Source organism: Leifsonia sp. YAF41, from assembly GCF_052113185.1.
GTDB lineage: Bacteria > Actinomycetota > Actinomycetes > Actinomycetales > Microbacteriaceae > Cryobacterium.
The window spans coordinates 1-55747 of the sequence record NZ_JBFRCS010000017.1 but is presented as its reverse complement, the minus strand read 5'-3'; the positions used below and the strand labels follow the sequence as shown (position 1 = coordinate 55747).

60 protein-coding genes (1 of these 60 cut by a window edge) are annotated in these 55747 nt (G+C 65.1%); 22 read left to right on the top strand and 38 right to left on the bottom strand.

All coding sequences use genetic code 11. From position 1 onward, the window contains the following. The 5 genes from AB4Y63_RS18095 to AB4Y63_RS18075 all read right to left on the bottom strand — a co-directional run. A protein-coding gene (locus tag AB4Y63_RS18095; protein ID WP_441792455.1) for an RNA polymerase sigma factor crosses the window boundary here: on the bottom strand, nt 1–185 show its beginning. The gene continues 403 nt to the left of window position 1, outside the view; 185 of the gene's 588 nt are visible here — the first part of the coding sequence; it begins with the start codon at nt 183–185; the stop codon falls past the left edge of the window. Between the two features lie 420 nt (nt 186–605). After that, nucleotides 606–1076, bottom strand: coding sequence for a hypothetical protein (locus AB4Y63_RS18090; RefSeq protein ID WP_441792454.1), 471 nt, complete (start codon nt 1074–1076; stop codon nt 606–608). Continuing rightward, nucleotides 1057–2091: a DUF6545 domain-containing protein gene (locus tag AB4Y63_RS18085; RefSeq protein ID WP_441792453.1), complete on the bottom strand. Its 1035-nt coding sequence runs from the start codon at nt 2089–2091 to the stop codon at nt 1057–1059. Before AB4Y63_RS18085 ends, AB4Y63_RS18090 begins: the two co-directional genes overlap by 20 nt. Next, the gene (locus tag AB4Y63_RS18080) at nt 2091–2585 is read right to left on the bottom strand and encodes a hypothetical protein (RefSeq protein ID WP_441792452.1); all 495 of its coding nucleotides are present in this window, start codon (nt 2583–2585) and stop codon (nt 2091–2093) included. Before AB4Y63_RS18080 ends, AB4Y63_RS18085 begins: the two co-directional genes overlap by 1 nt. A gap of 119 nt (nt 2586–2704) precedes the next feature. Then, complete coding sequence (locus tag AB4Y63_RS18075) at nt 2705–3325, bottom strand: hypothetical protein (RefSeq protein WP_441792451.1); 621 nt, start codon at nt 3323–3325, stop codon at nt 2705–2707. 160 nt (nt 3326–3485) lie between these two features. Between AB4Y63_RS18075 and AB4Y63_RS18070 the strand changes: the two genes are divergently transcribed. Further along, nucleotides 3486–3914: a YybH family protein gene (locus AB4Y63_RS18070; protein ID WP_441792450.1), complete on the top strand. Its 429-nt coding sequence runs from the start codon at nt 3486–3488 to the stop codon at nt 3912–3914. Nucleotides 3915–4722: 808 nt separating this feature from the next. Here AB4Y63_RS18070 and AB4Y63_RS18065 read toward each other — a convergent pair. The 3 genes from AB4Y63_RS18065 to AB4Y63_RS18055 all read right to left on the bottom strand — a co-directional run bounded on the left by AB4Y63_RS18065 (nt 4723) and on the right by AB4Y63_RS18055 (nt 7142). Continuing rightward, nucleotides 4723–4947: a hypothetical protein gene (locus tag AB4Y63_RS18065; RefSeq protein WP_441792449.1), complete on the bottom strand. Its 225-nt coding sequence runs from the start codon at nt 4945–4947 to the stop codon at nt 4723–4725. Nucleotides 4948–5633: 686 nt separating this feature from the next. Then, a complete protein-coding gene (locus AB4Y63_RS18060) occupies nt 5634–6446 on the bottom strand; it encodes an alpha/beta hydrolase (RefSeq protein WP_441792448.1) in 813 nt (270 codons plus the stop codon). A gap of 291 nt (nt 6447–6737) precedes the next feature. After that, on the bottom strand, nt 6738–7142 hold the full coding sequence (locus AB4Y63_RS18055) for a VOC family protein (protein WP_441792447.1): 405 nt from the start codon (nt 7140–7142) through the stop codon (nt 6738–6740). 143 nt (nt 7143–7285) lie between these two features. Between AB4Y63_RS18055 and AB4Y63_RS18050 the strand changes: the two genes are divergently transcribed. Next, nucleotides 7286–7870: a DapH/DapD/GlmU-related protein gene (locus AB4Y63_RS18050; protein ID WP_441792446.1), complete on the top strand. Its 585-nt coding sequence runs from the start codon at nt 7286–7288 to the stop codon at nt 7868–7870. Nucleotides 7871–8062: 192 nt separating this feature from the next. Here AB4Y63_RS18050 and AB4Y63_RS18045 read toward each other — a convergent pair whose 3' ends face one another. From AB4Y63_RS18045 to ychF, 5 genes are all read right to left on the bottom strand, one after another. Next, nucleotides 8063–8554 carry a hypothetical protein gene (locus AB4Y63_RS18045; protein ID WP_441792445.1) on the bottom strand — a complete coding sequence of 164 codons (492 nt, stop codon included), beginning with the start codon at nt 8552–8554 and terminating at the stop codon, nt 8063–8065. Nucleotides 8555–8831: 277 nt separating this feature from the next. Beyond that, nucleotides 8832–9152: a HigA family addiction module antitoxin gene (locus tag AB4Y63_RS18040; RefSeq protein WP_441792444.1), complete on the bottom strand. Its 321-nt coding sequence runs from the start codon at nt 9150–9152 to the stop codon at nt 8832–8834. After that, on the bottom strand, nt 9127–9408 hold the full coding sequence (locus AB4Y63_RS18035; protein ID WP_441792443.1) for a type II toxin-antitoxin system RelE/ParE family toxin: 282 nt from the start codon (nt 9406–9408) through the stop codon (nt 9127–9129). The genes AB4Y63_RS18040 and AB4Y63_RS18035 overlap by 26 nt, the downstream gene beginning before the upstream one ends. A gap of 108 nt (nt 9409–9516) precedes the next feature. Then, nucleotides 9517–10047: a putative immunity protein gene (locus AB4Y63_RS18030; protein ID WP_441792442.1), complete on the bottom strand. Its 531-nt coding sequence runs from the start codon at nt 10045–10047 to the stop codon at nt 9517–9519. A 67-nt stretch (nt 10048–10114) separates the two neighbouring features. Then, nucleotides 10115–11188, bottom strand: a complete 1074-nt coding sequence (gene ychF, locus AB4Y63_RS18025) for a redox-regulated ATPase YchF (protein ID WP_441792441.1) — start codon at nt 11186–11188, stop codon at nt 10115–10117. Nucleotides 11189–11320: 132 nt separating this feature from the next. Here ychF and AB4Y63_RS18020 point away from each other — a divergent pair, with 132 nt between their 5' ends. Further along, nucleotides 11321–11938, top strand: coding sequence for an exonuclease domain-containing protein (locus tag AB4Y63_RS18020; RefSeq protein WP_441792440.1), 618 nt, complete (start codon nt 11321–11323; stop codon nt 11936–11938). Nucleotides 11939–12037: 99 nt separating this feature from the next. Next, nucleotides 12038–13369 carry a DNA recombination protein RmuC gene (rmuC, locus tag AB4Y63_RS18015; protein WP_441792439.1) on the top strand — a complete coding sequence of 444 codons (1332 nt, stop codon included), beginning with the start codon at nt 12038–12040 and terminating at the stop codon, nt 13367–13369. A 137-nt stretch (nt 13370–13506) separates the two neighbouring features. Here rmuC and AB4Y63_RS18010 read toward each other — a convergent pair whose 3' ends face one another. From AB4Y63_RS18010 to AB4Y63_RS17990, 5 genes are all read right to left on the bottom strand, one after another. Then, nucleotides 13507–15270 carry a dipeptide ABC transporter ATP-binding protein gene (locus AB4Y63_RS18010; RefSeq protein WP_441792438.1) on the bottom strand — a complete coding sequence of 588 codons (1764 nt, stop codon included), beginning with the start codon at nt 15268–15270 and terminating at the stop codon, nt 13507–13509. Next, nucleotides 15267–16064, bottom strand: coding sequence for an ABC transporter permease (locus AB4Y63_RS18005; RefSeq protein WP_441792437.1), 798 nt, complete (start codon nt 16062–16064; stop codon nt 15267–15269). Before AB4Y63_RS18005 ends, AB4Y63_RS18010 begins: the two co-directional genes overlap by 4 nt. Beyond that, nucleotides 16061–17143, bottom strand: a complete 1083-nt coding sequence (locus tag AB4Y63_RS18000; protein WP_441792436.1) for an ABC transporter permease — start codon at nt 17141–17143, stop codon at nt 16061–16063. The genes AB4Y63_RS18005 and AB4Y63_RS18000 overlap by 4 nt, the downstream gene beginning before the upstream one ends. A 54-nt stretch (nt 17144–17197) precedes the next feature. Then, nucleotides 17198–18781, bottom strand: a complete 1584-nt coding sequence (locus AB4Y63_RS17995) for an ABC transporter substrate-binding protein (protein ID WP_441792435.1) — start codon at nt 18779–18781, stop codon at nt 17198–17200. A gap of 91 nt (nt 18782–18872) precedes the next feature. Further along, on the bottom strand, nt 18873–20117 hold the full coding sequence (locus AB4Y63_RS17990) for an amidohydrolase family protein (RefSeq protein WP_441792434.1): 1245 nt from the start codon (nt 20115–20117) through the stop codon (nt 18873–18875). A 121-nt stretch (nt 20118–20238) separates the two neighbouring features. Between AB4Y63_RS17990 and AB4Y63_RS17985 the strand changes: the two genes are divergently transcribed. Both AB4Y63_RS17985 and AB4Y63_RS17980 read left to right on the top strand, forming a co-directional pair. Continuing rightward, nucleotides 20239–20634 carry a hypothetical protein gene (locus AB4Y63_RS17985; RefSeq protein ID WP_441792433.1) on the top strand — a complete coding sequence of 132 codons (396 nt, stop codon included), beginning with the start codon at nt 20239–20241 and terminating at the stop codon, nt 20632–20634. Next, a complete protein-coding gene (locus AB4Y63_RS17980) occupies nt 20621–21082 on the top strand; it encodes a PPC domain-containing DNA-binding protein (RefSeq protein WP_441792432.1) in 462 nt (153 codons plus the stop codon). Before AB4Y63_RS17985 ends, AB4Y63_RS17980 begins: the two co-directional genes overlap by 14 nt. Here AB4Y63_RS17980 and AB4Y63_RS17975 read toward each other — a convergent pair. From AB4Y63_RS17975 to AB4Y63_RS17965, 3 genes are all read right to left on the bottom strand, one after another. Further along, a complete protein-coding gene (locus AB4Y63_RS17975) occupies nt 21072–22628 on the bottom strand; it encodes a helix-turn-helix domain-containing protein (protein ID WP_441792431.1) in 1557 nt (518 codons plus the stop codon). The two genes, AB4Y63_RS17980 and AB4Y63_RS17975, sit on opposite strands and share 11 nt — an antisense overlap. Before the next feature lie 41 nt (nt 22629–22669). Continuing rightward, on the bottom strand, nt 22670–23602 hold the full coding sequence (glpX, locus tag AB4Y63_RS17970) for a class II fructose-bisphosphatase (RefSeq protein WP_441792471.1): 933 nt from the start codon (nt 23600–23602) through the stop codon (nt 22670–22672). Nucleotides 23603–23743: 141 nt separating this feature from the next. After that, on the bottom strand, nt 23744–24760 hold the full coding sequence (locus AB4Y63_RS17965) for a fructose-bisphosphatase class II family protein (protein ID WP_441792430.1): 1017 nt from the start codon (nt 24758–24760) through the stop codon (nt 23744–23746). A gap of 123 nt (nt 24761–24883) precedes the next feature. On the opposite strand from AB4Y63_RS17965, the gene fbaA reads away from it, so the two are divergent. Both fbaA and AB4Y63_RS17955 read left to right on the top strand, forming a co-directional pair. Beyond that, nucleotides 24884–25909 carry a class II fructose-bisphosphate aldolase gene (gene fbaA, locus AB4Y63_RS17960; RefSeq protein WP_441792429.1) on the top strand — a complete coding sequence of 342 codons (1026 nt, stop codon included), beginning with the start codon at nt 24884–24886 and terminating at the stop codon, nt 25907–25909. A 14-nt stretch (nt 25910–25923) separates the two neighbouring features. Further along, nucleotides 25924–26574, top strand: a complete 651-nt coding sequence (locus AB4Y63_RS17955; protein WP_441792428.1) for a DUF6264 family protein — start codon at nt 25924–25926, stop codon at nt 26572–26574. A 105-nt stretch (nt 26575–26679) separates the two neighbouring features. Here AB4Y63_RS17955 and AB4Y63_RS17950 read toward each other — a convergent pair whose 3' ends face one another. Then, nucleotides 26680–27741, bottom strand: coding sequence for a 4-hydroxy-3-methylbut-2-enyl diphosphate reductase (locus tag AB4Y63_RS17950; RefSeq protein ID WP_441792470.1), 1062 nt, complete (start codon nt 27739–27741; stop codon nt 26680–26682). A 90-nt stretch (nt 27742–27831) separates the two neighbouring features. Here AB4Y63_RS17950 and xseA point away from each other — a divergent pair, with 90 nt between their 5' ends. The 5 genes from xseA to AB4Y63_RS17925 all read left to right on the top strand — a co-directional run bounded on the left by xseA (nt 27832) and on the right by AB4Y63_RS17925 (nt 32249). Next, nucleotides 27832–29112 carry an exodeoxyribonuclease VII large subunit gene (xseA, locus tag AB4Y63_RS17945; RefSeq protein WP_441792427.1) on the top strand — a complete coding sequence of 427 codons (1281 nt, stop codon included), beginning with the start codon at nt 27832–27834 and terminating at the stop codon, nt 29110–29112. An 18-nt stretch (nt 29113–29130) separates the two neighbouring features. After that, entirely contained in the window at nt 29131–29373 is a 243-nt protein-coding gene (locus tag AB4Y63_RS17940) for an exodeoxyribonuclease VII small subunit (RefSeq protein ID WP_441792426.1), read from the top strand. Continuing rightward, a complete protein-coding gene (locus AB4Y63_RS17935; RefSeq protein WP_441792425.1) occupies nt 29370–30020 on the top strand; it encodes a DUF4245 domain-containing protein in 651 nt (216 codons plus the stop codon). The genes AB4Y63_RS17940 and AB4Y63_RS17935 overlap by 4 nt, the downstream gene beginning before the upstream one ends. After that, nucleotides 30020–30664, top strand: coding sequence for a carbonic anhydrase (locus AB4Y63_RS17930; RefSeq protein ID WP_441792424.1), 645 nt, complete (start codon nt 30020–30022; stop codon nt 30662–30664). Before AB4Y63_RS17935 ends, AB4Y63_RS17930 begins: the two co-directional genes overlap by 1 nt. A 169-nt stretch (nt 30665–30833) precedes the next feature. Continuing rightward, the gene (locus tag AB4Y63_RS17925) at nt 30834–32249 is read left to right on the top strand and encodes a class II fumarate hydratase (RefSeq protein ID WP_441792423.1); all 1416 of its coding nucleotides are present in this window, start codon (nt 30834–30836) and stop codon (nt 32247–32249) included. 128 nt (nt 32250–32377) lie between these two features. Here the strand turns inward: AB4Y63_RS17925 and AB4Y63_RS17920 are convergent, their stop codons facing one another. The 3 genes from AB4Y63_RS17920 to AB4Y63_RS17910 form a co-directional block, all read right to left on the bottom strand. Continuing rightward, entirely contained in the window at nt 32378–33676 is a 1299-nt protein-coding gene (locus tag AB4Y63_RS17920) for a PhoH family protein (RefSeq protein WP_441792469.1), read from the bottom strand. A 299-nt stretch (nt 33677–33975) separates the two neighbouring features. Continuing rightward, nucleotides 33976–35097, bottom strand: coding sequence for an aminotransferase class V-fold PLP-dependent enzyme (locus AB4Y63_RS17915; protein WP_441792422.1), 1122 nt, complete (start codon nt 35095–35097; stop codon nt 33976–33978). 12 nt (nt 35098–35109) lie between these two features. Then, entirely contained in the window at nt 35110–35895 is a 786-nt protein-coding gene (locus AB4Y63_RS17910; RefSeq protein WP_441792468.1) for an isoprenyl transferase, read from the bottom strand. 70 nt (nt 35896–35965) lie between these two features. Between AB4Y63_RS17910 and trhA the strand changes: the two genes are divergently transcribed. Then, entirely contained in the window at nt 35966–36667 is a 702-nt protein-coding gene (gene trhA, locus AB4Y63_RS17905; RefSeq protein ID WP_441792421.1) for a PAQR family membrane homeostasis protein TrhA, read from the top strand. 18 nt (nt 36668–36685) lie between these two features. On the opposite strand, the gene AB4Y63_RS17900 is transcribed toward trhA, so the two are convergent. Both AB4Y63_RS17900 and mca read right to left on the bottom strand, forming a co-directional pair. After that, the gene (locus tag AB4Y63_RS17900) at nt 36686–36946 is read right to left on the bottom strand and encodes a hypothetical protein (protein WP_441792420.1); all 261 of its coding nucleotides are present in this window, start codon (nt 36944–36946) and stop codon (nt 36686–36688) included. Then, nucleotides 36943–37806, bottom strand: coding sequence for a mycothiol conjugate amidase Mca (mca, locus tag AB4Y63_RS17895; protein ID WP_441792419.1), 864 nt, complete (start codon nt 37804–37806; stop codon nt 36943–36945). The genes AB4Y63_RS17900 and mca overlap by 4 nt, the downstream gene beginning before the upstream one ends. Nucleotides 37807–37878: 72 nt before the next feature. Between mca and AB4Y63_RS17890 the strand changes: the two genes are divergently transcribed. Both AB4Y63_RS17890 and greA read left to right on the top strand, forming a co-directional pair. Further along, the gene (locus tag AB4Y63_RS17890) at nt 37879–38280 is read left to right on the top strand and encodes a DUF4307 domain-containing protein (RefSeq protein WP_441792418.1); all 402 of its coding nucleotides are present in this window, start codon (nt 37879–37881) and stop codon (nt 38278–38280) included. A gap of 87 nt (nt 38281–38367) precedes the next feature. Continuing rightward, nucleotides 38368–38859: a transcription elongation factor GreA gene (greA, locus tag AB4Y63_RS17885; RefSeq protein ID WP_441792417.1), complete on the top strand. Its 492-nt coding sequence runs from the start codon at nt 38368–38370 to the stop codon at nt 38857–38859. 94 nt (nt 38860–38953) lie between these two features. On the opposite strand, the gene AB4Y63_RS17880 is transcribed toward greA, so the two are convergent. The 3 genes from AB4Y63_RS17880 to AB4Y63_RS17870 form a co-directional block, all read right to left on the bottom strand. Then, nucleotides 38954–39394 (bottom strand): VOC family protein, encoded by a 441-nt coding sequence (locus AB4Y63_RS17880; RefSeq protein WP_441792416.1) that lies wholly within the window; start codon nt 39392–39394, stop codon nt 38954–38956. 141 nt (nt 39395–39535) lie between these two features. Beyond that, nucleotides 39536–40771 carry a threonine ammonia-lyase gene (gene ilvA, locus AB4Y63_RS17875; protein ID WP_441792415.1) on the bottom strand — a complete coding sequence of 412 codons (1236 nt, stop codon included), beginning with the start codon at nt 40769–40771 and terminating at the stop codon, nt 39536–39538. Beyond that, the gene (locus tag AB4Y63_RS17870) at nt 40768–42033 is read right to left on the bottom strand and encodes an AI-2E family transporter (RefSeq protein WP_441792414.1); all 1266 of its coding nucleotides are present in this window, start codon (nt 42031–42033) and stop codon (nt 40768–40770) included. The genes ilvA and AB4Y63_RS17870 overlap by 4 nt, the downstream gene beginning before the upstream one ends. A 62-nt stretch (nt 42034–42095) precedes the next feature. On the opposite strand from AB4Y63_RS17870, the gene AB4Y63_RS17865 reads away from it, so the two are divergent. Next, nucleotides 42096–43325, top strand: a complete 1230-nt coding sequence (locus tag AB4Y63_RS17865; RefSeq protein WP_441792413.1) for a winged helix-turn-helix domain-containing protein — start codon at nt 42096–42098, stop codon at nt 43323–43325. A gap of 4 nt (nt 43326–43329) precedes the next feature. Here the strand turns inward: AB4Y63_RS17865 and AB4Y63_RS17860 are convergent, their stop codons facing one another. After that, on the bottom strand, nt 43330–44214 hold the full coding sequence (locus tag AB4Y63_RS17860; RefSeq protein WP_441792412.1) for a M48 family metalloprotease: 885 nt from the start codon (nt 44212–44214) through the stop codon (nt 43330–43332). A gap of 12 nt (nt 44215–44226) precedes the next feature. Then, complete coding sequence (locus AB4Y63_RS17855; protein WP_441792411.1) at nt 44227–44793, bottom strand: LemA family protein; 567 nt, start codon at nt 44791–44793, stop codon at nt 44227–44229. 164 nt (nt 44794–44957) lie between these two features. Here AB4Y63_RS17855 and AB4Y63_RS17850 point away from each other — a divergent pair, with 164 nt between their 5' ends. From AB4Y63_RS17850 to AB4Y63_RS17835, 4 genes are all read left to right on the top strand, one after another. After that, complete coding sequence (locus AB4Y63_RS17850) at nt 44958–45668, top strand: TetR/AcrR family transcriptional regulator (protein WP_441792410.1); 711 nt, start codon at nt 44958–44960, stop codon at nt 45666–45668. Then, nucleotides 45658–46452, top strand: a complete 795-nt coding sequence (locus AB4Y63_RS17845) for an ABC transporter ATP-binding protein (RefSeq protein WP_441792409.1) — start codon at nt 45658–45660, stop codon at nt 46450–46452. Before AB4Y63_RS17850 ends, AB4Y63_RS17845 begins: the two co-directional genes overlap by 11 nt. Then, a complete protein-coding gene (locus tag AB4Y63_RS17840; RefSeq protein ID WP_441792408.1) occupies nt 46449–47183 on the top strand; it encodes an ABC transporter permease in 735 nt (244 codons plus the stop codon). Before AB4Y63_RS17845 ends, AB4Y63_RS17840 begins: the two co-directional genes overlap by 4 nt. A gap of 411 nt (nt 47184–47594) precedes the next feature. Continuing rightward, nucleotides 47595–47858, top strand: a complete 264-nt coding sequence (locus AB4Y63_RS17835) for a hypothetical protein (protein WP_441792407.1) — start codon at nt 47595–47597, stop codon at nt 47856–47858. Nucleotides 47859–47971: 113 nt separating this feature from the next. Here AB4Y63_RS17835 and AB4Y63_RS17830 read toward each other — a convergent pair whose 3' ends face one another. The 6 genes from AB4Y63_RS17830 to AB4Y63_RS17805 form a co-directional block, all read right to left on the bottom strand. After that, nucleotides 47972–49507 (bottom strand): glycoside hydrolase family 1 protein, encoded by a 1536-nt coding sequence (locus AB4Y63_RS17830; protein WP_441792406.1) that lies wholly within the window; start codon nt 49505–49507, stop codon nt 47972–47974. Nucleotides 49508–49550: 43 nt separating this feature from the next. Further along, the gene (locus tag AB4Y63_RS17825; RefSeq protein WP_441792405.1) at nt 49551–49982 is read right to left on the bottom strand and encodes a hypothetical protein; all 432 of its coding nucleotides are present in this window, start codon (nt 49980–49982) and stop codon (nt 49551–49553) included. 93 nt (nt 49983–50075) lie between these two features. Further along, nucleotides 50076–51389, bottom strand: a complete 1314-nt coding sequence (locus AB4Y63_RS17820; RefSeq protein WP_441792404.1) for a D-arabinono-1,4-lactone oxidase — start codon at nt 51387–51389, stop codon at nt 50076–50078. Next, complete coding sequence (locus AB4Y63_RS17815) at nt 51386–52627, bottom strand: alanine racemase (RefSeq protein ID WP_441792403.1); 1242 nt, start codon at nt 52625–52627, stop codon at nt 51386–51388. Before AB4Y63_RS17815 ends, AB4Y63_RS17820 begins: the two co-directional genes overlap by 4 nt. Next, nucleotides 52624–53946: an MFS transporter gene (locus AB4Y63_RS17810; RefSeq protein ID WP_441792402.1), complete on the bottom strand. Its 1323-nt coding sequence runs from the start codon at nt 53944–53946 to the stop codon at nt 52624–52626. Before AB4Y63_RS17810 ends, AB4Y63_RS17815 begins: the two co-directional genes overlap by 4 nt. Beyond that, on the bottom strand, nt 53943–54542 hold the full coding sequence (locus AB4Y63_RS17805) for a TetR/AcrR family transcriptional regulator (RefSeq protein WP_441792401.1): 600 nt from the start codon (nt 54540–54542) through the stop codon (nt 53943–53945). Before AB4Y63_RS17805 ends, AB4Y63_RS17810 begins: the two co-directional genes overlap by 4 nt. A gap of 95 nt (nt 54543–54637) precedes the next feature. Here AB4Y63_RS17805 and AB4Y63_RS17800 point away from each other — a divergent pair, with 95 nt between their 5' ends. Then, nucleotides 54638–55561, top strand: a complete 924-nt coding sequence (locus AB4Y63_RS17800) for a Ppx/GppA phosphatase family protein (protein WP_441792400.1) — start codon at nt 54638–54640, stop codon at nt 55559–55561. The last annotated feature ends 186 nt before the right edge of the window (nt 55562–55747 follow it).

Sequence of the window (55747 nt, the reverse complement as noted above, 5' to 3'; positions counted from 1 at the left end):
TCCTGGCGCGGTCCACGGCGGGCGAAGTAGCGCACCAGCGCTGTCGAATGCTCGCGGACTACGGCGGTGAACCATGCCGCATCCGGGCGCATCTCTGGCACGGCGTCATCATCGGTCAACGCCGTCCCCCCGGTCAGATCGGCCTCGGTCGCATCGGCGGCTGGCGCAGCGCTGTCAGTCTTCACGACATGAATGTGTCACACGAGTTGCGAATCTTGCACGCAACTTGCGGAGAAACGCCAAGGTGCACATCTCGAATGCGAGAAACGCCGAACGGCGTGGGGCTCGGTCCCCGGTTCTACCGTCCCCCATAATTGGGTCGTGCCCTGAGGCGTCCCCCCACTCCAGGGGCACGTTGCGTCCCGCCGCGTCCCCCCACGCGGCGGGACGTTTGGGTGGCAGGAGATCCACCTCACACTTGTTGATGGTGAAGTCATTGATGGTGAAGCGCACCGGTTCCGCAATGCATGTCCCCCGGATCCCGGCGCGCTTCGGCCCTTATCCCCCCAGATTGGACATGTCTAAGCCTACCCCAATGGGACGGCGCCCCCGGCCGATCGCTCATTCGGGCGCTGGGCTGCGTCGGAGAGGTGCGATGGATGGTGCTACTCGTTTGCCTGGTCTGAGCTGCCAGACATCCCCTCTTCGAGGAGCCTCGTGATCTCCCGAAGAGCTTCTGGTGAGGTGTCCCCGAGGGTGCGGGCTGCGAAGTTGATAACTCGCTTTACTCGGATCATGCGAACCAGCTCCAGCTGAGAATCGATGCGCTCCGGGAGGTCATCATCGGACCCGAGTAAGTACGCGGGGGCGATTCCGAAGAAATTGGCGATCTCAGTGAGAAGGCGCACATCGCTGACCAGCGGGCCTTCACCCTTGATCATGTACTGCCATCTGGCCCGCGAGATCGACACCGACTTGGCTGTGAGACCGGCAGCGATCTCACGGTAGGTGTACGGGGTGTTTCCCTCGGCCACGACCACGTCGAGCAGCAAGTTCAGCTTGCGTGCGAGCTCCTGCTGTGGCGTGGGCTGCGGAGTCCCGGCCCCACCCGCTTCATTAGGCGTCTTGGTACTCATTGGTCCTCGAGTCGTTGTGGATCCCGGTGGATGTATCTGATACGCGTCGGATGTGAGCTTCGATCCGTTGGATGAGCTGTGCCTCGCGATCCGAGAGTGGCTGGTCGGGGTGGAGAAGCAGGCTGTCGCGAACCTCGACGTAGCGGCGATGGAGGTGCAGGGCGTGGGTACCCCGGAAATAGAGGTCGACTCGTGAGACCGGTGCTTCAATGCTGAGCTCAGGCAGGTCAGCAAGCAGTCGCTCCCAGAGCGGGGTGATCTTCCAGAGCAGCCGCCGGCTTCTCCGTGCGTCGCTCAGGTTCGTGGCAACGCCGACAAGCAAGCGGAGACTGAGTCCAACCGAGAGGAGCACCGGTGCAACGAGCCGGCACGACACCGCCAGAAAATCAACTGTCTCGCTGACGTAGCCGTCACCTGTCGCCGTTCGTACGATGGCCAGCTGCATCTGGACGGCCACATAGATCATGCCTACTGCGCAGCCCAATGCAATGATCACGAGCGCTGTCTTAATCGTCCTGTCTGCCTGACGTTTGAAGTCTGTCGCGCACGCAGCAATCGTCGAGATGGCGAGCACCATGAGTGCGATCCACGTCGTGAAGCCGTAGAGCAGCTGGCCCCAGTCGCCAGAGCCGACAAGCTGGATGTCTTCAATCTCCCAGCCGCCGCCGAAGAAGAGCGCCGCTTGGAGCGCGATCAGTCCGGTGGACCCCCACAAGGCGAACTGCTTCCTGGCCCGAGTGAGACCCGTTTTCGAGACGGCGGTTTGGATGAGACAGTCGAACAACGCCACACAAATAATCAGCGTGGCGTGGAAGATGAAATACGTTGTGTCGGAACCGCCGATGAGTGCGTCGAAATAGGCATAGGGGCCACTCGAGATCAGTGACAAGGTCACCGAAAACGCCAGCATGAACCAGAAAAGCAAACGCCGGTTCCCGCGAATGGCGCTGGGAATGAGTAGAAATGTCGTTCCCCAGAGTGCACCGAGCACGCAGTATTCGATCAGAGTAACCATCAGAGCACCTGTCCAAATCCGGTGTCGGCACTCTTTTTGTAGATCGATGAGTCCCTCCGAAGGATCATCGCGAGTTCGTCCCCGATGGCTTCAGCCATTGCCTCTTCCTCATCGGTGAAGTTACTTCTGGAGAGCGCCGACACGATCGCATTCATCGGGATGAGGGGCGCGAGGAGCGCAACTCGCTCGGCCGGCATGGCCATCTTCGTGTGATTAAGAATCATGTGGCCGAATTCGTGGTTCACGAACTGCTGGCGGTGGACAGCGGAGTCCGTTGGCGCGTAGTGGATCCGCTCAAATCCTTCACCGGCCACTTCGAGCCAGAGGGCGCAGACTCCAGCGTCGATCATTCCCTGAGGCGCCTGCCTGATGACGATCTTCTTCTCGCGGATCTGTTCCATGTGGTGGTGCAAGCGTTCCGAGTTCAAAGGACGTGGGAGACCTATCTCCTGCACCAGTTCTTGAGCGTGTTGCTGACGTGCTGCATAGTTCACGTGTGGATCCGATTTTCGTGTCGATTCGCTGCGTCCCCCAAAACCGGATCCAGCGCACCTGAGAGATGACTGGCGACCGCCAGCCTGAGATTCGTCAGGTTCTCCATGATAGCTGCGGCCTAGTCGATGGGATCGAGACCGTTCTCGATGCGCAGCTCTTCGGTCTCGACGTCGAGCACATCGAGAGGTTTGCCGGCATCGCGGCGCACGCGGTAGCGGCCAGTGAGCAGAGACAGTCGATCGCGTGGGCTCTCCAACCCGACCCGGTCGAGCATGCGAAGCCCAATGGCGAACCAACGCTCGGCGAGCGCAACTTCTCCGGCCATCTCGAAACCTTCGGCAATCATCTCGTAGATTCCGAGTTCGTCGGCTCCGCCTTTCCGCACCTCATCGGCGAGAGCCACAGCCGCATCGAGTTCGTTGTTCTCCAAGTGCAGGCTGATGAGCGTGGGATGCGCCTCGAACGGTTGAGCCGACGGATGCTCGCTGGCCGCGCGGGCCAGACGAAACGCCTCCGCCATGTCATGCGCCAGTTGCAAGTGCTCGGCGGCCACAATCAACAAATGTGCGGGAGTGACGCCGTCACCGAGCTCATAGTTGTCGGCATCCGTCGCCCACTCTTCGAAGATGGCGGCCTTCTCGAGATGCTCGGCCGCGCCGCCGGTCACGCTGCCGGTTGCCTCGTCAAGGTCGCGAAGCTCGAGATCGTCAATGTCGTCTTCGGTGATCAGAGTTGCCATGACTCGAGGCTAGTGCTCGCGTTGGACTCGCGGCCATATACGACATTCGGCCCCCTTGTCAGTTGCGTTGCAACTGACGTTTGCGTTCTCTCGCATGATGGGGCCCACACGTCGGAGCAGATGCGGCGTAGCATCGCCCTCGAAAACGAGGGAGGCAACTGTGGACGAGAAGAGTGACTTCAATCAATTCCTCGGTCAACAAGCTGAAGCTGAAAAGGCGCTGGTCGAAGGTGATGTTGCCCCGAGGCTGAAGCTGTGGACCAGGGATGACCCCGTGTCGCTCCTCGGCGCGTGGGGGCCGAACAACCTCGGGTGGGAGGCGGTGAGCCGCACGTTTCACTGGGTCGCCGACCGGCTGAGTCAGGGCACCTATACCGACTTCAGATACGACGTCGACGTCGCCGAAGCCAGTGGCGACATGGCGTACACCGTCGGATTCGAACGCTTCAATTCTGTCGCGGACGATGGCACGATCGAGCCGATCACGGTGCGGGTGACCCACGTGTACCGGCGCGAGAACGGCGAGTGGAAGATCGTTCACCGCCACGGCGACATGGCGCCCGAGGATCAGAGCCCGCCGTCGGCCTGACCATGCAACGGCGAGGGGTTGCCCTCCGGTCCGACTCAGCCGGGGATATCGAGACTGACCGGCCCGGCGTCACTACGTCCGCCGCATTGCTCGCTGCCGCCCACGCGCCGCCACTCGAGCGCGACGTCCCTCTCGGCGAGAACCTCGCCTGTTGCGGAGACCGCGCGAAGCGTGAGCCTCTCTGGCGTCGCCATGTCCAATGAGATTTGCCACGTGCGCTCATCAATGCGGGAGATGGAGAACAACAACGGGATGTCCGTGGGAGCCGGTGCGGAGGTCGCCGAATCTTTCGGGATCACCGTCGCCAACCGCAGGGGCTCGTCCGGTACCTGCTGAACGGGAGCAGACGCGGCACACACACCGTCTGCGCACAGCTCGAGACCAGCAACGCTGCCCGCGTTCCCATTGAGCTCGATACGGACGGTGTTCATCCACGCGATGGCGGGGCAGACTCCCGGAGTCGCACACCCTGACACAGCAAAGCTGACAAGCAGAACAGCGGCAAATCCGAGTCGTCGCATTCTCCCCATACTGGCCAACCGTAGCAGCGGGCCGGATCAGAGCGCTGGACTGGGCTCGCGGGCTCTCCTTCGGAGCGCCACGTGTCATCCGAAAATAGGAATGGCGCGATGTGCTGAACTTGAATGACGATTCAATAGAAGTCGACCCAACGCCGCCCTCTGAATCCATGAGTGAACGAACCACGCGACGACTCCAACCGGCATGACGATCCACAGTAGAACGCCGCGCAGCGTAAGCAGCACCAGTGCTGTCGCCCAGTAGAGCGGTGACCGGCCTGAGTGCTCGGTCACTTTTCGGTCGCCTTTGCTTGACGTGCACGCAGATATCCGCGCACAAATTGCCACTCCACGATCAGACCGAGACCAGTCAAGGCAAATGCGGCTGGAGACTGCGTCGCCCCCTCCACAATCGACCCCACGACGATGGCGGCGCAGATCAGCATGTTCCACCACGCCGCTGCAATTCGACCGTTTGGTGAGGTGAGCCAGCCAAGACCGCCTCGATCAGTCATCGAATTTGCCCCGTAAGCGCCCCGATGGATACACCGATACCTAGAATCACGAAAAGTGCGCCAGCCAGCGCCATCAGCGCGGGTGATTGAGTTCGGCCCGATACACGGATGCCCTGCTGGCGTCGTTGGAGTCTCGCCATCTCTGATATTCGAGCGCGCTTCACGATGAATATCACCCCGAATGCAATCGCGAACGGCGCCCACAGGAGGGCAAATACCTGACTCGAACTCACGGTGTGAATCCTACGGGCTAAAAAAGTCTGACAGGCTATCTCGCGCTCGCAGTCTCCTGCGCGATTCGGACCCTCCCCCACGTTCCGCGCCCAATCGACATGATGGCAATCGAAAGTCCGTACCCAGCTCAGCTCAGCTCAGCTCAGCTCTTTCGTGCCCGGCGCAGGGCGCGCGATGCCACGACGCCACCCACGACAATGATGGGGAGTCCAACAACAATGCACCCAACAGGGAAGGCTAGATTCCACATTCCGGCCGCGGCCAAAGGATAGTCGCCGCCGTTCAAGACATACGAGAGAAGGAGTGCGATGCCGGCGAGGACGAATCCCACCAATGCGCGACCAAGAATGACCCCGCGATGGGGCTAGACGTTGAAGCGGAACTCCACCACGTTCCGGCACGGAAGAACCTTTGGGCTGCGGGACCGGAGCGTGGCCGCGAATGGAATTGATCTAGACATTCGCTCCGATCTGACCTCGAAGCCATTCGTCAATAGTTTCTAGGGCGGCTTGCGCCATCGGGGTTGCGTGCCCCGTGAACGCGTGCGGCGACGCGGGATAGACGCGCAGGTCAACCTCAACACCGGCCGCGAGGAACCTCGCCGTCATGGCGAGATTGTCTTCAAAGAGAACATCCTCTGCGCCGATCACCATCAGGATCGGCGGGAGGTTCTTCAACTCCGCGAAGATGGGAGAGATGTCCGGGTTCGTACGATCTGGCGCGTCACCTGCATATGCGCCGAGGAAAAACTCGTCGGCGATGAGGCGTCCAGCCGGTGTCTGCGCGGAGAGATCGTACGTGCCACATTGAACCACCGCGCCACCGAATGCATGAATACCGCGATCGCGTAGCCGTATCAGTGTCGCGGTCACCAGCGTGGAGCCTGCGGAGAATCCACTCATGGCCAGTCGTGTCGTGCCAAACCGCGCTTCGGCGTGCTCGGCGAGCCACAATGCGGCCGTCTCGCAATCGTCAGGCGCTGCCGGCCATGGATGCTCAGGGGCGAGTCGATAGTCCACGCTCACCACAGCGATGCCGAGAGCGTCGACGAGTCGCCGATTCCGAACATCGCTTCCCGCGGCGGAGCCCAGGTAGAAGCCGCCCGTGTGAATCTCCAACAGCACACCTGTGGCGGGTCGACTCGATGGTGTGTGGATTCGCACGGGCACGCTTCGACCACCAGCACTCACCGTCTCTACCGACGGGGACGGCTCGCACTCAGCAGGTACGGGCATTGCTTCACGGACCGCGACGAGCTCGCTCACGCTCTGTGGCCCGCGGCCAGGGCGTCGGCGTGCATAGAACGCACGAGACTCGTCGACGAGCGACAAGAGCACCGGATCAATCAGAGAAGACACCTCAAGTCGCATGAGCGAAACTCTACGAAATGTAGGCCCAACTCTTGGCCGGCCACGCGGCAGAGCGCTGACAGTGAGAACCATCGGCCGCGTCAGAGGTGCCACTAGTCAGCCGGCCCACGGGGCGACCCGCCGCTGCCATCCGCAGTAGCAGACGAATATCAGCCGTCTCGACCCACCAAAGATCAAAGCGCCAAGTCAGCCGGCCTCTCGCGGTGGGTTGTGCATGAACTCAATCCGGATGCCGTTTTCGTCCTCGACGAAGGAGGCGTAGTACCGGTCAGTGAACCGGGGGTACTCCTTCGGGTCGCGCACGACCGTCCACCCGGTGTCCGTCGCGATCCGATGCAGGCGGTCCACCTCCTCGCGTGAGGCGACGGCGAACGCCAGGTGCTGCCACCCGACTCGACCGTGACGGTGCGGTCCGGTACCCGAATCCCGAGCCGGCATCAGGATGAGCTCCGGCTCGCCGTCAAGGTTCCAGGAGACCGACCCGTTGGCGTCGTACCGGGCGAAGCCGAGCGCCGCCAGCACGGGATCAAACTGCGAGACCGCCCGCGGGACGTCGTCGACCGTGATGCCGAGATGATCGAAAATGGCCATGATCACACGCTACCGGATGCATCCGCCCGGGATCAGGAACCCCCTCAGGCGAGGGTTAGACGTTGAAGCGGAACTCCACCACGTCGCCTAGCCGAATAACGACTGCAAGCTCGGGTGCTGTTCTGGCGCGATACCGTGGGTAGATGGCTGAAATACAAGGACTCGACGACCTTCTAACGGCGCTGAACGCCGGAGAGACGATCCCCGGAGGTTCGCCGCACCACGCGGCGATGCACGCCGCGAGCCAAGAATCGCTGCGCATCACCGCCGAGCTCAACGGGCGCTACCACTCCCCCGATGAGGTCAGGTCCCTGATGAGTGAGTTAACCGGGCACGAGGTCCCCGATTCCTTCCAGCTCTTCCCACCGTTCAGCGCTGACTTCGGCAAGAACATCCGCTTCGGTGAAGATGTGTTTGTCAACAGCGGCTGCCGATTCCAGGACCAGGGCGGTATCGACATCGGCGATGGATCGCTCATCGGCCACAATGCCGTCATCACGACGTTGAATCACGACATGTCGCTGAGCCGACGGGCCGACATGCACCCGGCCCGCGTCGTAGTCGGCCGGGGCGTGTGGTTCGGGGCCAACGTCACGGTACTGCCGGGCGTGACGATCGGCGATTGGGCTGTAGTGGGCGCGGGGGCCGTCGTCACGAAGGACGTGCCTGCGCGGGCGATCGTCGTCGGAGTGCCTGCGAAGCAGGTAGGCACGGTGTCGGACGACTAATCGGCTCATCGTTGCCCGCCCGCTCAGTCGAATTCAATCGGCTGAGCAGCGTTGTTGCACAAGCGAACCTAGACGTTGAAGCGGAACTCCACCACGTCGCCACACGGAGAAACGTCTGGCGCGCCGCGGCCCAACACCTCGGGATCCTGCGCATGGGTCATCGGACTGCCAGGCTTCCGGTCAGCCCGGTCGCTAACCGATCATGTACGCGAACCCGCGATTCGACGCCGCCACCTGCGTCAGGAACTCCACAGCGCGTTGCAGGAAGTCGAGAATGTAATGCGCGTCCTGGTCCGTCGTCATGTCGTCGCTCACACTGTGCTGCAATTCAACGAGATCTTCGGCGATCTCCACGACCTCCTCGGGAGCAATAGCTCGCGCCCAGGGACTCCATCCGTATCCATTCATTGTGACCTGCCCCTCGAACATCCGGTAGGCGGCTCGGGGCGTCTCACCTGCCCTGCTCGGAGCAGTCAGCGCCTGCATCGAGGACCATGCCTTGTCCAGGTACAACATGTCAGTCTTAGGCACAGACTGCACGAAGTTCGTGTCCGCCACCTGTGCACCGTGAGGCATGCCCCAGGCGTCTGCCAGCGGGTCATCGCTGATGACACTCAGCGGATCGGCCAGCGCGAGTGCGGTCATGTCTGCGTCGAATGCGTATGCGTAGTATCTGATTCCCATGTGTCGATCCTGCCGAGTGCGCAACATCTCCAACGGCCGAAACCCAGAACCTGTGGATAACCCCTCAGGATCCGGAGGAGTGGATTGTCAACGAGACGCGGCGTCGCCCTTCATTGCCTATTGCGACATAGGCACCTCGGACGCTGACCTCAGAGCGGCATCGCTCTAGGCCCGGCGTCTAGCTCAGCCAGTACCGGCAGCGCGATCGCCACAGACAGCTCCATGATCACGCCCTGCACGAGCAGCAGCCAAGCCGCGAGACGGAAACGTCAATCCATCATGCAACCTTCAGCGGAGTGATCGCGGCAACCTTGTCCCGTAGAGCTCGGCGCTCAAGCCGCAGCTCGTAGTTCGACTGCAGGTTCATCCAGAACTCCTCCGACGTCCCGAAGTACCGGGCCAGACGGATCGCGGTGTCGGCCGTGATTCCCCGTTTGCCGTGCACGATCTCGTTGATCCTGCGTGGCGGCACGCCGATCGAGACAGCGAGCTTATTCTGCGTGATCCCGAATCCCTCGATGAAGTCCTCCATCAGGATCTCCCCCGGATGGATCGGGTCAATTAGGTCCCTCTCAGTGGTAGTCGACGAGTTCGACATCTTCCGCACCTCCCTCTCTCCATGCGAAGCAGATACGCCACTGGGCGTTCACGCGGATGCTGTGCTGCGCGCGCCGATTCCCGGCCAAGCGTTCCAGGCGGTTGCCGGGAGGGATTCGGAGATCCTCCACGTCTTTGGCCGCGTGGATGAGCTCGAGTTTCCTCAGGGTCGCTCGCTGCACGGCCCGGTCGACACCCTTGACGTACTGCTGATGCCAGATCCGCTCGGTGTCTTTGCTCCCGAACGATCTGATCACCGGAACAGTGTATAACGCGATGCGTCAATAACGCTAGACGTTACAGAGGAGCTCCACCACGTTCCGTCAGTTGACAACCTCACGATGAGCAACTCTGCGCCTGGGCACCTAGCCGATCTGCGCCTGAATCTCCCGGATCGTCGCGCCCAGGATGCCACGTGACAGAAGCCCGACCCCGAGCGGACCGGAGGAGTCAACGCCCAGCTGCGGAAGCAGCCGCAGCGCTGATCGCTCACGTTCGCTCAGCTGCGCCACCTGCCACCGAATCTCTTCCTGAACCGCTTCCTGCTGATTCGGGTGAGCCAGCGCAACCGCCTTCGTCGCGTACGCGGCCGCGCCAAGTGCATGGGCACCCATGTGAGCGACTGCCGCGGCTTGAGCAACTGCCCTGGCTGCTGCAGTACCGGCCGGAGTGGTCGCCGCGTTCGCTGCCTTCACCGCAACGAGGCGCTTGCTGATCTCGACAGCGGCGCTGCTCTCTCCGGCGCCGTACGCACGCGTGCGAGCAACCGCATCCCGGATCTCTTCCGCCGCCGCCTCATCAGCGTCGAATAGCGGGAGCACACGCTCAGCACAGGCCAGCGCCCAACGCGCGATGGCACGTCGGTCTGAATCGCTGAGGGTCTGAATCGATGCCACGAACAAATCCTGGCACAGCAGAGCGGACCTGAGCCCCGCACTTTCCAGAGGTTGAACCGGAACTCGATTACACGTTGAAGCGGAACTCCACCACGTCGCCATCCTGCATGACGTATTCCTTGCCTTCCATGCGGGCCTTGCCCTTGGCACGAGCCTCGGCAACCGAACCGGTCTCGATCAGGTCATCGAACGAGATGATCTCGGCCTTGATGAAGCCCTTCTGGAAGTCGGTGTGAATGACACCGGCCGCCTGGGGCGCCGTGGCACCCTTCGGGATCGTCCAGGCGCGAGTCTCTTTCGGACCAGCAGTCAGGTAGGTCTGCAGACCCAGGGTGTCGAAGCCGATGCGGGCGAGCTGGTCGAGCCCGCTCTCGGACTGGCCGGTGGAGGCGAGCATCTCGGCGGCATCCTCGTCATCGAGTTCGGCGAGCTCCGACTCGAGCTTGGCGTCGAGGAACACGGCGTGGGCGGGCGCAACGAGGTCGGCGAGCGTCTTCAGCTTGTCGGGGCTCTGCAGCACGGCCTCGTCGACGTTGAAGACGTAGATGAAGGGCTTGGCAGTGAGCAGACCGAGCTCCTTGATCGGCTCCAGGTCGATGTTTGAGGCCGACAGCGGCTTGCCGGCGTCGAGGAACTCCTGTGCCTTCTTGGCCGTCTCGACCACGATGGGATCGGCCTTCTTGCCCTTGACCTCTTTCTCGAAGCGCGCGATCGCCTTCTCGAGGGTCTGCATGTCGGCGAGGATCAGCTCGGTGTTGATCGTTTCCATGTCGCCGGCCGGGTTGACCGCACCGTCGACGTGAACGACGTCTTCATCTTCGAATCCGCGGATGACCTGAGCGATCGCATCCGCTTCACGGATGTTCGCCAAGAACTTGTTGCCCAGGCCTTCGCCCTCGCTCGCACCCCGCACGATGCCGGCGATGTCGACGAACGACACCGGAGCCGGGAGAAGACGCTCACTGCCAAAGACCTCGGCGAGTGCCGCGAGACGCTTGTCCGGCAGGTTGACCACACCGACGTTCGGCTCGATCGTGGCGAACGGGTAGTTCGCTGCGAGCACGTTGTTCTTGGTGAGTGCGTTGAACAGGGTGGACTTGCCGACATTGGGCAGACCGACGATTGCAATAGTGAGAGCCACGAGGGTCAATCGTACCGGCTTCATCGATGTGCGGGGGCTGCATGTCGACTGAGCGGATGCCCCCGGCGACGCTTTCAGCTCTCTGCAGCAGATTCGGGCGACGTCTTCAGCCACGCGTGAGAGCATTAAGGCGTGCCTTTGAACTTCACTGCCATCGATTTTGAGACCGCCAACTCGTCGAGCGCTTCTGCCTGCTCGGTCGGTTTGGTCAAGGTGCGCGACGGCCGGGTGGTCGACAAGGTGGGCTGGTTGATCCAGCCGCCGGCCGGACATGACGCATTCCTGGAATGGAATACGAAGATTCACGGCATCCGCGCCGAGGATGTCATCGGTGCGTCAACCTGGGCCCAGCAGCTCCCCGATTTGGTAGCGTTCGCCGACGGCGACCACCTGGTCGCCCACAACGCCGGCTTCGATCTCGGCGTGATCAAGACATCCACCACGGTCTCGGGGCTCGTCGTGCCCGACTTCCAGTACGTCTGCAGCCTGCAGGTCTCCCGCGCCACCTACCACCTCGACTCCTACCGCCTGCCGGTCGTGGCGATGGCCGCCGGCTTCGAGGACTTCTCGCACCACGACGCCTTGGCCGACGCCGAAGCCTGCGCCGCGATCATGATCCACTCTGCAGCTCGGCATGAGGTCGACTCGATCGAGCAGCTCGCGCATGTCACCCGCGTCAAGGTGGGCGTGATCGGCCCGGTCGCGACGAAGGAACACGCGTCGACGCACGGCCCGATGGCGCTGAGCTAGTCCTTCCTCGCGGCACACAGTCGGGTCGATTCGAGATTAGTTCGGCGCGGCCGCGACGCCACGCCGAGCTGTGTCGGTGGCCACTGCGAGGATTGAAACATGGAACCCGTGCTCATGCTCATCCTCGGTCTGCTTCTCGGCGCACTCGTCGGCGCTCTGCTGGCTGTCGTCGTGCTGCAGCGCCGCACCTCTGCGCGCTCGTTCGGGGACGACCCGGCCGTAGTCGAGTCGCGCCACCAACTGGCACTGGCCGAAGTGCGCTCCCGCGAGACCGCTGCCGCGTCCCTGTTGCGCGAAGAGTTGGCATCGGTGCAGGCGACGACCGACGCCCTGCGTGCGCAGGTTCTGGATGCCCAGCGTCAGTACCGCGAACTGGCCGAGCGTCATCGCGCCGACCAGGAAGAGCACACCGAACGGGAGCGCCAGGAGAGCCGCGTGTTGCAGGCGCTCGCACCGGTGCGCGAATCTCTGCACGACATGCAGAAGAAGGTCGCCGAGTTGGAGACCCAACGAACTTTGCAGCACGGCGAGCTGAGCCAGCAACTGCGCTCGGCCACCGAGTCGGAGGAGCGTCTGCGCAGCACCGCCGAATCCCTGGCGTCGGCCCTGCGCGCAAACAATACCCGCGGGGTGTGGGGCGAAACCCAGCTGCGCAGCGTCGTCGAAGCGGCAGGCCTGATCGAACGGGTCGACTTCGACCTGCAATCGAGCATCACCTCTGACGCCGGCGCCGGTCGCCCCGACATGGTGGTGCACCTGCCGGGCGGCAAGAACATTGCCGTCGACGCGAAGGTTCCGTTCACCGCGTACCTGGAGGCGAGCCAGATTCCCGCCTCGGCGACCGGCGCCCTGGGCGCACAGCGCACCGAGCTGATGAAGGCGCATGTGAAGGCGGTGCGTGACCACATCACCACGCTGGGCAGCAAGGCCTACTGGCAGGGCCTGGATGCCTCGCCCGAGCTGGTCATCGCGTTCATTCCCAGCGAATCGCTCGTCTCCTCGGCTCTCGAGGCCGACCCGTCGATCATGGAGTTCGCGTTCAGCAAGCGAGTGGCCCTCTCCTCCCCCGTCACCCTCTGGTCGGTTCTGAAGACCGTCGCGTTCAGTTGGCAGCAAGACGTGCTCACGCACGATGCCCAAGTTCTGTTCGACCTCAGCAAGGAGTTGTACTCGCGGCTCGGCACCACCGCCACGCACATCGAGAAGCTCGGTCGGTCGATCGAGCGCACGGTCAAGGACTATAACGGTTTCGTCGGCTCCATGGAACGCCAGGTACTGCCGACCGCCCGCAAGCTCAACGCTCTCGACGAATCGAAGGTGTTGGCTCCGCTGGTCGGCATCGAAGATGCCCCGCGCGAGCTGGTGGCCTACGAGTTCGTGGCCGAGCTGGAGGCTGCTGAGCGTGAGGTAGCGCAGCTGGATGCGGTCTAGCCGCCGAACCGTGGCGAATCACCACTTTTAGGGCTTCGAAATGGTCAATTGACACGGTTCGGCGAAGAATCGCCCGAGCGAAACAGACCCACGTCGACGCACGTCGACAGACGCACTCCGAGTCGCGCGAGCTCCGGCTAGTGCACGCCCACGAGTTCGGATGCCACCCGACGACCGGGGATCGCCTCCAGCAGCTCCTGCGTGTACTGCTCGGCCGGGTTCGACAGAATCTGGTCGGCAGTACCCAACTCGATCAGCTTGCCAAACCGCATCACGGCGATTTGGTCCGACACTTGACGGATGACGCCGAGGTCGTGTGAGATGAAGAGGTAGCTGAGTCCGAACTCAACCTGCAGATCGACGAGAAGCTGCAGAATCTGTTCCTGCACCGACACATCGAGTGCCGACACCGGCTCGTCGAGCACCAAGAGCTCCGGGCCGAGGGCGAGGGCGCGCGCGATCGCGATGCGCTGACGCTGACCGCCCGAGAGCTGCGTCGGCTTGCGCTCGGCAACGGCCGGGTCGAGGCGCACGGCGTTCAGCAGTGCCCGCACCGTCTCGGAGCGCTCGGCCCGCGAGCCGATTCCGAACGCGCGCAGCGGCTCGGCAATGATGCGCTCAACCGACATGGTCGGGTCGAGCGAGCCGAACGGGTTCTGATAGACGACCTGCACACGACGACGCAGCTGGCGCAGCTCCTCGCCACGCAGACCGGTGATGTCGACGCCGTCGAACTGGATGCGACCGGAGTCCGGGGCGATGATCCGCGCGGCGATCCGTGCCGTGGTGGTCTTGCCGGAACCCGACTCCCCCACGATCGAGAATGTGCTGCCACGCGGCACCGCGAACGAGACGGAATCGACCGCGGTGAGCGTTGACGCCACACCGCCCGACGGACGCAGCGTGTAGGTCTTGGTCAGCTGGTCGACGAGCAGGATGTTGTCGGCCGGGAAAGAGGTCGGCGACCCCGATGCTGCCGGCACCGATGACACAACCGGGACTGACTCCGCTGACGACCGGAACCCGAGGGTCAGCCCGGAGCGGGCGGCGGCAGCCTCGACATCGTCCGCATCGACGATTCTCGGCACCAAGCGCTTGCTCGACAAGCCGGGTGCGGCGGCTACGAGCTCCTGCGTGTAGGGGTGGCTGGGCGAACCGAGCACGTCGGCGGGGGTGCCCTGCTCGACGATGCGCCCCTGTTGCATCACGATGATGTGATCGGCCCGGTCGGCGGCGACCGCGAGGTCGTGGGTGACCAGGATGACCGAGGTGCCGTGATCGCGGGCCAGGCTCTCGATCCGGTCCAGCACCTGGCGCTGCACGGTCACGTCGAGCGCGCTGGTCGGCTCATCGGCGATGACCAGGCGCGGGGTGCACGCCCAGGCGATGCCGATCAGCACGCGCTGCTTCATGCCTCCCGAAAGCTCATGCGGGTACTGCGCAGCGCGGCTGACGGCATCCGGAATGCCCACCTGGTCGAGGATGCGCACGGCCTCAGCGGCGGCATCCTGCTTGCTCAGCTTGAGGTGCAACCGCAGGGTCTCCGCGATCTGCTCCCCGACCTTGAGCAGGGGGTTCAGCGAGTTGCTCGGATCCTGCGGCACAAAACCGATCTCGGCGCCACGGATGCGACGAAGCATCCGCTCGGGCATTGCCTGGAGGTCCTGGCCGTCGAAACTGATCGATCCCGACACGACGCGGCCACCCTCGGGCAACCGACGGATGAGCGCCTGCGAGAGGGTGCTCTTACCGGAACCCGATTCTCCGACGATCGCCACGATGGCACCGCGCGGCACCGTGAAGTCGAGGCCGCGCACGGCGTGTGTGACGTCACGGCCGTTTGCGTAGTCGATCTGCAGGTCGCTGACGCGAAGCAGGACATCACTCTGGTGCACGATCATCGTTCTTCTCCGATCAGGCGCGCCAAACGATTGACGGCAAGTACTACGACCAAAATCACGGCACCGGGGATGATGCTGAGCCACCACGCGGTCGCGACGAAGTCACGGCCCGATGAGACGAGAGCTCCCCATTCCGGGGTCGGCGGCTGAGCGCCGAAGCCAAGGAAGCTCAGGGCGGAGACCGCGAGAATCGCGGTTCCGAGTTCGAGTGCGGCCAGCGCGATGACCGGCTTCGCCGAGTTCGGCAGCACGTGTTCGACCAGAATCGACGGCCACTTCACGCCGAGCGTGCGAGCCGCTTCGACATATTCCTCGTTGCGGATGCGTACGACCTGCGACCGCATGATGCGCGTGAACGAGCCCGCTGCACCCAGCCCGACGCCGAGAGCGACCGACCAGGGACCGAATCCGAGACCGGCAACGACGATGAGGGCGAGCAGCACGCCGGGAACGGCGATCAGCACGTCGACAAAACGCATCACGACGAAGTCGAGCTTGCCGCCGACGAATCCGGAGATCAGTCCGACGACCGCGCCGACGACGACACCGACGAGCACGGCGGCTCCGGCCGAGGAGAGCGAGAGGAACGCGCCGTGAACGACCCGGGAGTAGACGTCCCGGCCCAGGTGGTCGGTTCCGAACCAGTAGGTCGCCGACGGAGGCAACAGTTTGTCGGCGGCCACGCCCACGAATGGGTCGTGAGTGGCGAACAGCGACGGAAGGACCATGGCGGCGACGGCGGCCAGGAGAATGAGTCCGGCGACGATCACGCCGGGTTTCTGCAGGTTTCTCATGACTCAATTCCCGCTTCGGTCAGAGCGGTTTCGACGGAGGGGGCGACGGATGCACCAGCGGCAACAGTCACAGCAGCAGGCACGGCGGCGGGGGCAGGCTTCCCCGACTTCGCACGCCGGCCGAACGATCCCCGGGTGCGCGGATCGATGATGCCGTAGGAGATATCGACGATCAGGTTCACCACCGAGTAGACGAGGGCGACGACGATAACGACGCCCTGAATGACCGTGGCGTCCCGGGCCAGCACGGCGTCCACCGTGAGCCGGCCGATGCCATCCCGGGAGAACACCGTCTCGACAACGGCGGTTCCGCCTGCGAGATAACCGATCAAAAGGCCCAGGATGGTGATCGACGGCAGCAGGGAGTTGCGCAGCACGTGCCGCAGGAAGATGCTGCGCGGCGAGACACCCTTGGCGACGGCCGTGAAGACGTAGGGGCTGCGCATCGCCTCCATCACTGCGGAGGAGAACACCTGGAAGAAGATGGCGCCGATCGGCAGCGCGAGGGTGATCGCGGGCAAGATCACCGCGGCCGGATTGCGCGTGCCGGAGGCCGGCAACCAGCCGAGGCCGAACGAGAAGACGCTGACGAGCACAAGTCCGCTCAGGAACGCGGGAATTGCCACGCCGAGCGGCGGGATCTGCAGCAGCGTCTGACGAACCCAGCGTGACGGCGTAAGGAACGCCAAGAAGGTGAGCACCACCGAGGTGACAACACCGAAGATCAGGGCGAGTACGGCAACGGATGCCGTATTGGGCAGCGCCCGGGCGATCATCGCGTCGACCGGCTGGCCGGTGGCGATCGAGACGCCGAGGTCTCCGCGCAAGGCGGCGAGGAAGTTGCCGAGGTACTGGTCCCAGAGCGTGCCGTCGAGACCGAGCTTCTCGCGCATCGCGGCGAGCGTCGCGGGATCGGTGGTCGTCGCATCCCCGCCCTTGACCGAGAGCGCGGCGAGCAACGGGTCACCAGGAAGCAGGTGGATCAGCAGGAACGTCACTGTGTAGGTCGCCCAAATCACGAAGGCGAATTGGATGAGCTTGGGTGCCACGAAGCGCAGCACCGCCAGAGTTCTCTGCACGGGTGACGTTCCTACTGATTCCACGAACTGATGACCTTGAGGGAGGGCGTGTGACTATTCGGCGACGCGCACGTCGTAGAGCAGCACGCGGGAGGCCGAGTCGAACTCGACGCCTTCGACGCCGGCCCGCGACGCGTGAAGCTGCCCGGTCTCGAGCGTCGGGATGAGGTAGGCGTTGTCGATGATGAGCTTCTGCGCCTGGGCGACGAGCTTCGCGCGCGCCTCGGGGTCGGCGGTCTTGACCTGCTCGGTGAGCACGGACTCCAGCTCGGCGTTGTCGACGATGCCCCAGCGTGCCTTGCTGTCCTTCGAGAACAGCACGCGCAGTGCGTCGGGGTCGGTGCGGGCGAGGCCGGCTCCGAGGAAGTCGTAGTCTCCGGTGGCGATCGCGCCGAAGAAGTCACCGGCGGTGACCATGTTCAGCTTGAGGTCGATGCCGATCTTCGCGAGCTGCATCGAGGTGGCCTCGAGCACATCCTGGGCGTAGAAACCGGTGACGGTGACCGAGAGCTTGGTGCCGTTCTTCTCACGGATGCCGTCGGCGCCCATGGTCCAGCCGGCCTTGTCGAGCAGGGCTTCGGCGGCCTTCGGGTTGTACTCCATCGCCTTCTCCTGGCTGGCGAAGCCCGGCGTCGTCGACGTCAGCGCGCTTGTCGGCGGCACACCGCTGGAGGCGCCGGTCAGCTCGTTGATCTCGCCACGGTCGGTGCCGAGCAGCATCGCCTGACGCACGGCGTCGTCCGAGACGATCGGGCGTGACGTGTTGGGGATGAGGCTGTTCGGGATTCCCGGGTTGGCCTTCGAGTAGATGTTGAAGTCGCCGGTGGTGAAGCGCGCCTCATCGGCATACGGGAGGTCCTGGATGATGTCGAACTCACCGGAGTCGAGACCGCCGGTGCGCACGCCGTTCTCGACGATGATCGGGAACTCGATGGTGTTCACGAGTGCCTCACCCGAGTGCTCACGCAGGCTGGACGCCCAGTCGTAGCCGGCGCGCTTCTCGATCACGACGGAGTCGTTGGGCACGTAGGACTTATAGGTGAACGGTCCGGCGCCGATGACCGTCTGGCAGCGTTCTTCCGGCGTCAAGACGGTGGTCGCCTCGGAGACGAGTCCGAGCGTCATCGTCGAGGCACCCTGCAGGAACTGGGCGTTCGGCTGCGTGAAGTTGACGGTGAAGGTGCGGTCGTCGGTCACGTCGACGCTGTCGTAGCCGGCGAGGTACTGCGAGGCGAGCGAAGCGGATGCGCCCATCGCGTAGAGCGCGTCGAAGTTGGCCTTGACGACGTCACTGGTCAGCGCGGTGTCATCGCTGAACGTGACACCCTTCTTCAGCGTGAACGTGTAGGCGGTGAGGTCGGCGTTGGTCTCGAAGGTTTCTGCGAGCCACGGCACGATCTCGTCGGTTTCGGCGTTCTGGTCGACGAGCGAGTCGACGACCTGACGACCGACGTTCAGCGCCGTCGTGACGGTGGTCTGCTGCGGGTCAAGACAGGTCGGGTCTTCCTTGAGGGCGAAGATGACGTTGTCCTGTGCCGATTCAATACCGGCGGCGCAGCCGGCGAGGAGGCTGACTGCTGCCAGTGCACCGATCGGTGCGGCCGCCCATCGCATTGCACGGGTGGTCTTGCTGCTCACTGTGGATCCCTTCAAGGTACTGCTCGCTGTGTGGAGGTGGTGCAGGGGTGAGGCCGCGCATTGCCCCCTGCGCGGCGGGTGGTGCGGGTGGTTAGGAACTCTGGAGCGCGGAGCGCACCGGCAGTGCGCCGGAGATCACGGCGCCGCGGGAGACGACGGCCACGATGTTCTCGGGGCGCAGCGTGTCGAGCTGCTCCCACGGGCGGCCCTTGATCACGACGAAGTCGGCGCCGAACGAGGGGGCGATGGTTCCGACGGTGCTGCCCATCCGGATCGCATCCGCGGCATCGGAGGTGGCGGCGATGAGGGCGCGCTCGGCCGTCCAGCCGAACATCTCCTTCATCAGTCGAACTTCTTCGAGCTGGTCGCCGAACTGCACGAAGACGCCGTTCGCGTCGGTGCCGAGCACGAAACGCACCCCGGCCTCGCCTGCCCGAGTGAAGTTGCGGTTGCGCTCGGCCACAACATCCTGTGCCTTCTCCTGCGCTTCGGCCGAGACATCGACGCGGCCTTCGGCGATCACATCGTTGATCATCAAGGTCGGGGCGACGGGGATGTTGCGCTCGAGCAGGCGAGCAAAGTGCGATTCGACAATGCCGGTGCCGTGTTCGAGCGAGTCCACGCCGTGGTCGAGGGCGATGTCGACGCCGATCTCGGTGTGCGTGTGGGCGGCCACGAGCATCCCCAGGGCGTGTGCCTCGTCGACGGTGGTGCTGATTTCGGCGTTGGTCTGGTTACGCCAACCCACCTTGTCACCCATCGAGAGCACGCCGCCGCTGGTGTAGATCTTGACGCCGTCGGCGCCGGCACGGGCCCACTCGCGCACGCGCTTGCGGCACTCGTCGGGGCTGTCGGCAACGGGATCACGGTGCGGGTAGTGCGGCGGGATGAAGAGATCGCCGTGCCCGGCGGTCATGCCGACCTGACCGTTGACCACGATGCGGGGACCCTGCTGGATTCCTTCGTTGAACACGCGGGCCACGGCCAGCTGACGCTCGTCGCCGGCGAGATCGCGCAGCGTGGTGACTCCGGCGCGGGCGGCACGCTGGGCGTTCGCGGCGATGTGGAAGACCCGCTCTTCGGTGGGTGTGATCAGCGGCCAGCTCGACCAGTCGACCTTGCGCTGCCCGGCGTAGGCGCCGAGGTGCACGTGGGTGTCGACGAGGCCGGGAATGATGCTGTATTCGCTGAACTCGGCAGCGGCATCCGCCGGCTCAACCGAGACGATGTTGTCATCGCTCCAACGCAGGGTGCTCGCACCGAGCGCGCTATGGCCGTCCCAGATCTGGATGCCCTCAAGCTCATGAGTGGCGGAAGCGGCGTGGGCGGCGCTCATGAGCGCGGCCCGTTGGAGCGCGTGAGTGACGTGTTGGAGAGCATGGAGAGAACCTTCCGCGTTTGCCTGCTGACACAGTATGGGAACGTGTGACGGCGACGTTGCCGCGAAAAAGGGGTGTGTGACACTGACCAAACGGTCACTCTTTAGTAAAGCTGGCGTGGGATTCAATCTCTACGACAGCGACTACAAAGAATCGGGCGCCGATGACCCCCTGACATTGGTGGATCATCCGAAAGCCAGCTACCAGTGTGCCAAGAACTGCCTGAGAAGAAGCCTTTTGTGGGAACCGCCAGTGTCGCCGCCCCCGGCGGGCACCGAACCTTGGCGGATCCTCCGTGTACGTGCTGAGACCCCTGTGATTAGCTCAAATGGATGCCTCATCAACGGTGATGTGCTGGGCATTCATCCGCACACCCTGTGCCTCACTCATTCAGAGGAACTCGTACCGTTGTCTCAACTTGTCACGCCGCTCCATGCCCACCTGCTCGCCGGGATCACTGATGTTCAGCGCTGAGCTGACCGCCGGTCGCCGGTTCGCTCTCGTGCTGCAGCCGGGCGATGACGTGACCGAGAGCCTGACCCGGTTCTGCCGCGAGAACGGCGTCGAGCAGGGCTACCTTCCGGTGTTCCTCGGTGCGTTCAGCACACTGTCACTGATCGGCACCTGTGAGCCCGTCGATGACGAGTTCGAGCCGATGCCGAAGTCGGTGCACCTGACCAACGTCGAGGGAATCGGCTCGGGAACCATCGCCTGGGATGGCGACGGAGTGCGCGTTCTGCCGCACCTGCACGTGGCGGTCGGCCTCAAGTCGTACTCAGCCACCGCCTACGCCGGCCATCTCCTGGCCGCGACGGTTCAGTACGTGACGGAGATCGTCGTCGAAGAAGTCGTCTCGCCCCGGTTCAGCCGGGTGCCGGACCCCGCTGCGCGCGGCATCGCGAACCTCCGCTTCACTGCATGATCGACAGTGCCAGATAGAGGTCGACCCGGTCTTTCATGCTCGACAGGTCGCGATCGGTCAGCGCTTCGATCCTCCCGATCCGATAGCGCAGGGTGTTGACGTGCACGTGCAGTTGGCCGGCAGCCTGCTGCCAGGCCCCCCCGGAATCGAGAAAGACGCGCAAGGTCAGCAGGAAGTCTGAGCCGTGGCGCTCGTCGTAGTCGGTGAGCGGCGCGAGCAGGCTTTCGGCGAACGAGCCGCGCACGCGCTCGGGCAGCATGGAGAGCAGCGCCTCATGCGACGGCGGCGTGGATCCGGTTCCCCACGTGATCGGCCCCGTTCCGGTGACCGACAGCATCCGTGCCCGAGCGGTGGTCACAGCCAGAGCGAGCTGGTCGACCGAGCTGATCTGTTCGCTCAGTCCGAGGCGCAGCCGGCGGGAGCCGAGCATCAGACCCTGGGCCGTGCTGTGGCAGCCGGCGAGTTCGATCAACCGCTCCGGCTTCGCATCATCGCCGCTGATCAGAACCAGTGCCTCGGCGTCACGCTGCGTGCCGAGCACCGTGTTCGTACCGTCGCCGACCAGCGCGGTGACGGCGCCGAGCACTGCGAGCGGCGGATAGTTGTGGTCGTCGATGGTGGCGGCGACGACGATCAGCGGGCGGGCCGGGTCGACGCCCAACAGACGCAGTCGCGCCGACGCCTCCCCCGGCGACACCGCGTCGTCGATGAGCATCGTGACGAGCTCGCCGACCTGTTCGAGTTCGGTCGCCCGGCGGTAGTTCGCGAGTTCCAGTTCGACCCGCACCACGGCGATCAGGGTGCGGATGACGCGTTCCAGGTCGGCGGGCCACTCACGGTGGTCGCCGGAACAGACCAGAAAACCGACCGGATGATCCCCGTCGCCGAGGATCGGCCAGACCGAGGAGGGGCGTCCCTCTTCATCGGGCACGACCGCGGCTGACCGGCCGGCCCCGAGCATCCGGTTCCAGACCGCGGCCCGCCATTCGATGCTGGGATCCGCACCGACGACCGCGGTGAGCGCTCCCCCGGAATCGAGCACCCAGCATCCGACGGCGAACTCCTGATGGAACAAACTCAACGCGCCCTGCGCACCGGGCCCGGAAGCCAGCGTGTCGAGGAGCTTGCGGTCGAAGCCGATGCTGCGGGAGATTTCGGGCCACTCACCGGTCGCCACCGACGACTCGATGAACTGGGCGATCGACTTGAACGAGACGGTTTTCGAGACGGTGAGAAGCGCCACTCCCCAGCGACGACAGGCAGCCTCGACGTAGTCGGGAATCTCGCCGATCACGATGCGGCCGACTACGACCGCTGGAGCGTTCTTGCCGGCCAGCTCCGAGATGAACACCTCGGCGCTCTCCGGACCCTGCGCCCAGAGCGCGCTGGTGAGCACGAGGTTGTGTGCCGAGAGAAAGTGACCGGGGCTCGGCAGGTCGACGATGTACGCGCCTTCCACCGAGCGTTCGAGCATGTCCGGAGTCGCCCAGACGACGCTCAAGCCCAGGTCTGGGCGCTCCAGCAGGTCGGCTACTCGCACCGGCACTCTCTCAATTCAGGTTCCCCGTGTAGCTGTTGCGGTGGTGGCTAGAGCCACTTCGAGGCGAGGTGCTCGGCCACAACGCGACGCACGGTGCCCGAACGCGAACGCAGCACGATGCTTTCGGTGCGGATCATCGGACCCTTGCGACGCACGCCGTCGACGAGCCCGCCATCGGTGACGCCGGTAGCGACGAAGAACGTGTTGTCGCCGCTGACCATGTCGTCAATCTCGAGGAGCTTGTCGACATCGAGTCCGGCAGCCACCGCGTTGGCGCGCTCGGTGTCGTTGCCGGGAGCGAGGCGGCCCTGCATGAATCCGCCGAGTGCCTTCAACGCACAGGCGGTGGTGATGCCTTCCGGGCTTCCGCCGATGCCGACGCACATGTCGATGCGTGTCTCGTAGCGGGCGGCGTTGATGCCACCGGCGACGTCGCCGTCGAGCATCAGCCGGGTTCCGGCGCCGGCCGTGCGAATGGCGTCGATCAAACCTTCGTGACGCGGGCGGTCGAGCACCGCGATGCTCATCTCGCCGACCGGCTTGCCGAGCGCCTTGGCCAGTTCACGGATGTTGTCGCCGATCGACTGGTCGAGGCTGACGACGCCGCGGCCGACCGCGCCGGTGGCGATCTTGTCCATGTAGAACACGCTCGAGGCGTCGAGCATGGTGCCCCGGTCGGAGACGGCGATCACCGAGATGGCGTTCTGGCGACCGGTCGCGGTCAGGCTCGTGCCGTCGATCGGGTCGACGGCAATGTCGCAGGCCGGGCCGCGGCCGTTGCCGACGTGCTCGCCGTTGAAGAGCATCGGCGCGTGGTCTTTTTCACCCTCGCCGATGACGATGACGCCGTCGAAGTTGACGGTGCCGAGAAACTTGCGCATGGCGTCGACGGCAGCGCCGTCTGCGGCGTTCTTGTCGCCGCGTCCGATGAACGGCACGGCACGAATTGCCGCGGCTTCGGTGGCGCGAACGAGCTCCATCGCAAGGTTGCGATCAGGGTGCTCGAAGAGGTTGGCGGAATCGGTGCTGGTCACTAAATGGTCCTTCCCGGACGAGTCGTGTGGCAGTGGCGAGGCCCATCATCGGGCCGGCGCTGGAATCCCAGTGCCGCCGGCTTCAGCCTACTCGCGTGTTGCCGGTCGGCCAGGCCCGGCAGGGTCAGCATCGGCTGCACGCTTGTGCACATCTGCCTGGCGCCGGATGCCCCCGCCCGGCGACACGAGCAGCGAAACGGTTTCAGAGCCGGTCGCGAGTCGTCGCACACCCGGGAGGTCGTCGACCCCCAACTCGCGCAGCCCCTCGACATCGGTGACGGCGGTGAGAAAGAAGTAGCCGTCGGCCGCGGCGAGATCGGCGAGCTCCAGAACCTCGACGGTCGAGAGTCCGGCGGCGTGGGTGCGGCCCCGTTCGGCGGGTGTCTGCGGCGACCGACGCGCCTGCATGATTCCGCCGAGCGCCCGCACCGCCACCGCGGTGAGCACCCCCTCCGGCGCCCCGCCGATGCCGAGCAGCAGGTCGATCGAACCCCTGGGGTGGGCGGCGTGCAGGGCGGGGATGACGTCGCCGTCTCGAAAACTGACAACCGAGGCGCCCACCGAGCGCACGGCATCCACGTAGGCCTGATTGCGTGGCCGGTCCTGAATCGCGACCCGCAGCGAGGTGACCGACCGATCGAGTCGGGCGGCGAGTTCGTGAAGCGTATCGACGGTCGGCGCGTCGAGGCGAAGGCCGGCAGCAGCCCCACTGGTCACGAACTTGTCGAGGTAGAACACGGGTCCCGGGTCGAACAGGCTGCCCCGCGGGGCCACCGACATCACCGCGATCGCACCGGGGCGATTCTCAGCGGCGAGCCGCGTTCCATCGACCGGGTCGACGGCCACGTCGACGCGGGGTCCGGCCCCGGTTCCCACGCGTTCGCCGGTGTGGAGCAGCGGGGCTTCGTCTTTCTCCCCTTCCCCGACCACGATGACCCCGTCGATCGGCACGCGGGAAAATGCCTGTCGCATCCCGGCCACCGCTGCTCCGTCGACGGCGTTGCGGTCGCCCGCGCCGACGAGCGGCGTGGCGGCGAGCGCCGCCGCCCCGGTCACGCCCAGAATCTGCTGCAGAAGGTCGTCGGTCAGAGTGAGTGGGAGCACGGTTCAATTGTGGCGGAACTGCTCGCCGCGGACTGGCCAGCGGGCACAAGTTCACAAGTGTCAATAGACTTTCACTATCTAGCCTGATCAGGCAGCCCCATCCGCACGTCACGAGGAGAAGCAATGCCCATCGCAACCCCCGACCAGTACGCAGAAATGCTGAACAAGGCCAAAGACAAGGGCTTCGCCTACCCGGCGTTCAACGTCTCCTCTTCGCAGTCGATCAACGCCGTTCTGCAGGGCCTGACCGAGGCCGGCTCCGATGGCATCATTCAGGTCACCACCGGTGGCGCCGACTACTTCGCCGGCCACACCGTCAAGAACCGCGCATCCGGTGCGTTGGCCTTCGCTCGTTTCGTGCACTCGGTGGCCGACAACTACCCCGTCACCGTTGCACTGCACACCGACCACTGCCCCAAGGGCGCCCTCGACGACTTCGTGATGCCGCTCATCGCAGCCTCCGAAGAAGAGGTGAAGGCCGGCCGCAACCCGATTTTCCAGTCGCACATGTGGGATGGCTCCTCGGTTCCGCTTGGCGAGAACCTCGAAATCGCCAGGGACATGATCAAGCGCACGAAGGCGATCAACGCGATCCTCGAAGTTGAGATCGGCGTCGTCGGCGGCGAAGAAGACGGTGTCAGCCACGACATCAACGACAACCTGTACACGACCCTTGACGACGCGATCGCCATGGTCGACACGCTTGGCCTCGGCGAGCAGGGCCGCTACATGGCCGCACTCACCTTCGGCAACGTGCACGGCGTCTACAAGCCCGGCAACGTCAAGCTGCGCCCCGAGCTGCTGAAGGACATCCAGGACGGCCTGCAGGCGAAGTACGGCACCGCCGCCAAGCCGCTCGACCTCGTCTTCCACGGCGGATCCGGCTCGACCGATGCCGAGATCGCCGAGGCCGTCGCCAACGGCGTCGTGAAGATGAACATCGACACCGACACCCAGTACGCCTTCACCCGCGCCATCGCCGACTACATGCTGAAGAACTACGACGGCGTGCTCAAGGTCGACGGCGAGGTCGGAAACAAGAAGCTCTACGACCCGCGCGCCTGGGGCAAGGTCGCCGAGTCGGCTATGGCCGCACGCGTGGTCGAGTCGACCCGCCAGCTCGGCTCCGCCGGGCACTCGAACAGCTAGTACGAAGGATGACGATGGCCGACAACCTGGGTACGCCCCCGGCAGGTTCCGAACCCGCTGAACCTCAACCGACGACACCGCCCGGAGATCAACGGCCACGACCCAAGTACGGCGAACTCGCCCCCGAGGGGTGGACCTGGAGTCCGCCCCCGGGTGCGAACCCGCACAGCCAGATCACGCCCGCCCCTTCCTCCGACGCGACGTCGGCGGCGAACCCAGCGACGAATTCGGGCCGACAGGGGTTCGGGGCTCCTGCCCCGTCGCCGCACCTCGGCGATCTGTCGACGAAGTCGCAGGGCAGCGCTCCCGCCTGGGATCGCCCGATCACCATCGCTCTTCTCGTGGTGGGGCTACTCGGACTCTTCTCCGCCCTCGCCATTTTGAGCTCGGTGCCCGAAGCGGTTCAGATGCTCTACACGCAGGAGAAACTCGGCACCTACACTCCCGCTGCGGGGGTGGCCGGCCTGATCCTGGCCGGAAAGCTCACGCAGGGCGCGATCTGGGTCGTGACCGCAGTGGTCTCAGCCCTGGTGATGCGTCGGCGTCGCCGCGCGTTCTACATCCCGCTGATCGGTGGCGTGTTGTCGGTCGTCGCGATCTTCGTCTTCTTGTCGATCGTCTTGACGACCGACCCGACCTTGCTGAACTTCTACCAAACGCAGTAGCCGTTCGGTGATTGAGCCTGTCGAAATCACGGGACCTGATCTCAGGACCAGGTCGCGGGGTCTCGACAGGCTCGACCAACGGTCGAGCCTGTCCGGCCTCAACGCCTACAGGTCGTTGCAGCCCGGCTCTGACGACACCGTGTTGCGCCCACCGAGCGCACGCTCGTCGGTCGTGCCGCTGCGCGTCTTACGCAGCTCTTTCGGCAGCGAGAAGATCAGGTCTTCTTCGGCCGTCTTGACTTCCTGCACATCGCCGTAGCCGGCATCCGCCAGATCGGCCAGCAGTTCTTGTACGAGCTCATCGGGCACTGACGCACCGCTGGTGACGCCGACGGTGTTCACGCCGTCGAGCCATTCCTGCTTGACCTCACTCGAGTAGTCCACCCGGTAAGCGGCCTTCGCGCCGTACTCCAGAGCTACCTCGACCAGGCGCACCGAGTTCGAAGAGTTGGCGGAGCCGACGACGATCACGAGGTCGGCGTCCTTGGCCACTTTCTTGATCGCCACCTGGCGGTTCTGGGTGGCATAGCAGATGTCGTCGCTGGGCGGATCTTGCAGGTTCGGGAAGCGGGCGCGCAAGCGGCGCACCGTCTCCATCGTCTCGTCAACGCTTAACGTGGTCTGTGACAGCCAGACGACCCGGTTCGGGTCGCGCACCTCAATGGTGTCGGCTTCGTCTGGGCTCCCGACGATGGTGGTGTGCTCGGGAGCTTCACCGGCAGTGCCTTCGACTTCTTCATGGCCTTCGTGGCCGATCAACAAGATTTCGTAGTCGTCCCGTGCGAAGCGCACGGCTTCGCGGTGCACCTTGGTGACGAGCGGGCAGGTGGCGTCGATGGCCTGCAGACCGCGCTCGGCGGCCGCGTTGACGACGGCCGGCGAGACGCCGTGCGCGCTGAAGACGAGGTGCGAACCGGTCGGAACCTCGTCGACCTCCTCGACGAAGATGGCGCCCTTGGCTTCAAGTTCTGTGACCACGTGGATGTTGTGCACGATCTGCTTGCGCACGTACACCGGTGCACCGTAGTGCTCCAGCGCCTTCTCGACCGCAATCACGGCGCGGTCGACACCGGCGCAGTAGCCGCGGGGCGCGGCGAGCAGCACCTTCTTCGGCCCATTGACGGGGGTATCCTTGAGCCTGTTGCGCAGGCTCGGGATTCGAGGCATGCCGAGGCCGATCACGGGCGAATTCGTACGAGTGGTCACCCCCTCAGTCTACGGCGCAGCCACCTGAGAGTCCCCCAGAAGGAGACCGTGATGAGCGACGCCGTCGCGACCGATGCCCCGTCCACCGTCGACACGCCGTGGCCGGTCGGCCTGCTGTCGTCGAAGATCCGCGGTTACATCGAGCGACTCGGCACGGCCTGGGTCGAGGGCGAGGTCACGCAGTGGGGCGTCAGCGGCGGCAACGTCTACGGCAAACTCAAAGACCTGAACGAAGATGCCACGGTCAGTTTCACCGTCTGGTCCTCCGTCAAGTCGCGCCTCACCTCCGATTTCAAGCAGGGCGACCGCGTGATCGCACTGGTCAAGCCCAACTACTGGGTCAAGGGCGGCACCCTCACCATGCAGGTGTTCGAACTGCGCCACGTCGGTCTCGGCGACCTGCTCGAACGCCTCGAGCGACTGCGCAAGCAACTCGCCTCCGAAGGGCTCTTCGACGCGAGCCGCAAGAAACCGCTGCCATTCCTCCCCCACTGCATCGGTTTGGTGACCGGCAAAGACTCGGATGCCGAGAAAGACGTCATCCGCAATGCCCAATTGCGCTGGCCGGCGGTGAGCTTTCGTGTGGCTCATGCCGCGGTGCAGGGTGAGCGTGCCGTCGGCGAGGTGACCACCGCCATCCAGCGCCTCGACGCCGATCCAGAGGTCGACGTGATCATCGTCGCCCGCGGTGGCGGCGACTTTCAGAATCTTCTCGCGTTCAGCGACGAGTCGCTCGTGCGCGCCGCAGCCGCCTGCGTCACGCCCCTGGTCAGCGCGATCGGCCACGAAGCCGACCGTCCGCTGCTCGACGACGTCGCCGACCTGCGTGCGTCGACACCGACGGATGCCGCCAAGCGCGTCGTTCCCGACGTGTCCGACGAGCTCAACCGGGTGCAGCAGGCCCGGGCGCGCCTGAGCACCCGGCTCACCGGCATCCTCTCGCACGAGGTTGACCGCATCGGCCAACTGCGCTCCCGCCCGGTGCTCAGCGGTGCCGACTGGATCATCGACTCCCGCTCCGAAGACCTCACCCGGTATGTCGCGCGCGGCGTGGAGCTCACCGGCCGGATGCTCGAACGCTCAGGCTCACAACTCGCCGAACTGCGCAGCCAGCTGCGCGCGCTGTCACCCCAGGGCACGCTCGACCGCGGCTACGCCATCGCTCAGCTGCCGGGCGGCGCCGTGCTCCGCTCGGCGGCCGACGCCCCCGAGGGAACAGCGCTGGTGCTCACGGTGGCCGAGGGCCGCCTCACGGCGACGAGCAACGGGGCCGCGGCACCGATCGTCGGCGCCGTTGCCGCAACCGGTCCGACCACAGCTTCCTCGAATTAGCGAAATAGAATGGACACCATGACGACGCCCGCAGACGACCTCTCCGCCCTCAGCTACGAGCAGGCGCGTGACGAACTCGTCAGGGTTGTGAACGAACTCGAGCAGGGTTCGTCGACCCTGGAGGATTCGCTGGCGCTCTGGGAGCGCGGCGAAGCTCTGGCGCGCCGTTGTGAGGAATGGTTGATCGGTGCCAAGGCCCGACTCGATGCCGCACGCGCCGGGCACACGGCCGGCGCAGCCCCAGCAGGCGATGCCGAATGAGCCGCGCCACCAAACCGCCTCGCGTCGTCGCCGAACTTGGGCGGCCTGAGACGCCGGAAGAAACTGCGTCACGTCTCGCCGAGAACTCGCGCAAGTACCGCGCCCGCAAGACCGTCAACAACCTGGTTCTCTCCCTGCTCGCCACCCTGGCGGCCGTGCTCTTCATCGTGCTGATCGTGCCCCGCAGCGACACCCCGCTTGACCGCAACGTCGATCTGCAGCAGGTCGCCACGCAGGCACAGGTCGGTGTCGACCAGACGCTGCTCAACCCCGAGCTGCCCGCCGGCTGGCGTGCCAACGCCGCAACCTGGCGTTCCGGCGGAAGCGACAAGATTGCCTCCTGGTACTTCGGCTTGCTCACCCCGTCCGACCAGTTCATCGGCGTGACCCAGGCCCTCGACGCGAACCCCACCTGGTTGGCCGCCGAGCTGAAAAATCAGGCGGCCAGCGACACGGTCACCATCGACGGGGTCACCTGGGATGTCTACCGCAATACGGCTCCCGCCGACGATCGCGGCAACTTCGACTATGCCCTCGCGACGGAGGCCGGAACCAGCACCTATGTGCTGGTCGGCACGGCATCCGAAGCTGAATTCGCTGAGCTCGCGACCGTGCTCGCCCCGCAGATCCAAACGAACGGAAACTGATGCCCGACACCCGACCGAGCCCGGCCAAGGCATGGCATGAGATGGTGCGCGGCAACGAGCGTTTCGTCAACGGCGACCCGCAGCACCCCAGGCAAGACGTCGACCGGCGAGCCGAACTTGCCGGCGCACAGACGCCCCACGCCGCGCTATTCGGTTGCAGTGACTCGCGTCTGGCCGCAGAGATCATCTTCGACAAGGGGCTCGGCGACCTGTTCGTCATCCGCAACGCCGGCCAGGTCATCTCCTCCTCGGTGCTCGGATCTCTCGAGTACGCCGTCGGCGTGTTGAACGTTCCGCTCATCGTCGTGCTGGGGCACGACACCTGCGGCGCGGTCGCCGCCGCGATCGAATCTCAGGCCGACGACGCGCCGCTGCTGCCGCCGCACATCAATCGGATGATCCAGAAGATCGTGCCCGCCGTGCGCCGGGTCAGCCCCCACACGGATGCCGCCCCCTTCGACCCGCAGGCCGTCGACGCGTCGGCAGTCGGCCGGGAGCACCTGCGCGACACGGTCACCGAGATGCTGGAACGCTCAGAGATGATCAGTGACGCGGTGGCAGCCGGTACCCTGGCTATCGTCGGCGCGAACTACAAGCTGCTTGAAGGGCGCGCCGAGCCCGACATCGTTGTCGGGTCTGTCTAGTTCGCACTCGTCAGCATTCGTCGGCTCTGATCGACGCCCTCTCGACTTTGCGCGAACCGCGCACGCTACACAACGAACACACCTGCGCGACAGCACAACTCACGACTACACACCGCACAACAACACGACGCACAACATGACACAAAACAGAATTGAAAGGGATCACACCGTGGTGGAGAACTCCGCAGACGCCGGCTTCCGGATCGAACACGACACGATGGGCGAGGTTCGCGTGCCCATCGACGCGCTGTACAGCGCGCAGACCCAGCGGGCCGTCGAGAACTTCCCGATCTCCGGCAGCGTGCTCGAGTCGGCTCAGATCGCTGCCCTCGCCCGCATCAAGAAGTCGGCAGCCCTCGCCAACGCGCGCCTCGGTGTGCTCGACGGCGCCATCGCCAACGCCATCTCCGCCGCTGCCGACGAGGTCATCTCCGGCCGTTACGACTCCCAGTTCCCGATCGACGTCTACCAGACCGGCAGCGGAACCAGCTCGAACATGAACATGAACGAGGTTCTCGCGAACCTCGCCACTCAGAGCCTGGGCTCGCCGGTTCACCCGAACGACCACGTCAACGCCTCGCAGTCGTCGAACGACGTCTTCCCGACATCCGTTCACATCGCCGTCACCAGCGCGCTCATCGACGACCTCATCCCGGCCCTCGACCACCTCGCCGTCTCGCTCGAGACCAAGGCGACCCTCTGGGCCGAGGTCGTCAAGGCCGGCCGCACCCACCTGATGGATGCGACGCCTGTCACGCTCGGCCAGGAATTCGGCGGCTACGCCCGCCAGATCCGCCTCGGCATCGAGCGCGTGCAGTCCGCACTCCCCCGCGTGGCCGAGGTTCCGCTTGGCGGCACTGCGGTCGGCACCGGCATCAACACCCCGGCCGGCTTCCCGCAGCTCGTCATCGAACTGCTCGTCACCGAGACCGAGCTGCCGATCACCGAAGCCAAGGACCACTTCGAGGCCCAGGCGAACCGCGACGGCCTCGTCGACGCGTCGGGCGCCCTGCGCACCATCGCGGTCAGCCTCACCAAGATCTGCAACGACCTGCGCTGGATGGGTTCCGGCCCGAACACCGGTCTGGGCGAGCTGTCGATCCCCGACCTGCAGCCGGGCTCCTCGATCATGCCCGGCAAGGTCAACCCGGTCATCCCGGAAGCCGTGCTCATGGTCTGCTCGCGTGTGATCGGCAACGACGCCACCATCGCCTGGTCCGGCGCCTCCGGCTCGTTCGAGCTCAACGTCGCCATCCCGGTGATGGGTACCGCGCTGCTCGAGTCGATCCGTCTGCTCAGCAACGCCTCGCGCGTACTCGCCGACAAGACCGTCGATGGCCTCGAGGCCAACGTCGAGCGTTCCCGCGCCCTCGCCGAGTCGTCGCCTTCCATCGTCACCCCGCTCAACCGGGTCATCGGTTACGAAGCGGCCGCCAAGGTCGCCAAGCACTCGGTCAAGCAGAGCATGACCGTGCGCGAGGCCGTCATCGACCTCGGTTTCGTTGAGCGCGGCGAGGTCACCCTCGAGCAGCTCGACGTCGCACTCGACGTGCTGAGCATGACGCGTCCGCCGCAGGCCAAGTAACGCACTCCGCACCACCTGCACCACGCACCGCGCCGAGTTTGCACGTTCCGGTCGAGTTGCCCCGTTCTACCTGGGTAACTCGACCGTTACGGTCAAACTGGGCGCTTTGTCGTGAACCGCGGGTCAGGTCAAGCCAGCTCGTTGCCCTCCAACATTTCGGTGACGAGTGCGGCGATCGCACTCCGCTCCGAGCGGGTGAGCGTCATGTGAGCGAAGAGCGGATGCCCCTTCAACGTTTCGATCACCGACGCGACCCCGTCGAAGCGGCCGACCCGCAGGTTGTCCCGCTGCGCGACATCGTGGGTGAGCACCACGCGCGAGTTCTGCCCGATGCGACTGAGCACGGTGAGCAACACGTTGCGTTCGAGGGACTGCGCCTCGTCGACGATCACGAAGGCGTCGTGCAGGGAACGGCCGCGGATGTGGGTCAGCGGCAGCACCTCCAGCAGGCCGCGCTCCACCACCTCCTCGAGCACGTTCTCCGAGACGACGGACCCGAGCGTGTCGAACACTGCCTGCCCCCACGGGTTCATCTTCTCGCCCTGATCGCCGGGCAGGTAGCCGAGCTCCTGGCCGCCGACCGCGTAGAGCGGGCGGAACACCATGATCTTGCGGTGCTGCTGACGCTCCAGCACGGCTTCCAGGCCCGCGCAGAGCGCGAGCGCAGACTTCCCCGTCCCGGCTCGACCTCCCAGCGACAGAATGCCGATCTCCGGATCGAGCAACAGATCGATTGCCAGCCGCTGCTCGGCAGATCGGCCGCGGAGGCCGAAGACCTCCCGGTCGCCGCGCACCAACTTGATCTCGCCGCGACTGACGACCCGGCCGAGAGCCGAACCGCGCTCCGAGTGGATCACCAGCCCGGTGTTGATCGGCATGTCCTGCACAAGCCGGGTCTGCAGTTTCTCGGCGTCGAAGAGTTCGTTGACCTGCGTCCCGTTCAGGGTGATCTCGTCGAGGCCGGTCCAACCGGAGTCCACGGCGAGTTCGTGCCGGTACTCGTCGGCGGAGAGACCGATCGACGACGCCTTCACCCGCAGCGGGAGATCTTTCGAGACGACGGTGACATCCAGCCCGTCGGCCGCGAGATTCATCGCCACCGCGAGGATGCGCGAATCGTTGTCGCCGAGCTGCAGACCGGAGGGCAGCACGCCCATATTCGAGTGGTTCAGTTCCACTCGCAACGTGCCGCCGTCGCCGACCGGGATCGGAAAATCGAGGCGTTCATGTTTCACCCGCAGCTCGTCGAGCAGACGCAGTGCCTGCCGGGCGAAGTAGCCGAGCTCTGGATCGTTGCGTTTGGCCTCAAGCTCCGCGATCACGACGACGGGCAGTACGACTGCATGTTCGGCAAAGCAGAAAATCGCCTTCGGATCAGACAACAGCACCGAGGTGTCGAGCACATAGGTGCGCTCGCCCTGCCGCATCCGCCGACCGCGGTGTTGGCCGGCATCCGAGCTGGTGTTGGAGTTGGCGTCTGGCGTTTCGTCAGCACTCTCGACAGAGCTCGTCTGGTTCGAGAACTGATAGCCGGTTCGGTTCGGATTCACAACCACTCCCACCCCGCACCCGCAGGCGCGGATTTGGCTGGCGAGCTGACCACTTCTGGCTATTCAGGCCGATGAATGTGGCCGTCTCGATCAGGCGGTGTACCTGATGAGCATGACGCTACGACTCGTCTCCGTGAATCTGTTGAACGACACGCCAGCGTTTACCGGAGCGACATCTAGAAGGTGGCAGCGCTCGAATACGAGGTGAAGGCTCCGCGCACCATGTCCAGCGTCTCGGGTGCGAGTGCCGCATGCACACTCAGACGCACCGTTCCCTGACGTGTCGTCGAACTCACGCCGTGGTTGTGCAGTGATGCGCTGAGCAGGGTGAGCTGCTCGACCGGAGGCTCCAGCACGAGAATTCCGGCCCGTTCCCTGACATCGCGCGAGGATGCGACCGGCACGGTGAACTCGTCGGCCAGGTTGATCAGCGCGGTCACGTTGTCGGCCACCGCCGCTTCGATCGTCGCGACGCCCACCTCGTCGATCTCTTCGAGCGCGGCGGAGAAGCGTGCGAGAGCGATCGCATCGGGGTTGCTCACCTGAAAAGCCTTCGCCCCACTGCTCGGCGGGATGACCTCGTCCCAGACCTCATCGTCGTCGACGCCGGCAACGCCGGAGAAGACCGGAGTCAGTTGTTCCCTGGCCCGGTCGCTGAGCGCCAGGAACCCGGTTCCCCAACCGGCACGCGCCCATTTCTGGCCGCCGGAGGCCACGACATCCGCCAGCTCGAACGGTGCGTCGACGACGCCGAAGCCCTGGATCGCGTCGACGATGAGCAGGCGATCGCCGATCACCTGACGGATGCCTTCGAGGTCGGCGACATACCCGGTGCGGGCGTCGACCAGGCAGATTGCCACGGCGGCGGTCGTGGGGGTGAGCTGCTTCTTGATCTGACCGGGGGTGACCCGGCCGTGATCGGTCTCGAGCCAGGTCGGTTTCACGACGTGCAGCGCTTCGGCGGCGCGCACCGCGGCGAACGGGCCGCTCGGGAAGTCGCCGGGTGAGATCAGCAGCCCGCCGGTGAGCCCGAACATGGTGTGCATCAGACCGGTCGACGTGTTCGGCTGGAACACGATCTGGTCGCTGCGGAATCCGGTGGTCAGCGCGACGGCCTGCTGAAACCGATCGGTTTGGTTCAGAAGCGGGGCCAGACTGCCGTAGCGCGCACGGGAGAGCAGCTCGGTTTGCGCGGTGGATTCAGCGACGACGCTTGCTGAGAGCGGTCCGACCCGGGCGAAGTCGAGATAGCCGGGTTCTTCGAGAAATCCTTCGGCAAACTGCTCAATGGCGCTCATCTGGCCCTTTCTTTAGCCGCCGAAACGGCGTTGTCGTTTGGCGAAGTCGCGCAGGGCACGCAGAAAGTCAACCTGACGCAGGTCCGGCCCGAGCGCCTCAACGAAGTAGAACTCGCTGTGGGCGCTCTGCCAGAGCATGAAGTCGCTCAGTCGCTGCTCCCCCGAGGTGCGGATGACCAGGTCAGGGTCGGGCTGTCCCCCGGTGTACAGGTGCTGCCCGATCAGTTCGGGCGTGAGGGTCTCGGCGAGGTCTTCGAGTGTTCCACCGTGCGCGTGATGGGTGGCGACGATGCTGCGCATGGCGTCGGTGATCTCGGTGCGCCCGCCGTAGCCGACGGCGAGGTTGATGTGCAGGCCTTTTTTGCCGGCGGTGCGCGCTTCAGCCGCGTCGAGCGCGGCCACGAGCGGTTCGGGAAGCCCGGTCTTCGAGCCCACCTGCTGCACCGCCCAGTCGCGGTAGTGCGAGAGCTCTTCGGCTAGATCGGCGATGATCTCGAAGAGGGCGTTGAGCTCGTCGCTCTGCCGATTGGTGAGATTGTCGGAGGAAAGCAGGTAGAGGGTGACCACCGAGATGCCGAGGTCGTCACACCATTCGAGAAACTCGCGCATCTTCGCGGCGCCGGCCCGATGGCCGTGGGCGGCCGAGTCGTAGCCGAGCTGTTTGGCCCACCGGCGGTTTCCGTCGATGATCATCGCGACGTGGCGTGGTACGACATCCGGCGTCAGTCCGCGGCGCAGTCGACGCTGGTATACCTGGTAAAGGATGCCGCGCCCCGAAGGAACCTGCCGTTTCTGCACATATTTACGGTAGTCCACTCTGGCTTTGAATCCGATCAGTGAAGCGGTGCGCCGGGCGTAGGGTTGGTTCATGGCCGCATCGGACACTCCCCCGCTTTTGCCTCTGCTCGAGACTGAGACGCCGCGCGCCGAAGACCAGAAGCCCACCTGGCGCGGCTGGATTCACGCCGGAACCTTCCCGCTCACGATCATCCTCGGAGCCATCCTGTTGGTCATGGCCGACGGGCCCGCGGCGAAATGGAGTTCGGCCGTCTTCGTGGCCAGTTCCATGCTGCTGTTCGGCATCTCGGCGCTCTATCACCGCTTCAACTGGCAGCCGCGCACGAAGATGATGCTCAAGCGTTTCGACCACGCCAACATCTTTCTGCTGATCGCCGGCTCCTACACGCCGATCACCGTCTTGGCGCTCCCCCCGAACCAGGCCGTGCTGCTGCTCTCACTCGTCTGGGGTGGCGCCATCCTCGGCATCGCGTTCCGGATGTTCTGGATCGGTGCACCCCGATGGCTCTACGTGCCGCTCTACCTGGCACTCGGCTGGGGCGCGATGATGTACATCGTCGACTTCTTCCAGGCGAACGCGGCGATGATGACGCTCATCGTGATCGGCGGACTCTGCTACTCGGTCGGCGCCGTCGTCTATGCGATGAAGAAGCCCAACCCCGTGCCCGGAGTGTTCGGGTTCCACGAGATCTTCCACGCGCTCACCCTGGTGGCATTCCTCTGCCACTGGACGGCGATCCTGATCATCGCCACGCACCCGCTCTACCCATAGGGTGCGCGACCGCCGAGGCTACTTCTCCGACGTGCCGTTCTGCTCTGCGTGCTCCGACTGTTCGGCCTGCTCGGCAGCCAGACGCTCGCGAATCTGCTCACGGTAGGTCGTGCGACGGATGCGGCGCACGAGGTCGAAGCCGAGGAAGACGGTGGCAACGGCGACGAGGAAGATCGCGAAGAATCCGATGACGCCCGGAGTGACCAGGTCATCCGGCGGCGGAGTCTGGTCGCCGGCGGCGGCCCACACGGTGAGAGCTGTACTCAGAACGAGGTTCATGCCGTGTGCTCCACGCCGGCGAAGAGGTCGGATTCAGGCATGACGGTGTCAACTTTCGATTCAATGAGCTGGAAGTCTTCAAACGGCCAGGCCTTCCGAACCAGGTCGTTGGGCCAGAAGAAGAAGCTGCTGTTGGGGGCGACTTGGCTGGCGTGGGAGCGCAGCGCGGCGTCGCGCGTCTCGAGGAATTCGCCGACCGGAACGTGCGTCGTCGCCAGAGCCGGGTAGTCCTTCATCCACTCACGGGCCGCGCCGAGCGGTTCGAGCAGGTCAGAATCGGGCTCGGTCACGCTCAGTTCGAGGTACATCGCGTCGATGCGTTCGAGGTTGAAGATGCGGTCGTAGTAGAGCTTGTCGACCTGCCACGGTTCACCGGCGTCGGGATATTTGTCGGGATCCGCTGCATCGCGGAACGCAGCGATCGACACCTCGTGGGTACGGATGTGATCGGGGTGCGGGTAGCCGCCCTTTTCGTCATAGGTGACGAGCACGTGCGGGCGATACTCGCGGATGACGCGCACGAGCGGCTCAGCCGAAATCTCGACGGGAATCGCCGCGAAGGAGTTCGGCGGCACCGATCCGTCGTCGTTCATGCCGGAGTCCTGGTAGCCGAGCCAGCGGTGTTCAATGTCGAGGTGACGCTGCGCCTCGGCCATCTCCAGGCGGCGAAGTCCGGCCAGGTCGCGCTGCGCCATGGCGTTGTCGACCAAAGCCTCGTTGAGGATGCTGCCGCGTTCGCCGCCGGTGCAGCTGACGACGAGCACCTGGTCGCCCAAACTGCGGTAGTACGCGTAGGTGGCGGCACCCTTGCTCGACTCGTCGTCAGGATGTGCGTGCACTGCCAGTAGTCGACGTGTCACGAAACTCCTCCAGAATGCCAGATAACCTTAGGTGTAAGCCTAATCGTTGAACCTGAAGTGTGGAGTCGCCCCGTGACCGTGAACGCCGGAATCGACGAACGCTATGGGCGAACCCCGACGCGGCGGCTGCGCGACCGCCGCCTGCTCTGGGTGTTCGGCGGCATCTTCGCCGTCGTGCTCGTCGCCTGGGTGGTCTGGGCCGGATTCGATGCCCCGTCCTCGGTGATCGAAGCCAGAGACACCCGGCACGAGATCCTCAACGAAAACAGCGTGAAGGTGACATTCGAGGTGTCGATGCCACCCCAGACCGCGGCGAGCTGCGCGGTCGAAGCCCTGAACGAGGGATTCACCATCGTGGGCTGGAAGGTCATCGATCTTCCGCCATCCGATGCGTACACCCGGTCATTCACCGAGATTGTACGCACGACCGAATTGAGTAACACGGGATTGATTTACCGCTGCTGGCTGACCTAGACTGGCGTATTCGCCCCGGTTCTCGCCGGGGCGTCGACTATATCTGCGGGGCACGGGAGACCGGCTTCGCAATAGAGGAGAGTACCCATGACTACCGACACAACGGTGACCTGGTTGACCCAGGAGGCCTTTGACCGTCTCACGACGGAACTGGGCACCCTCAGCACTACCGGCCGCGAGGAGATCACGAAGAAGATCGAGTCGGCCCGTGAGGAAGGTGACCTCAAGGAGAACAGCGGTTACCACGCTGCAAAAGACGAGCAGGGAAAGATGGAGGCGCGCATCCGCACCCTCACCCAGCTGCTGCGCACCGCCGAGGTCGGCGACGCACCCGAGAGCCACGGCGTCGTGCAGCCCGGAACCGTCATCACTGCGACGATTGCCGGCGATGAGAGCCGCTTCCTGATCGGCAGCCGTGAGATCGCCGGAAACAGCGATCTCGACGTGTACAGCGAGCAGAGCCCGCTGGGAGCCGCGATCATTGGCCTCGTGGTCGGCGCGACGACCAGTTACACCGCTCCGAACGGCAGGGAAATCACCGTAGTGATCTCGAACGTGGAGACCTTCACCGGCAGCTAGGCGTTGCCTCACCGAGTGTTGAACATCTGAACGGGTCGGGATCCTGCGCTGGAGCAGGATCCCGGCCCGTTTGTCATGTCGGCCGCGGCAATCGCTAGTTGTCGCCCATTCTTTCCATCATGTTCCGGCCGTCGGAGAGCACCGGCGAAATCAGGCCGAAGACGTTGCCGTCGGGATCGAGCAGGTAGCCGACCCGACCGATACCCTCCATGTCTTCGAGCGGGAGCGCCTCAGTACCGCCGAGGCCGAGCCCTTTCGCGAACACGGCGTCGATATCATCGACACCGACCACGATGTTGCAGCCGTTGACCGGCGCCCCCACCTCGGGCCGCGGCCCCCGCCGTTCGGCCAGTCCTCCGTTGATTCCGCTCCCCGGCGCACCCGTGTTGTTGATGGATCCCTCACCGGTGTCGATCGCCCAATAGGCCATGTCGCCGAACTGGGTGAAGGTCCAGCCGAGCAACGCCGAGTAGAAATCGACAAGCTTCGGCGGGTCTGAGGCGTGAATTTCAAAGTGGACGACGAGATTGGCCATGAGTTCCTCCGTTGGCAACGTGAACTGAGATGAAGCGGATGCGTCGCATCGCGCGCTCAGACTACGCCGCGTTCGGGACCCGTTCAAGGGCGACGCAGCCACGAGAGGCCGGCCTCAGGCCGGCCCCTTCGCTGCCTCGTTCTAGTCGAAGTGCGGGTCGTAACCGGCAGCCCGCAGCACGTCGACGACCTTCTGGCGGTGCTCCGGTCCGCGGGTCTCGACGCTGATGTCGAGCTCGACTTCGCTGATCTGCAGTCCGACGCCGTGCCGGGTGTGCAGCACCTCGATCACGTTGGCGTGTGCCTCGGCCAGAAGTTCGGAGATGCGGGCGAGCTGGCCCGGGCGGTCGGGCAGCATGATGCGCAGCGTCAGGTACCGGCCGGAGGCGGCCAGACCATGGCTGATCACGCGCTGCATGAGCAGCGGGTCGATGTTTCCGCCGGAGAGAATGGCGACGGTCGGACCCGACGCGGTGATCTTGCCGGCGAGGATCGCGGCAACCGAGACGGCTCCGGCCGGTTCCACGACCAGCTTCGCCCGTTCGAGCAGCACGAGCAGGGCCCTGGCGATGTCGTCTTCGGTGACGGTGACGATCTCATCGACGATTTCCTTGATGATTTCGAAGTTCAGCATGCCGGGCCGTGCGACAGCGATGCCGTCGGCGATGGTCGGCTGAATGACGATCTCCGTCACCCTTCCGGCCTCGATCGACAGCGGGTAGGGCGCGGCGTTTGCCGCCTGCACGCCGATGATCCGCACGCGACGGCCCTCAAGTGCTGCGCGCTGCTTGAGTGCGCCGGCGACACCGGAGATCAAGCCACCGCCACCGATGGGAACGACGACGGTCTCGACATCCGGAACCTGGTCGRCAATTTCGAGACCGACGGTTCCCTGGCCGGTGATCACATCGATGTGGTCGAACGGCGGGATCAGAATCGCGCCGGTCTCGGCCGCGAAATCGGCTGCGGCCTGCAACGGCTCGGCGACGGTGTGGCCGCGCAGGATGACCTGCGCGCCGTAGTCGCGCGTGGCCTGCAGCTTCGGCAGGGGAACCCCGACCGGCATGAAGATCGTGGCCGCGATGCCGAGCTCGCGCGCGGCGAACGCCACGCCCTGGGCGTGGTTGCCGGCCGACGCGGCGACAACGCCGCGCGCCTTCTCCTCGTCGGTCAGCTGCGACAGCCGATTGTAGGCACCACGGATCTTGTAGGAGCCGGTGCGCTGCAGGTTCTCGCATTTCAGGTGAACGCTCTGGCCCAGCACGTCGCTGAGGTAGCGCGACGTCTCCATCGGAGTGACCCGGGCAACTCGTGCGACGACAGCGCGCGCAGCTTCGAAATCAGCCAGGCTGGGGCCGACAAGGGTGATGTCTGTCATTCGTTCTTCTCTTCCAGGTTGCGACGAAATCCGGGGCGGCTCTGCGGAACGGTCCGCCAAAGCGGAGAGCTCGGGGCCAGAAGGATCTGCGGCGGTGTTGTCCGCCAGACACCGCTCGAAATGTAGTTGACCATGACGTTGAGCACCGCGGCTACGGGAACCGCGAACAGGGCGCCGGGGATGCCCGCCAGCAGCGAACCGGCGGCGACGACAAGCACCACGGCCAGCGGATGCACTTTCACCGCGGTGCCCATGATCAACGGTTGCAGCACGTGCCCCTCGAGTTGCTGAACCAGCAGCACGACGCCGAGCATGAGCAGCGCGATGAACGGACCGTTGAAGATCAGGGCGATGAGCACCGCGACAATTCCGGTGGCCACCGCTCCGACGATCGGGATGAACGACCCGAGAAACACCAGCACGGCGATCGGAATCGCCATCGGCACACCGAGAATCGCCGCGCCGAGCCCGATACCGACGGCGTCGAGGGACGCCACGAGGATCTGCACCTTGACGAAGTTGCCGAGGGTTGCCCAGCCCGCGATACCGGCGCCGCTCACGGCTGCCCGAGCACGCCGCGGGAAGACCCGCACGATCCACGACCAGATTCCTTTTCCATCGATCAGGATGAAGAGCAGGCTGAACAGGGTCAACAGCAGGCCGGTGAGCAGATGTCCGAGCGAGATTCCCACGGTGAGCGCGCCGCTGACGAAAATCTGGCTGTCGGCTTGAAGTGAGGACCAGGCTTGGTTCAGAAAATCGGAAATCTGCGCGTCGGTCAGATGCAAGGGAGAGGCAAGGAGAAAGTCTTTGAGCTCCTGGTACGACGTGGCGAGACGATCTGAGAGCCCGGCGGATCCATCGGCAATCTGGGTTGCCGCGAGGGTGATCAACCCGCCGACGATGGCGAGGGCGCCGATCATCGATGTGGCAACGGCCAAGCCGCGCGGCCAACGGTGGCGTACCAAGAAGGCCACGAGCGGCAGCAAGAGCGCTGAAATCAACACGGCGACCAACAGCGGAATGACGATGAGCCGCAGCTGCACGATGAGGAAAATGAACACGGCGATCGCCGCGGCGATCAGCAACAGACGCCACGACCAGGCACCGGCCAGTCGAACGCCGCCGGGGATCGACTCGTCGATGCGAGTGTTCGAGAGTTCCGGCGTGCCGGAATCAGGCGTGACGACGTCGGGGGCAGCCGGCCGATTTCGACCGCGAAACCACGTTCCCCAACCCGATTTTCCCGTCGATTCGTTCACTCACCCAGTCTAGGACCGAGCATTGCCCTCGCATGTCGGCGCCAGGAGTTAGGGTCGAATCGATGACTGACACTCTCTCCCCCGCCCTTGCTCGACGTGTTGCCCTTGCTGCCCAGGGTTTCGGGCGCGCTCCGGCGCGCACTCCCGCGCGGGCACCGGGCATCCGTCAGCTCGACTCGCTCGTCAACCGTCTGCAATTGCTGCAGATCGACTCGGTCAACGTGTTCGAGCGCAGCCATTACCTTCCGGTGTTCAGCCGACTGGGCGCCTACGACAAGGCGGTTCTTGACCGGCTCACCGCGGCGAAGACCGGGCGGTACACCGAGTATTGGGCGCATGAGGCATCGATTCTGCCGCTCGACACCTGGCCGCTGTTTCGCTGGCGCATGCAGGCTTACCGCGACCACGCGGCCGGCGACGCCGCGCATTGGTCGCACGCCAACCGGGCCATGCTCGAGTGGCTGCGTGCCGAACTGGCCGAGAAGGGCCCGCTGCCCGCCAGCGAGATCGAGCACGATGCGAACAAGCGCAGCGGCCCGTGGTGGGGTTGGTCGGATGTGAAGACGGGCCTCGAGGTGCTGTTTCGGTGGGGCGAAGTGGTCAGCGCCGGGCGCAACCGATTCGAGCGCGTCTATGCGTTGCCGGAGCAGGTGCTGCCGACGGAGTTGCTCGGCCGGGAGGTCAGCCGCGAGGATGCCCACCGCGCGTTGATCGCGCGGTCCGCCGCCGCTCATGGCGTCGGCACAGTGAAGGACTTCGCGGATTACTTTCGATTGAAGACCGCCCCGACCCGCCAGGCGATCCAGGAGCTGGAAGAAACCGGCGAGTTGATTCCGGTCACTGTTCCCGGCTGGGGCGCCCGTGCAGGTTCAGCCAGCACGGCCGGGGCCGCCTGGCTGCATCGCGATGCACGACTGCCGCGCTCCATCGATGCGGCAACCGTGCTCTCCCCGTTCGACCCGGTGGTCTGGGAACGCGCTCGCGCCCTGCGGCTGTTCGACTTTCGCTACCGCATCGAGATCTACACTCCGAAACCACAGCGCGTATTCGGCTACTACGTGCTCCCGGTGCTGCTCGGCGACACAATCGTCGGCCGGGTTGACCTGAAGAACGACCGGCAGGCCGGTGTTTTGCGCGTGCAGGCCGCGTGGGCCGAGCCGGGCGCACCCGCCGACACCGCCGCCCGGCTCGCCCCGGTGCTGCGCGAGGCGGCCGCGTGGCAGGGTCTCGGCGAGATCGTCGTGGCTCCGACCGGCACACTCGCCGGGGCATTGGCCTCTGAGTTGCGCTGACCAGCTAGAAGGTGCGACCCATCGTTTCCAGACGCGCGACCCGGTCCGCGATCGGCGGGTGGGTGCTGAACAGCTTGTTCATCATGCCCGGCTTCAGCGGGTTCGAGATCCACAGGTGCGACATCGACGAGTTCTGACGCCTCATCGGACGCCCATGGGCTTCGAGCTTCAACAGCGCACTGGCGAGGGCATCCGGGTGCCGGGTGGTCATCGCGCTCGTCGCATCCGCGAGGTATTCACGCTGACGTGACACGGCCAGCTGAACCATGGTGGCCACCAGGGGCGCCACCAACATCGCGACGAGACCGAACACCATCACCACGGGGTTGCCGTTGTTGTTGTTATTGCGGCCGAAGAACGCCATGCGCAGGAACATGTCGGAGATGAAGCCGACCGCGACCACGAGACCGAAGACGATCATCGACACGCGGATGTCGTAGTTCTGCACGTGGCCGAGTTCGTGGGCCATCACGCCTTCGAGTTCCGAGTCGTCCATGATGTCGAGCAGCCCGGTCGTTGCGGCGACCATGGCATGCTCCGGATCACGGCCGGTGGCGAAGGCGTTCGGCGCCGGGTCGTTGATGATGTAGATCTCGGGCATGGGCGTGCCGGTGGTGATCGACAGATTCTCGACGGTGTTCCAGAGCCGGGGGTGGTCGGCCTTGCTGTTGACCCTGATTCCACCGCTCATCGAGATCGCCTGACGACCCGCCATGAAGTACTGGAACACGGCGTAGGCCGTCGCGAAAACCAGCGTGAAGATCAGGATCGAATAGCTGCCCTGTCCGTAGACGGCGTTCGCCAACCAGCCGAGCCCGCCGATGATGACGAGAAAGAACAGGATGATGAAAACGGTGTTGCGCTTATTGCGCGCGATCGCGCTATACATCGACGCCTGCCGTTAGAACTGAACGCGCGGCGGCTCCGCAATTGCTGCGGAGTCGGCGACCTCAAAGAAGTCGCGCTGGCTGAAGCCGAGGTTCTTGGCGATCATGTTGTTCGGGAACACCYGAATCTTCGTGTTGAACTCGCGCACGCCACCGTTGAAGAAACGGCGCGACGCCTGAATCTTGTCTTCGGTGTCGACCAGTTCGCCCTGCAACTGCAGGTAGTTCTGGCTCGCCTGCAGCTGCGGGTAGGCCTCGGCCACGGCGAAGATGCTCTTCAGGGCGGTCTGCATGTGGTTCTCAGCAGCGGATGCCTCGGCCGGGCTCTGAGCGGACAGAGTCTCGGCGCGTGCCTTGGTCACGTTCTCGAAGACGCCACGCTCGTGTGCCGCATATCCCTTGACCGATTCGATCAGGTTGGGGATCAGATCGGCACGTCGCTTGAGCTGCACCGTGATGTCGCTCCAGGCTTCATCAACACGAACTTTCAGCGTGATGAGCGAGTTGTAGGTTGCCCAGAAGTAAATGCCGACAATGAGGGCAATTACAACGACGATGAGAACCGGGATGAGCCATTCCATGGCAGCGACTCCTTGTGATTGTGCGGGCAGACACGCCCGTAGATGGTGCAAAATCCATACTATCTGCGGCGCCAGGGGCTCCCATGCGCTTCCCATGACTCTCCAAGGTAAGTGGCGGCGCGCTCCCACTCCCCCGGCGGCCGAACGGGCCGTATGCTCACTGCATGAGTGAGTCGCCGGAGGTCAGCGCGCAGGGTCGCGGACGTCCGAGAGGGCGCCCCCGAGCGGGTGCGGAGGCCGACACTCGTTCGCTCATTCTGCGCGCGGCCGGAGTCGAATTTGCAGACAAGGGTTACGAAGCGGCGTCGCTTCGAGCGATTGCCCGCCGGGCCGGCGTCGATCCTGCTCTGGTGCATCACTATTTCACCGATAAGGCCGATCTCTTCGCCGAGACCATCCAGGCGCCGTTCCGACCAGACCTCGTCGTGCCGCGCATCCTGGCCGGTCCGCGGGATCGCGTCGGCGAGAGTCTCGCCCGGTTCGTGCTGACCGCGCTCTCGTCCCCCGCCGCAGAGGCCAAGGCCGTTCTGGTGTTGCGCACCGCCATCGGGCACAACGCGGCGAGCCGAATGCTGCGCGAGTTTCTCGTGCGCGAGGTGTTCCACCGCATCGCTGCCGGTGTCGACGCTCCTGACGCAGAGTTTCGGGCGGCCCTCGCTGCCTCGCAGGTCGTCGGCACCATTGTTGCCCGGCACATCCTGAAAATCGAGCCGCTGGCCAGTGCGCCGATCGAGGATGTCGTGGCGCGAATCGGGCCGGTGCTGCAGTGGCATCTGATCGACTACACGCCATCGTCCGGGCCCCGATCAGACGAAAACGCTAGCCCCTTGACAGTCCCGGAAACACGAGCGAATAATTCATCACATGGTGAATAACGAGGGTCCGGCCATCCTCATCGACAACCTGGTGGTTCGTCGAGGTCATACCCCTGTGCTTCACGGCCTGAACCTGGAGATCGCACGCGGTGGTGTGGTCGGACTGCTCGGCCCCAGCGGATGCGGCAAGACCACGTTGATGCGCGCGATCGTGGGGGTGCAGGTGGTGAAGTCGGGCACCGTCACGGTGCTCGGTCAGAACGCCGGATCGCCCGCTTTGCGCCATCGCTTCGGCTACGTCACCCAGTCATCGAGCGTCTATGACGACCTCACCGTGCGACAGAACCTGCAGTATTTTCGTGCGGTCCTGAAGGTTCCGAAATCCGACGTCGACCGGGTGCTCGAAGAGACCGATCTGCGCGCTCAGGCCGGTCAGCTTGTCTCGTCGCTCTCGGGCGGTCAGCGCAGCCGGGTCTCGTTGGCCGGCGCCCTGCTCGGCACGCCGGAGCTTCTCGTGCTCGATGAGCCGACAGTCGGCCTCGACCCGGTGCTGCGCGTCGACCTCTGGGCTCTCTTTCACCGCCTGGCGGATGCGGGAGTGACGTTGCTAGTGTCGAGTCACGTCATGGACGAAGCCACCCGGTGCGACCGGCTGCTGTTGATGCGCGATGGCGAGATGCTGGCCGACGACACCCCAGCGGGACTCCTCGCCTCGACCGGCGCGGCCGACACCGAGACGGCGTTCCTGACGCTGATCGAGGGGCCCGCGACCCGGGAGGCTTCGACGCCAGACCCGATGTCGACCACGCAGCCGCCGACGACCGACGAGAGGAATGCGTCGTGAACCCGCAGCGCACGCTCGCCACCGCCGGCCGCATCCTCAGCCAGATTCGTCATGACCCGCGCACGATCGGGCTGCTACTCATCGTGCCGAGCCTCTTGATCGGCCTCGTCGCCTGGATCTTCTCGGACACCGATACCTTTTCGGTGATCGGGCCGTCGATGATCGCCCTGTTCCCGTTCATCGTGATGTTCCTGGTCACGAGCATCACCACACTCAGGGAACGCCGCACCGGCACCCTCGAGCGGCTACTGTCGATGCCGCTCGGCAAAGGGGATCTGATCCTCGGCTACACCCTGGCCTTCGGTCTGTTGGCCGTGCTGCAATCGTCGATCGCCGTCGGCTTCGCGGTCTGGGTCTGCGGGCTCACCATCGAGGGTTCGATCTGGCTGCTGCTCGCGGTCGCCGTGGCCGACGCGATCCTCGGCACCACGCTCGGGTTGCTCGCCAGCGCGTTCGCCAACACCGAATTCCAGGTTGTGCAGTTCATGCCAGTGATCGTGTTTCCGCAGATTCTGCTCGGCGGCATTTTCATCGCCCGGTCCGACCTTCCCCCCGGATTGCAAGAGATCAGCGATTGGCTGCCACTCTCGCATGCGATCGATGCGATGCAGGCGGTGGCCACCGACTCGCACGATGCCGCCTACATCGGCGGCGAGCTGCTCATCCTCGGCGCCTGGATCATCGGAGCGATCGTTGTCGGGTCGGTGACGCTGCGGCGTCGCACGCCGTAATCGCCGCGGCCGCCAATAAATGTGGCGCGGTGGGTTGCACTCCACCAAAAGATCCCGCTACGTTATTGCATACGCCATCTGACGAAAGGAGCCGCATCGTGATTACTTCAGCACAAGCATTCGCATCTCGCACCACCGCCGGCTTCGTCGGCGTCTTCACCGCCTGATCGGCCAGTAGATAGCCCACCGGTCCAGACGGTGGTGACGCTTTCGAAGCTCGACCAGGCAGCATCCGCACTGCTGGGCACTCGCCGGCCTCAGGTCATTCACCCCCGCTCACGGCGCGCGTCTTCGCGCAGCCGTCTCGGCCGCTTTTGAGCAGCCACCCCGCTATTCGGCGACCCCGGACGCTCTGCAGAGCGCCCGGATTCGCTGACCTCTGACTCAGAGTCATCAAAGGAATCAATCACCATGAATACCCATCTGGCGCCCCTGCCCGGGCTCCACACCCACCCGCCCCAACCCGAGAGCGCTCCGGAGATACGCACACCCGTGCGCCGTGTCGGCCCGCTCGATCGTGCCGCCATGTATCTCGGCGTTGCGCTCATCCGCTGGAGTCGCCGGCCCGCTCGGGCCGCGGCGCGACGCGAGCGACCAGGCTTCAACGCCGAAGAGCTCGAACGTCGCAGAGAAACGGACCACAATCTCGCTCTCGCGATGATCCCGTTTCGGTAGACATCAACGCACAGAATGGCATCAACGCACAGATTGGGTCGTCACCGAGGTTTCATCCTCGGTGACGACCCATTCGCCGTCGAAATGACGGGCGAGCAGTCGCAGCTCGCACCCTAGGCGCGGTTGGCGAGTACCTCCTGCAACCAGCGATAGGACGACTTGGGCGTGCGCGTCTGATCGTCGAACTTGACGTGCACGAGCCCCTGTCGCTGGGTGTAGCCGGCCTCCCATTCGAAGCCGTCGAGCAGCGACCAGACGAAACAACCGCGCAGGTCGACGCCGTGCGCGACTCCCCCGGTTCCGACCGCGTCGAGCGCGACGCTGAGGTGCTCGGCGAGATAGTCGATGCGGAGCGGGTCGTCGACCTCTCCGTAGATGTCGGCGGCGTCGGGGTAGCCGGCTCCGAGCGCGGTCAACACCACCGGTGGAAGGGCCTCGGCATACCGATCGCGGAGCTCTTGCAGCGCGACGCCCAGATACTCGGGCGCGTTCGGGCGCCCCGCACCGGTGACGGGATGCTCACGCAAGGTTTGAAGATGGAACGGCAACCGGGTCACCGGTCTTCCCGAACCGGCGGCCTCGGCGTCGATCTCCGCGGCCCGGCGCGACCCGGCCGGGGCGGCTCCGGACCCCGCAGCGACCCGAGACGGCCCGACATAGTTCAGTCCATAGAAGTCAAGCGGCTGGTGGATGACCCGGAGGTCGTCCGGGTCGGTCTCCGTGAGCATCCGTGCGTCTGACGCGAACGGTTCCGGCGGTGCCGGGTAGCGCCCGAGCAGCACCGCATCGGCGACGAGGCGGTTGTGCAACAGGTCATAGAGATCGGCGTAGATGCCGTCTTCTTCACGGTCGGTGGCCGGCTGCACCGGGGAGTGCGCGTGGGTAATTCCGATCTGGCCACGCACATCGGCGGCGCGCAGGCCCTGAACGGCCAGGCCGTGGCCGAGCAGCTGGTGGTGCGCGGTCGGGAGGGCGTCGAAAAGCAGGGTGTCGCCAGGCGCCTGGGTGCCGAGCAGGTAGCCGTTCAGCATCACGGCCGACGGTTCGTTGAGCGTGACCCAGGAGTGGATGCGGTCGCCGAAGACTCCGCCGACCTCATAGGCGTAGTCGCCGAAGCGGCCGGCCGTGTCGCGGTTGCGCCAACCGCCGCGGAGGGTGGCCGGGGTGTCCCAGTGGAACAGGGTCGCCATCGGTGAGATGCCGGCCGCGAGTAATTCGTCGAGCAGACGGTCGTAGAAGGCGATGCCGGCCCGATTGAGTGCGCCGCGGCCATCCGGCTGCAGACGAGGCCAGCCGAAGGAAAACCGATAGCTGTCGACGCCGAGTTCGGCCAACAACGTCACATCTTCACTCAGCCGGTGGAAGTGGTCGGCCGACACCGAGGCGTTTGAGCCGTCGACGATGCGTCCGGGCTGGGTAGTGAACCAGTCCCAGACCGATTCGGCCCGCCCGCCGTCACGCGCGCCGCCCTCGATTTGAAAGGCGGATGTCGCGGTACCGACCTGGAATCCGGCCGGAAGGCGATCCCCGAGTTCCGAAGCCCGACGGGGCCATTCGCGGGTGGCCGGGCTGTTGCGTGTCATCGTCGAGGAGTCTTTCGGGTCGGTGTTCGTGAAGCGGCGCTCGGGGTCAAGCCTGACACGAACCACGACGGGATCGTCACCGTCACGTGCGACAGTCCCGGCGAAACCGCTACCCCGCCTGGAGCCGCGCTATCTCTGCGCGAGCCTTACTCACGAGCTCGTCGTTGGTATGCGCGTGGCCCCACAGACCCCAGCCGCCTGGGGTGGCTTCGGTCAGGAGAACCCAGGTGCGTTCCGACAGACTCTGATCGCCCGCCGCGTCGGCGACGATCTGGGCGAACTGCGCGACGACGGCGAGCTGTTTGTCGCGGTCGAGAGCGCCGGCATTGGTCAGCACCTGCACCCGCACGTAGTTGCTCTCGCCGTCGACGTTGGCAATAGTGCCGGGCGGCATGTCATGAATGAACCCGGCCGTGTTCTGCCGGAACATCGGAATGTCAGGAACTTGTTCAATCGCCTTGAGGGTATCTGCGAGCTTCACCGCAAGCGCGTGCGGGTCGCTGAACGTACCGGCAGTGGCGTACACATCGATCATCGGCATGGCCGACCTCCATCTCAGTTAGCACCACTATGACGAGAAGACGGGGAACAATCGAGGCCGTCGGCGAGATCTGCTGTTCTGCTTATCGTCGAGCTATCGTCCGAGCACTCTGTCGAGATAGACATTGGTGAAGCGGCGTTCCGGGTCGAGCCGGTTGCGCACCGCGACGAACTCGTCGAAATGCGGGTACACGGTGCGCAACGACTCCGCGTTTTGATAGTGCATCTTGCCCCAGTGCGGGCGCCCGCCGTGGCCACGCATGATCGCCTCGACCGCCATGAAGTACTCGGTGGGGTTCTCCCGAAAATACCGGTGCACGGCGATGTAGCCGGTGGCCCGGCCGCCCGCGGTCGACATCCAGAGGTCGTCGGCAGCGGCGGAGCGTACCTCGATCGGGAAGGAGATCTTCCAGCCACGCTTCTCAATCAGCGCACGCACCTCGCGCAGAGCGGCGGGCACCGCCTCGAGCGGGATCGCGTATTCCATCTCCCGAAACCTCACCGTGCGGTTGGTCACGAACACGCTCGGTGACAGATCGGTGAAGTCGCGGCGGCCCGAGACCTTCTCGGCCATCCGGCTGAAGCCGGGCACCAGCGGCGGGATCGCGGCGCCAAGCCCGCAGGTCACCCGGTAAAGCCCGTTGGCGAGCAGCTCGTCATCGACCCACCGCCCGAACCGAGGCAGCGGTGCGCGGGCGGCATCCGTGGGAAGCCGGGTGTTGGTTTTCGTCAGCGCGGTCTGGGTGTGCGGAAACCAGTAGAACTCGAAGTGGTCGACGGCGGCCGAGCGTTCGAGAAAGCCGTCGACCACCGCGTCGAGCGGCTCGGCGATTTCGACGGCGTGAAGCAGGAAAGCCGGTACGCATTGAATGGTCACGTCGACGAGGATGCCGAGGGCGCCGAGTCCGAGACGGGCCGCCGGCAGCAGCTCGGAATTTTCGGTTTCGCTCACATGCAGCACGCTGCCGTCGCCGGTGACGAGGGTGAGGGCGACGATCTGGGTGGCCAGGCCGCCGAATGCTCCCCCGGTGCCGTGCGTGCCGGTGGAAGTGGCGCCCGAGATGCTCTGCCGGTCGATGTCGCCCATGTTCGCCAGGGCCAGCCCATACGGGGCGAGCAGCGCGGGCAGCTGATGCAGACGGGTTCCGGCCGCCACCGTCACCCGTCCGGCCGCTTCGTCGACGCCGATGATGCCGCTGATGTCGTTCAGGTCGAGTTGCACGCCGGTTGCCACGGCAATGCCAGTGAAGCTGTGCCCGGCGCCGACCGCTTTGATCCGCATTCCCGCCTTGCCGGCGGCGATGACGGCGCGTTGCACTGCCTCAGCGCTCGTGGGCCGTTCGACACGTTTCGGGCGCACCTTCTCGGTGCGCGCCCAGTTGTGCCACACAGCTCCGCTCGCCGTCATAGAAATGCCTTTCCTTCGCCTCGATAAGTGGGGGTCATGTCGACGACGGTTCCGTTGTCGACCAGCGCGAACTCATTGACGTGCTCGCTGAGTTCGCCGGATTTGGTGTGACGCAACCAGACGCGGTCGCCGACCGCTAGCCGCGCGGCATCGGGCCCGGTCAGCGGGGACTGCACCTCGCCCGCCATCTCGCGGGGCACCATCTGCAGCCGTTCCGGCCACACGATGCGCGGCATCCGGTCGACGCCGGGCGGGCCGGATGCGATCCAGCCGCCGCCGAGAAGTGTCGCCATCTCCGGGGTGGGCTTCCGCACGACCGAGAGCGCGAATGCCGCGGCAGGTGCGGGCTGGAAGCCGGAGTAGTTGTCGAAGAGGTGTCCGCCGAAGAAACCGCTACCGGCGGCGATGTCGGTCACCGACGTGTCGTCGTGGGTGCTCTCCAGCGACCCGGTTCCGCCGCCGTTGACGAACTCGAGGTCAGCGACGAGGCGCACCGCGGCGACGGCCGCAGCGCGACGCTCGGCGAGTTCGGGGATCGACTGCTTGCGCATCCAACTGTTGATACGGCCGCCGACCGGCTTGCCGGCCGGCTTGTCGCCGACGCCGGCGATCTGGGCCTCGTAGCCCATCATTCCGACGAGGGCGAAACCCGGCCGGGACACGATGGCGATGGCCAGGGCGTGCGCCGCTTTCGCCGTGTGCACTGGCGAACGCCAGACGCCGAGGTGACCGAGCACCGGGGCATCCCACGAGGAGTCAAGCTCGAGGCAGACCCGGATCGTCTCGCGCTGGTTCGGTGCGATCACGGAGTCAATGAAGTCGAGCTGCGCAATCGAATCGACCATCACGGTGACCTTCGCCGCGTACTGCGCCGAGCGACCGAGGCGTTCAATCGCCGCACGGTCGGCGGTCGGATAGCCGACCACGATGTCGTCGACGGTGTCGGAGAGCCAGAGCGCTTCGGCGAGCGTATAGGCGAGCACACCCTGATAGCCGGGCGTGGCCAGGATCGCCTCGATCACGCTACGCACCCGGATCGACTTGGTGGCGACCCGGATCGGGGTGCCCTGCGCCCTCGCCAGCATGTCGTGGCTGTTGTGCCGCAGCGCGTCGAGATGGATGGCCGCGACCGGGGCGTCGAGGTGCACGGTCGCAGCCGTCAGCTCGGGCCAGTACCGGGCCGGCGCGAGCCAGGGGGCCGATGCCGCGCGTTGGGAGAGGTCCAGGGTCACGGTCATCGCACCGACTTCACTTTCGCTACGGCCAGGGCTCCCGCGAACGCGAAGACCCCCGACAGGATGAACAATCCGAAGAATCCGCCGAGGGCGGCGACGGCGGCCGCGCCGAGCAATGGCGCGACGGCCTGCGGAACGGCGGTGGCGATGTTCATGATCCCGAGGTCCTTGCCGCGCGAGGCCGGGTCGGGCAGCACCTGGGTGGCGAGCGCCTGGTCGACCGAGAGGAAGCATCCGTAGCCGAGGCCCAGCAGCCCCGCCGCGACCATCGCGGCGGTCAAGTCGGGAATGAACGCCAGCATGAGCGCCGCGACGCCCTGCAACGCGGATGCCACAAAGACGAACACCTTGCGGCGACCGAGCTTGTCGCTGAGCTGGCCGAGAAAGATCGACGCGATGATCACGAACACCATGTAGATCAGGGTGAGCAGGATCAAGTCGTCTTCGGCGTTCTTGTCGTTCAGACCGAACATCAAAAAATACAACAGCAGGGTGGTGCCGAGGGCGTTGCCGAAGTTCACCAGCACCCGGCTGAGCAACGTCCAGCCGAAGTCAGGGTGCTCCCGCGGGCTGATCCACAGGCTCTCGATGATGGCGCGACGCGTCATCGGTTCGCGCTGCTCGGGGGTCAGCACCGCGTCGGGCAGGAACAGGAACGGAACGACCAGGAGCAGCAGCAGGATGGCGACGACCGCGTAGCCGGCGAAGGTGCCGGTGAACAGCATGGTCACGAGCAACAGCCCCAAGATGATGCCGACGGCTTGCGGCGCGGACAGCCACCCCGACACATAGCCGCGCTGGTTCACTGGAACCTGGTCGGAGATGGTGGCGGTCAGGGCCGCGGTCAACACGCAGAAGCCGGTGAGGGCGAGCGCCCAGAACACGCCGATCCCGACCAGGCTCTGCTGCACGCCGAGCAGCAGCAGCGCCGCCGCGAACAGCACGGATCCGCCCGCGATCCACGGCCGGCGGCGGCCGAATCGCGAGGTGGTGCGGTCGGAGAGGGCTCCGGTCAGCGGATAGGCGATGATCGCGCAGAGACCCGCGATGCCCGAGATGATGCCGAAGGCGACAACGCTGTCGACCCAGTTCTCGGGATGCAGTTGTTTGTCGATCTGCGCGGGCAGCAGCAGCTGCACCGGCGTGAGCTGGGCCATCCAGATGCCGAGCCAGGCCGTTGCGAAGGCGGCGATCCAGCGGCCCGGCACGCGCCGGGTCGGTTCGGCGAAGACGCCGACGAGGGCTGTGGCATGACCGGAGCCGTGCGTGCCATGGCCGGAGCCGGAGTGCTGACTGGTACCCGTGCTGTCGCTGTTGCTCATGCCGGCCTCGCCAATCCTGCGACGGCATCCGCCGCAAAATCCATGAGGGATGCCGCGGCTGCGTCATCCCGATTCACCAACCAGGCCAGGGTCAGCCCGTCGGTGAGCGCGATGAGAATGCGTGCCACCTCCTCGACCGGTCGATCCCAGACCACGTTTGTCGCCTCAGCGCCGGCAGCGAGTGCCGTCGATGCAAGGGCGTAGTAGTGCTCGTACTGCATGCGGGCGAGGTGCTCCCCCGCCGGGGTGCGCAACGCATAGTGCGTCAGCTCGAACATGGCCTTCTCGCGCTGCGGGTCGGCGTGCATCGAATCGAGGTAGCTCTGGATTCCGGCGCGCAGTACATCGCGCACTGTCGCTCCCGCCGGGGTCTCTGGCAAGGCGACGGACTGCTCTTCTTGCCTGACGACCTCGCGGATCAGTTCGGCCATGAGCTCGTCGTGTGACGCGAACGCGTAGTGGAAACTGGCGAGCGACATTCCCGCCTCGGCCACGATGGCGCGGGTGGTCGCAGCGGTGACGCCGCGCTGCGCAACGACGCGCAGCGCCGCCTGAATCAGCGCATCTCGGCGCTCAGCAGTAGGGATGCGTGGCACGAGGCCCCCTCACACTCCGACGGGTAAGAAGTGGGTCAAATGACCCAGTCGCAAGTATGCACCATGAACCGCCCATCCGGCACTATCGTCGTACCGTGCGCTTAGGAGTTCTCGACGTCGGATCCAACACCGTTCACCTTCTGGTGGTCGATGCTCATGAGGGCGCCGTGCCGTTGCCGCAGGTGTCCGACAAGGCGGTGCTGCGCTTGATGCGCTATCTCACCCCCGACGGCGCCATCACCGAAGAAGGCGTGCTGGCCATTATCGCCGCCGTGCAGAATGCGGCGAATGTCGCCAAACAGCACAACATCGACGAGCTTCTCCCGTTCGCGACCTCGGCGCTGCGTGACGCGACGAATGGTCCCGAGTTGCTGGCGCGGGTGGAACGCGAGACCGGCGTCGCCCTGCAGGTTCTGTCGGGTGAAGACGAGTCGAGACTCACCTTCCTGGCCGTTCGGCGCTGGTACGGCTGGTCGGCCGGCAACATCCTGCTCTTCGACATCGGCGGTGGCTCGCTGGAGATCGCCAGCGGCGCGAACGAGATTCCCGACGTGGCGGTGTCGCTTCCGCTCGGTGCCGGCCGTTCGACCGTCGGGTTCCTGCACAACGACCCTCCCCTGCCCGAGGAGGTGACGGCGCTGCGTGAGCACGCCGCCCGGGTGTTGGCGGATGCCGTCAGCGCGTTCTCCGGTGAGCCGGAGCCGCATCACATCGTCGGTTCGTCGAAGACGATCCGGTCGCTGGCCCGGCTCGCCGGTTCAACCCAGGATGGCGTCGGCTCGCTCGATCGCATCCTGCTGCGTCGCTCACAACTCAACGACTGGGTGCCGCGTCTGGCCCGGATTCCTGCCGACGCCCGTCCGGCTCTGCCCGGCATCACGGCCGATCGCACCTTTCAGATCGTGGCAGGCGGAATCGTGCTCGGCGAGGCGATGTCCGCCTTCGACGCGACCGCGCTCGAGGTGTCGCCCTGGGCGCTGCGTGAGGGCATCATCCTGCGGTACCTCGACCGCCTCTAAGCGACCGGCGATCAAGCCGAACCGGTGATCGAGCCGAACCGGTGATCGAGCCTGTCGACGCTTCTATGGGTCGTGTCAAGTGGCGTTCGCGTTGAGTTTCCTGAAGAGTGAGCGTGCGATGTAGCGCTTGAGGCAGCGCAGGATCTTCTCGGGGGTCTTGCCTTCTTGGGTGCGTTTGGCGACGTA

What these genes read in the sequence shown, in the direction of transcription:
- AB4Y63_RS18075 (WP_441792451.1), bottom strand. Translation starts at nt 3,325, where the DNA reads ATGGCAACTCTGATCACCGAAGACGACATTGACGATCTCGAGCTTCGC.
- greA (WP_441792417.1), top strand. Translation starts at nt 38,368, where the DNA reads ATGACTACCGACACAACGGTGACCTGGTTGACCCAGGAGGCCTTTGAC.
- xseA (WP_441792427.1), top strand. Translation starts at nt 27,832, where the DNA reads ATGAGCGACGCCGTCGCGACCGATGCCCCGTCCACCGTCGACACGCCG.
- AB4Y63_RS17880 (WP_441792416.1), bottom strand. Translation starts at nt 39,394, where the DNA reads ATGGCCAATCTCGTCGTCCACTTTGAAATTCACGCCTCAGACCCGCCG.
- rmuC (WP_441792439.1), top strand. Translation starts at nt 12,038, where the DNA reads ATGGAACCCGTGCTCATGCTCATCCTCGGTCTGCTTCTCGGCGCACTC.
- AB4Y63_RS18065 (WP_441792449.1), bottom strand. Translation starts at nt 4,947, where the DNA reads ATGACTGATCGAGGCGGTCTTGGCTGGCTCACCTCACCAAACGGTCGA.
- AB4Y63_RS17980 (WP_441792432.1), top strand. Translation starts at nt 20,621, where the DNA reads ATGTTCAGCGCTGAGCTGACCGCCGGTCGCCGGTTCGCTCTCGTGCTG.
- AB4Y63_RS17865 (WP_441792413.1), top strand. Translation starts at nt 42,096, where the DNA reads ATGACTGACACTCTCTCCCCCGCCCTTGCTCGACGTGTTGCCCTTGCT.
- AB4Y63_RS17930 (WP_441792424.1), top strand. Translation starts at nt 30,020, where the DNA reads ATGCCCGACACCCGACCGAGCCCGGCCAAGGCATGGCATGAGATGGTG.
- AB4Y63_RS18055 (WP_441792447.1), bottom strand. Translation starts at nt 7,142, where the DNA reads ATGGCCATTTTCGATCATCTCGGCATCACGGTCGACGACGTCCCGCGG.
- AB4Y63_RS17850 (WP_441792410.1), top strand. Translation starts at nt 44,958, where the DNA reads ATGAGTGAGTCGCCGGAGGTCAGCGCGCAGGGTCGCGGACGTCCGAGA.
- AB4Y63_RS18045 (WP_441792445.1), bottom strand. Translation starts at nt 8,554, where the DNA reads ATGGGAATCAGATACTACGCATACGCATTCGACGCAGACATGACCGCA.
- AB4Y63_RS17935 (WP_441792425.1), top strand. Translation starts at nt 29,370, where the DNA reads ATGAGCCGCGCCACCAAACCGCCTCGCGTCGTCGCCGAACTTGGGCGG.
- AB4Y63_RS18005 (WP_441792437.1), bottom strand. Translation starts at nt 16,064, where the DNA reads ATGAGAAACCTGCAGAAACCCGGCGTGATCGTCGCCGGACTCATTCTC.
- AB4Y63_RS18040 (WP_441792444.1), bottom strand. Translation starts at nt 9,152, where the DNA reads ATGTCGAACTCGTCGACTACCACTGAGAGGGACCTAATTGACCCGATC.
- AB4Y63_RS17955 (WP_441792428.1), top strand. Translation starts at nt 25,924, where the DNA reads ATGGCCGACAACCTGGGTACGCCCCCGGCAGGTTCCGAACCCGCTGAA.
- AB4Y63_RS17845 (WP_441792409.1), top strand. Translation starts at nt 45,658, where the DNA reads ATGGTGAATAACGAGGGTCCGGCCATCCTCATCGACAACCTGGTGGTT.
- AB4Y63_RS17820 (WP_441792404.1), bottom strand. Translation starts at nt 51,389, where the DNA reads ATGACGGCGAGCGGAGCTGTGTGGCACAACTGGGCGCGCACCGAGAAG.
- AB4Y63_RS17825 (WP_441792405.1), bottom strand. Translation starts at nt 49,982, where the DNA reads ATGCCGATGATCGATGTGTACGCCACTGCCGGTACGTTCAGCGACCCG.
- AB4Y63_RS17990 (WP_441792434.1), bottom strand. Translation starts at nt 20,117, where the DNA reads ATGAGCGCCGCCCACGCCGCTTCCGCCACTCATGAGCTTGAGGGCATC.
- AB4Y63_RS18050 (WP_441792446.1), top strand. Translation starts at nt 7,286, where the DNA reads ATGGCTGAAATACAAGGACTCGACGACCTTCTAACGGCGCTGAACGCC.
- AB4Y63_RS17835 (WP_441792407.1), top strand. Translation starts at nt 47,595, where the DNA reads ATGAATACCCATCTGGCGCCCCTGCCCGGGCTCCACACCCACCCGCCC.
- AB4Y63_RS17900 (WP_441792420.1), bottom strand. Translation starts at nt 36,946, where the DNA reads ATGAACCTCGTTCTGAGTACAGCTCTCACCGTGTGGGCCGCCGCCGGC.
- fbaA (WP_441792429.1), top strand. Translation starts at nt 24,884, where the DNA reads ATGCCCATCGCAACCCCCGACCAGTACGCAGAAATGCTGAACAAGGCC.
- AB4Y63_RS17915 (WP_441792422.1), bottom strand. Translation starts at nt 35,097, where the DNA reads ATGAGCGCCATTGAGCAGTTTGCCGAAGGATTTCTCGAAGAACCCGGC.
- AB4Y63_RS17920 (WP_441792469.1), bottom strand. Translation starts at nt 33,676, where the DNA reads ATGCGGCAGGGCGAGCGCACCTATGTGCTCGACACCTCGGTGCTGTTG.
- AB4Y63_RS18090 (WP_441792454.1), bottom strand. Translation starts at nt 1,076, where the DNA reads ATGAGTACCAAGACGCCTAATGAAGCGGGTGGGGCCGGGACTCCGCAG.
- AB4Y63_RS17815 (WP_441792403.1), bottom strand. Translation starts at nt 52,627, where the DNA reads ATGACCGTGACCCTGGACCTCTCCCAACGCGCGGCATCGGCCCCCTGG.
- AB4Y63_RS17940 (WP_441792426.1), top strand. Translation starts at nt 29,131, where the DNA reads ATGACGACGCCCGCAGACGACCTCTCCGCCCTCAGCTACGAGCAGGCG.
- AB4Y63_RS17950 (WP_441792470.1), bottom strand. Translation starts at nt 27,741, where the DNA reads ATGCCTCGAATCCCGAGCCTGCGCAACAGGCTCAAGGATACCCCCGTC.
- trhA (WP_441792421.1), top strand. Translation starts at nt 35,966, where the DNA reads ATGGCCGCATCGGACACTCCCCCGCTTTTGCCTCTGCTCGAGACTGAG.
- AB4Y63_RS17860 (WP_441792412.1), bottom strand. Translation starts at nt 44,214, where the DNA reads ATGTATAGCGCGATCGCGCGCAATAAGCGCAACACCGTTTTCATCATC.
- glpX (WP_441792471.1), bottom strand. Translation starts at nt 23,602, where the DNA reads ATGGAGCTCGTTCGCGCCACCGAAGCCGCGGCAATTCGTGCCGTGCCG.
- AB4Y63_RS18010 (WP_441792438.1), bottom strand. Translation starts at nt 15,270, where the DNA reads ATGATCGTGCACCAGAGTGATGTCCTGCTTCGCGTCAGCGACCTGCAG.
- AB4Y63_RS17810 (WP_441792402.1), bottom strand. Translation starts at nt 53,946, where the DNA reads ATGAGCAACAGCGACAGCACGGGTACCAGTCAGCACTCCGGCTCCGGC.
- AB4Y63_RS18085 (WP_441792453.1), bottom strand. Translation starts at nt 2,091, where the DNA reads ATGGTTACTCTGATCGAATACTGCGTGCTCGGTGCACTCTGGGGAACG.